Source organism: Streptomyces sp. NPDC053541 (assembly GCF_044544705.1).
Lineage (GTDB): Bacteria > Actinomycetota > Actinomycetes > Streptomycetales > Streptomycetaceae > Streptomyces.
Genome location: NZ_JBITXM010000004.1, coordinates 625,422 through 682,160, shown reverse-complemented (window position 1 = coordinate 682,160; position 56,739 = coordinate 625,422). Strand labels below are relative to the sequence as shown.

Below are 56,739 nucleotides of genomic sequence, written 5' to 3'. Positions count from 1 at the left end.
GAACACGTACAGGTCGATGTCCTCGGGACCGGCCACCAGCCGGTACCCGCCGGGACCCGAGCCGACGGCCTCCTTGCCGAGCACCCGCCGCAGCCGGCCGACGAGGGCCTGCACCGCGGCCTGCGCGTCGAGCGGCGGCTCGTCCCCGTACACGTCGTCGACCAGCTCCCGCACGGACACCGTCCGCCCGCCGCGCAGCGCGAGCGCGGCGAGCAGCGCACGCAGCCGGGCGCCGCCGAGGGGAAGGGGCGCGCCGTGGGGGTCGAGGACATCGGTGGTCCCGAGGATCAGATACCGCACCGGTTCATTCTCACCGGCGGGGGTCGCCAGCGCCTCGGGGTTTCCCCGGACAGGGGCGCTCGGGGCGCGCCCCGCCGGCGCGCCGGGGCGGCCCGGTCGCCCGCGGGATGTCCGTTGCCCCCGGACTCTCCTTGTCCCGGGACTTTCCCTGTCCCCAGGCTTGCGCTGTCCCCGGGCTTTCCTCGTCCCCGCGCCTTCGCTGTCCCCGGGCTTTCCTCGTCCCCGCGCCTTCGCTGTCCCCGGACTCTCCATTGTCCCCGGACTTTCCTTGTCCCCAGGCTGTGGACGGCGGGTCGCCCGCGCCCCGCCTCGCGGCGGTCAGGCCGGGAGGGAGCGGGCCGTCGGGACGAGCGGACCGGGGACCGCGCGGTGCCGGGGGGCGGCGGTGCCGGTCCAGCAGGAGCCGCGGCGGGCGAGCAGGCGGCGCAGCCACAGCTCGGTGGAGATCAGGTCGGCGAGGCCGTCGAGCGGGACGGGTTCGCCGTCGGTGGCGGCCCGCAGGGCGCGGCGGACCACCCGGGCCTCGATCAGGCCCGCGTCGGCGAGCAGCGGGGCGTCGAAGAGGGCCATCAGCTGGGGCAGCGCGGCCCGCAGCCCGGCGCGGCCGGCGGCGGCCGGGACCGCTGGGTGCGGGGCGCCCCAGCCGGGCGGCAGGTCGTGGATGCCGGAGCCGGCCAGGACGGTGCGCAGCACGCCCGCGCGGGCGTCGGGCTGGACCCGCAGCGACTCCGGCAGGGCCCGGCAGGCCCGTACCACCTGGTTGTCCAGGAAGGGGGCGTGCAGGCGCTGGCTGCGGATCTCGGCGGCCTGCTCCAGGACCCGCAGGTCGGCGGCGGCCCGCGCGAGGGCGGCACGCGCGCGTGCCTCGCCCGGGCGCTGTACGGAGGCGGGCAGGGTCGCGGCCCGGTGCAGCCGGGCCGACACCTCGGCCAGCGCTTCTCCGGTCAGCCAGCGCGCCGCCGGTCCGGGCCGGGACCAGGCGAGCGCGGACAGCGAGGCCTCCAGCGGGCCGTGGCCCTCGGCGGGCGCACGGTTGGCCTCCAACACGCGCGTGGCGGCGGCCTCCAGGCCGGTGCGGTAGGGCGTGCGGGCCAGTCGGCGGGCCGCCCGGTAGACCTGGAGGGGGACGAGCAGGGCGCCCGCCGAGGGCCCGCTGGCCTTGGCGAGCGCGGTCACCGGCCGCACCAGGGAGCGCCGCCGGCGGTCCATCAGGAGGTCGGCCAGACGCGCCGGATGGGCGTCGAGGACCTGGCGGGCGCCGAAGCCGGTGAAGTGGTCGGCGCTGCCGCCGGCGAGCCGCCGCCGGTGGCGCTCGGCCGTCACCAGAGAAGGGCCGGGTTCGTCGGTCAGCGGGCCTTCGAGCTCGGCGTACGGGAGGGCTTCCTCGCCCGCCGCGACGACGACGTGGTGCAGCCGCGGGTTGGCGGCGATCTCGCGGGCCCGGGCCAGTTCCTCCTGGCTGCCGGGCCCGGTGAGGTCGTTGAAGGTGACGGCGAGCAGCCGCTCCCCCGCCCCGGTGCCGTGCCCGAGGACGGTGCCGGGCAGGCCTGGCAGTCCGGCGGCGAGCAGGGCAAGGGTGCCCGAGGCGCTGCCGCCGGACAGGTCGGCGCCGATGCCGGGCGCGGGCGCGCCGCCGCGGGCCGCGCGCCGGTCGGCGGGCCCCATGCCGGGCACCGGGCCCGGGTCGGGCAGCGGCACCTCGGGTGCGTGCCGGGGCGCGGTGAGCCGGGCCCGTACCGCCTCGACCAGTGCGTCCCGCACCGCCTCCACGGCCTGCCGCGGATCGGCCTCGGGCGCGGCGACGGCGAGCGAGGCGACCGTCTCGTAACCGGCGATCTCGCGGGAGCCCTCGCGCAGGATCAGCGCGTGCCCGGGCGGCACCCGGCGCACGCCCTCGTACGGGGTGGAGTCGCGCAGCGCCTCCGGGGTCTCGGGGCAGGCGAGCAGCGCCGCCAGGTGACCGATGTCGAGCTGCGCCTCGGTGAGGTCGGCGAGCGGAAGCGCTGCGGTGCCGAAGGCGGTGCCGCCGGCCCACGGGGTGTGGAACACCGGCCGGGCGCCGGCGAGGTCGCCGGTGACGGTGACGCGGCGGCCGACCTTCACGACGGCGGTGTAGCTGCCCGGCCAGGCGGTCAGGTGCCGCAGTGCGCCCCCGCGCGCGGTGAGCAGTCCGCGGCGCAGTTCCTCGTCGCTCGCGGCGCAGCAGCCGAGCACGGCGAGCCGGGTCTGCGCGTCGACGTCGACCAGGCGCACCTCGTCGGGCCGCCAGTCGCCGACCGCCCACAACGGGTCGGGGTCGCCCCACAGGAGTTGCGCGCCCACCGGGTGCACCGTGCGCCCCTCGGCGGGGTCGCCGACCGCGCCGGCCGATCCCGGGGAGCCGGGCGGCGTCGTGGGCGGGCCGCCGAAGCGCGCGGCGACACTGCTCCAGCCCACCAGCCACCGCATCGCCGCCTCCACAAAGGTCGAGTGGAGGACATGCTGCCATGACAACGGCGCACGGGGGGTGTCACGGGTGGCATCGCCACAAGCGCGAATGCGCCCCTGGCATGGGCCAGTTGAGACGCCCTGCCGAACCATCAGATTTCGGCCATTCTCAACTGCCCGGCGGGCGGGGGTTTGCGCGGCAGTCCGGGAGGCGAAAGCCTCCCGGAGCCGTCCGCCGCCCGCGGGGATTGGGGCGGCGGTGTCCCCCAGCCCACCCGGTCCGGGACATCGGTCCTCGGCCAAGTGGGCCGACCCACGCAGCACTCATGGAAGCGCTCCCCCGGGTCACCGACGAGAGCGCACGGGCGGGCGCACGGCCACACGGCGGGAGCACGTCCGGCCCGGCGCGGACCGCCGCTCATTCCATCCCACAACAATCTCGCCATACGGAACACCGCCCCTTAACGGTCGGGATCCGGCGAACTACGCTGTGCTTACGAATGCCGCACGCCTATGCCCGGCGTTGTGCCCGGCGCGCGGCAGCCGTCTGGGTGTCGTGTCGAGGGGTGGCGTCATGTCCAGGGAGCAACGCGGGCCGAACGAAAAGCTCGGCACGGTTCTCGCCCTCGCGGGAATCAGCAATGCCGGGCTCGCCCGGCGCGTCAACGATCTCGGTGCGCAGCGGGGCCTGACCCTGCGCTACGACAAGACCTCGGTGGCCCGGTGGGTCTCCAAGGGCATGGTGCCGCAGGGCGCCGCCCCCCACCTGATCGCCGCCGCCATCGGCCAGAAACTCGGCCGGCCCGTCCCGCTGCACGAGATCGGGCTCGCCGACGCCGACCCCGCGCCCGAGGTGGGCCTCGCCTTCCCGCGCGACGTCGGCGAGGCGGTCCGCTCCGCCACCGACCTCTACCGGCTGGATCTCGCCGGTCGGCGCGGCGGCAGCGGCATATGGCAGTCGCTCGCCGGCTCCTTCTCGGTGAGCGCCTACGCGACCCCCGCCTCCCGCTGGCTGATCACGCCCGCCGACCCGTCGGTCGAGCGCCCCGCGCCCCGCCCGGACGGGCCGCCCGGCCCCCTGGGCGCGGCGGCCGCGGCAGGCACCGGCACCGGGACGGGGACGGGGACGCCCGGCGGCGAGCACCCGGAGCACACGCGCGTGGGCCACAGCGACGTCGCCAAACTGCGCGAGGCCGCCGAGGACGCCCGCCGCTGGGACTCCAAGTACGGCGGCGGCGACTGGCGCTCCTCCATGGTCCCCGAGTGCTTACGCGTGGACGCGGCGCCGCTGCTGCTCGGCTCCTACTCCGACGAGGTCGGCCGCGCCCTGTTCGGCGCGACCGCCGAGCTGACCCGGCTCGCCGGCTGGATGGCCTTCGACACCGGCCAGCAGGAGGCCGCCCAGCGCTATTACATCCAGGCGCTGCGGCTCGCCCGCGCCGCCGCCGACGTGCCCCTCGGCGGCTACGTGCTGGCCTCCATGTCGCTCCAGGCCACCTACCGGGGCTTCGCCGACGAGGGCGTCGACCTCGCCCAGGCCGCCCTGGAGCGCAACCGCGGCCTGGCCACCGCCCGCACCCTGTCCTTCTTCCGGCTCGTCGAGGCCCGGGCGCACGCCAAGGCCGGCGACGGCACCGCCGCCGCGGCCTCGCTCAAGGCCGCCGAGGGCTGGCTGGAGCGCTCCCGCGAGGGCGACCCCGACCCGAGCTGGCTCGGCTTCTACACGTACGACCGGTTCTGCGCCGACGCCGCCGAGTGCTACCGCGACCTGAAGCTGCCCCGGCAGGTGCGCCGCTTCACCGAACAGGCACTGTCCCGGCCCACCGAGGAGTACGTGCGCTCGCACGGCCTGCGGCTCGTCGTGTCGGCCGTCGCCGAGCTGGAGTCCGGCAACCTGGACGCCGCCTGCGCCGCCGGCACGCGCGCGGTGGAGGTCGCCGGACGGATCTCCTCCGCCCGCACGACCGAGTACGTACGGGACCTGCTGCACCGGCTCGAACCGTACGGGGACGAGCCCCGGGTCGCGGAGCTGCGCGAGCGGGCCCGCCCGCTGCTCGTCGCCCCGGCGTGACCGGCCCCGCGCGCACGGGGCCAGGACCGGACCGCACCGCGTGACACTCGTCCCACGGTGCGGTCGGTTTAGCCGGGATGTCAGTGGGCCAGTGCACTATCAGGGGTGGGAGGTGGCGCTGGTGTCCAGGTCGGACCGCTACGACTGTGACGTGCTCGTGATCGGCGGCGGGATCGTCGGTCTGTCGACCGCGTACGCGATCACGCGCGCCGCGCCCGGCACCCGGGTCACCGTCCTGGAGAAGGAGCACGCCCCGGCCCGCCACCAGACCGGGCGCAACAGCGGCGTGATCCACAGCGGGATCTACTACCGCCCCGGCTCGCTCAAGGCCCGCTTCGCCGTCACCGGCGCCGCCGAGATGGTGAAGTTCTGCGCCGAGTACGGCATCCCCCACGAGGTCACCGGCAAGCTGATCGTCGCCACCGACCGCGAGGAGCTGCCCCGCCTGCACGCCCTCGTGCAGCGCGGCAGGGAGAACGGGATCCCGGTCCGCGAGCTCGGCCCCGCCCAGATCACCGAGTACGAGCCGCGGGTGCGCGGACTGGCCGCGATCCACGTCGGCACCACCGGCATCGTCGACTACGGGCAGGTGGCGTCCAAGCTCGCCGAGGCCTCCGGCGCCCGCATCCTCTACGGCTCCCCGGTCACCCGGATCGACCGCAGGCCCTGGGGCGTGGCCGTGCGCACGGCCGCCGGACGCGTGGTGCGCGGCCGGGTCCTGGTCAACTGCGCGGGCCTGCACTGCGACCGGGTGGCCCGGCTCGCGGGCGACGACCCGGAGATGCGGATCGTCCCCTTCCGCGGGGAGTACTACGAGCTGGCCGACCCCTCGCTCGTCCGCGGCCTGGTCTATCCGGTGCCCGACCCCGCCTTCCCCTTCCTCGGCGTCCACCTCACCCGCGGCATCGACGGCGGCGTGCACGTCGGGCCGAACGCGGTCCCGGCGCTCGCCCGCGAGGGCTACGGCTGGTCCGTGATCCGCCCCGGCGAGCTGGCCGAGACCCTGGCCTGGCCCGGCAGCTGGGCCATCGCCCGCGCCCACTGGCGCTACGGAGCCGGCGAGCTGCACCGCTCCCTGTCCAAGCGCGCCTTCACCGAGGCGGTACGGCGGATGCTGCCGCTCGTCGAGGAGCGCGACCTGCGCCGCACCGCCCCGGGCGTCCGGGCCCAGGCCGTCCTGAAGGACGGCACCCTGGTCGACGACTTCCTGATCCGCGAGTCCACCCGCACCGTGCACGTGCTCAACGCGCCCTCCCCGGCCGCGACCGCCTCGCTGCCGATCGGCCGCGAGGTCGCGGGCCGCGCCCTGGCCCTGCTGTAGGGGCGGCCGCCCCCGCCCGCCGGGCCCGTGCCCCCCGCCGGAGGCCCGCCCCGCCCCGTAGAATCGGGGCATTGTGTCTGAGCAGCCTGAGAACATCCCGCACACCGCCCCCGCCGAAGAGCCCGCTCCTGCCGAGGAGCCCGCTCCCGCGGCGGAGCGCGCCTCCGACGAAGCGCGCGTCTCCGACGAGGAGCGCGCCGGGCAGCGCGTCGCGCTGCGCGGCAGCCAGAGGTTCGCGCCCGGCGAGGGCCCCCTGCCGGACCCGGCGGGCTCGCACTACGAGCGGCGGATCCGCAGCTTCCAGCCGCGCCGCAGCCGCGTCACCACCGGCCAGGCCGAGGCCATGCTGAAGCGCTGGCCCGACTGGGGCCTCGACATCGACGGCAAGCGGGTGCTCGACCTGGACGAGATGTTCGGCGGGCTGCCGGTCGTCCTGGAGATCGGCTTCGGCATGGGCGAGGCCACCGCGCAGATGGCCGCCGCCGACCCCGGCACCGGCATCCTCGCCGTGGACGTCCACACCCCCGGCCAGGGCAATCTGCTCGGCCTCGCCGACCGCAACGGCCTCACCAACGTCCGGGTCGCCAACGGCGACGCGATCATCCTGCTGCGCGAGATGCTGCCGCCGGAGTCCCTCGCCGGCTGCCGGGTCTACTTCCCGGACCCGTGGCCGAAGAAGCGCCACCACAAGCGGCGCCTGATCCAGCCGGAGTTCCTCACGCTGCTCGCGCCCCGGATGGCGAAGGGCGCGCTGCTGCACTGCGCCACGGACTGGGAGCCGTACGCGGAGCAGATGCTGGAGGTGCTGAACGCGCACCCCGACTTCGAGAACAGCCAGGCCGACGGCGGCTACGCGCCCCGGCCCGGTTTCCGGCCGCTGACCCGCTTCGAGGGCCAGGGCCTGGACAAGGGACACGTGGTCCACGACCTGCTGTTCCACCGCCGCTAGCCGCGGCGCGAGCGGTCCGCGTTCCGGACCTGGCCCGGGCCTGACCGGGGCCGGGTCCGGGCCGGGGAGGGCCGAGCGGCGAGTTTTCCACAGGCTGGAAGAACCCCCTCGCCGCTGTCGGTGCCGCTGGTTAGGGTCGTTGCGTGTCCTCGAATCGCATCGCCGGACCTGCCACCGGACCCGCCTCGGGCCCGGTCGCCGCACCCGGCACCGTCCCCGCGCAGGCGGGCGCCCCCGGCCGGGCGTTCGTCCCGGCGCCCGCTCCCGTGCCCGAACTCGAGAGCGAGCAGCCGGACTTCGCCGCCGTGCCGGAGCGGTCCAAGTGGCGCTACAAGCCCCGCAGGGTCTGGCGCAGCCGGCTGGTCCGGGCGATCGCCCTGATCACCGTGCTCGCGCTGTGCGCGCTGGTGATCCTGGCGATCGTGCGCCGGGAGACCGGCACCGAGGGCTTCCTCGTGGGCCTCGGCCTCGCCGTGCTGCCGGTGCCGCTGCTCGTCTTCGCCTTCCGCTGGCTCGACCGCGTCGAGCCGGCCCCGTGGAAGAACCTGCTGTTCGCGCTCGCCTGGGGCGCCTTCGCCTCCACGCTGGTGGCGATCTTCGCGAACTCCTTCGCCGTGGAGTGGATCAGCAGCGCCACCGCCGACCCCGGCTCCGCGGAGTCGCTGGGCGCGACCGCCGTCGCCCCGGTCGTGGAGGAGACCGCCAAGGGCGCGGCGGTGCTGCTGCTCTTCCTCTTCCGCCGCCGGGACTTCACCGGCCCGGTCGACGGGCTGGTCTACGCGGGCTTCACCGCGACCGGCTTCGCCTTCACGGAGAACATCCTCTACCTGGGCAACGCCTTCGGCGAGGACCAGACCCTCGGCTCCGGCGGCCTCGGCACCACGGTGGCCACGTTCTTCGCGCGGGTCATCATGTCCCCGTTCGCGCACCCGCTCTTCACCTCGCTCACCGGACTCGGCCTCGGCTTCGCCGCGCTGCTGCCGGCGGGCGCCCGCTTCCGCCGCACCCGGCTGTGGCTGCTGCCACTGGCCGGCCTGCTCCTCGCGATGGGCCTGCACGCCCTGTGGAACGGCTCGGCGACCTTCCACCCGCTGGCCTTCGTCCTGGTCTACGGCATGTTCATGGTGCCGGTCTTCGCCCTGCTCACCTGGCTCGCGATATGGAGCCGGCAGAAGGAGCTGCGGACGATATCCGGCGAGCTCCCGGCCTACGCGACGGCCGGCTGGCTCGCCCTCGACGAACCGCTCGCGCTCTCCTCGATGCGGGCCCGCTCGATGGCCCGCGGCTACGCGGCCCGCACCTTCGGCAAGCCGGGCGCACGGGCCGTCGGCGAGTACGAGGCCTTCGCCACCACCCTGGCCTTCCTGCGGCACCGGGCCCGCCGCGGACTGGCCCCGCAGGACTTCACCGCCCGCGAGCAGGAGCTGCTGCACCACCTGTGGCAGCGCCGCCAGGTGGCCTCCCCGGCCCTGACCTACGCGGCCCGGGCGACCGGCCGGGTCTGGGCGCCGCCGCAGTACCTGGACTACGGCGGCTACAACCCGTACCGGAGCTAGCCGGACCGCAGCCGCGGCCGACGGACCGCAGGCGGGCAGACCGCATACGGCTGACGGGCAGACGGGCAGACGGCGGACCGCCCACCGCACCGGCCGCACCGGCCGCGCGAGCCGCGCGGCCCCGGGACCCCCGCCCCCGGCTCCGGCCCCGCTCAGGCCTCGGAGGCCTCAGATGCCTCGGAGGCCTCGGTCAGGGTGGCCAGCTCGGCCTCGGTGAGCTCCAGGTCGGCGACCGCGACGAGGGCCGGGAGCTGCTCGACCGTACGGGCCGAGGCGATCGGCGCGGCGACGGTGGGGCGGGAGGCGAGCCAGGCGAGGGCGACGGTGGCGGGCTCGGCGCCGCGCGCCTCGGCGACCGCGTCCAGGGCGGCGAGCACCCGCTGCCCGCGCTCGGTCTCGGCGAGCGCGGCGGCCCGCGGGGCGCGGACGCTGTCGACGACCTTGCCGGGGCGGTACTTGCCGGTGAGGAAGCCGGACGCCAGGCCGTAGTACGGCACGGCCGCGAGGCCGCCCTGCCGGGCGACGTCGAGCAGCGGGCCCTCGTAGGTCTCGCGGGAGACCAGGTTGTAGTGCGGCTGGAGGGCGACGTAGCGGGCGAGGCCCTCGGCCTCGGCGAAGTCGAGCGAGGCCCGCAGCCGCTCGGGGGAGATGTTGGAGGCGGCGACGGCACGCACCTTGCCGTCCTTCACCAGCTGGTCCAGGGCGGTGACGATCTCCTCCACCGGCACCGACTCGTCGTCGAAGTGCGTGTAGTAGAGGTCGATGTGGTCGGTGCCGAGCCGGCGCAGCGACTCCTCGGCGGCGGCCTTGATGGTCGCGGCGCTCAGGCCCTTGAAGTCCGGGTGGGCGCCGACCTTGGTGGCGACGAGGATGTCCGAGCGGTTGCCCCGGGAGGCCAGCCAGCGGCCGATCACCGTCTCGGACTCGCCGCCCCGGTTGCCCTCGGCCCAGGCCGAGTAGACGTCGGCGGTGTCGACGAAGTTGCCGCCGGCGGCGACGTAGGCGTCGAGCACGGCGAAGGACTGCGCTTCGTCGGCGCTCCAGCCGAAGACGTTGCCACCGAGGGCGAGCGGGAAGACATGCAGGTCGGAGGTGCCGAGACGGCGGAGTGAAGTCATGAAGAGATCAACTCCGCCCGCCGGTCACGCTATTCCGGACCGACCCCGCACAGGCACCACGCACCGCGCGCCCAGCGCACCGCGCGCCACCCACTCAGCGGCGGCGCCACCCACTCAGCACCGGCGCCCCGGACCCGCGCCCTAGACGGACAGGCCCTTGGAGCGCAGCCAGGCGGCCGGGTCGATGCCGTCGCCGGACGGGGTGTGCACCTCGAGGTGGAGGTGGGGGCCGGTGACGTTGCCGGTGGCGCCGACGCGGCCGATGGTCTCGCCGGTGCCGACGGACTGGCCGACGCCGACGGTCATGGAGGAGAGGTGGCAGTACCAGACCTCGGTGCCGTCCGCCATCTCCAGGACGATCCGGTAGCCGTAGGCGCCGGACCAGCCGGCCGACTTCACGGTGGCGCCGTGGACGGCCTTGACCGGGGTGCCGGTGGGGGCGGCGAAGTCCAGTCCGGTGTGGTAGCCGGAGGACCACATGGAGCCGGCCTCGCCGTAGGTGGAGGTGATCGTGTACGAGGTGGTCGGCAGCGCGTAGCTGGCGGCGAGCTGGGCCAGGCGCTCGGCCTCGGCCTTCGCCGCGGCCTCCTCCTCGGCCTTGCGCTTCGCCTCGGCGGCCGCCTTCTCCGCCGCGTCCGCCTTGGCCTGGGCCTCGGCCGCCGCCTTCTCGGCCGCGAGCTTCTCCGCGGCCTCCTTCTCGGCGGCGTCGGCGACGGCCTGCTGCTGCTCGGCCTGCTGGAGGATCCGGGCGCGCAGCGCCTCGCCCGCGTCGGCGGTCGTCCGCGTCCCGGTCGCCGCGTTGCCGGCGCTCTGCGGGGCGGCGTCGGGGGTGGTGTAGGTCAGCGCGGTGAGCGGCTGGGCGGCGTTGCCCGCGGCCTCGGAGCCGGAGTCCTCGTGGTCGTCGGAGGCGCCGATGAGCTCGCCGACGCCGGGCAGGTCCGCGGCGTCGGGCAGGTCGACGTCCGGCAGGGCTATCGAGACCGGGGGCTTCTGCTGCGCGGTGGCCAGACCGCCGGCGCCGACGGCGGCGATGACGCCGACGCCGAGGACGGTGGAGGAACGCGCGAAGTTGGAGCGCTGCTTGACGACACGGTGGCGTCCGCCGGAGCGGTTCTGCGCGCGCAGGGAGTCCTCGGTGGGGTTCCACTCCTCCGTGCCCCCGTCCAGGGCGCCCGGCGCAGCGGCGGCGTCGTAGGAGGCGAAGGGGGTTTGCGGAGCAGGGGTGTTGGACGCCACGGAGGCGCTCTCCTTTCCTTCCTTCTCGCCTACCGGGTTAGCTGACGGGTTCGGAGCAGGAAGGTCTCCTACGGGCGTGCCGCACGGGTGCGGTGGGGCCCGATTCACCCCAAGTGGTGGTTCCCCGGTTCCCTTGCGGGATTCGGCGCACGCGCACGGTGCCGTCTCTTGCGACGGCTGTGACGACCGCGCTGCGTTATCGAACGTTAATAGACACGGCCCTCCGATTCCAAGCCGTTCCCCTTGATCATTAGCTGAATTGGGAGGGAATCGCCCGAGTTGAACGCCCTTCAGAAACACAGGCGTTCACAGAAGGAATCTGACGTTGAGTCAATTGTTATCGGAGGGAGACCCTTCGACTACGGCCTGTCATCGGTGCCACGAGCGTCCTGCCCGGCACCACTGTCACCGCCGCGCACCGCTCCCACTCCCGTCCCCGCTCCCACTCCCGGTCCCGCCCCGGGTCCCGGTCCCTGTCCCGCCCCGGGCGCCACTGTCCCCCGGCACCACCGGCATGGTGCGTCGCCGCTCCGGCTGCCCCGCCGCCGGGCGGGCCACCGCGAGCAGCGCCATGTCGTCCGTCGTCGCCCCGCCCGTGTGCCGCCGCACATCGGCCACCAGCGCGTCGAGCAACTCCTCCGGCCCCGGGAAGAGGCGCCCCGCGAGCCGCCCCTTCGGGTCGTAGAACTCGCCCGCCGCGTCCCGCGCCTCCGACAGCCCGTCCGTGTAGAAGAGCAGCGTCGCCCCCGGCGGATACGGCGACACGTCCACCCGGTCCGGCCAGACCGCCAACTCCCCCATGCCCAGCGGCAGTGCCGCCTCGCTCGGCAGCAGGGGCTCGACGCCGCCGTCCGCGTGCAGCAGCAGCGGCTCCGGATGCCCGCGGTTGACCACCCGGACCACCCGGTCACCGCCCGGGATCTCGGCCAGCACCGCCGTCGTGAACCCCTCGAAGGCGTCCAGCCCGGTCCGCCGCGTGCCTTCCCGGGCCAGCGCCCGCTCCAGCCGCTCGGCCACCTCCTCCAGGGTGGCCTCCTGTTCGGCCGCCTCCCGGAAGGCGCCGATGACCACCGCCACCGCCTCGACCGCGTCGAGCCCCTTGCCCCGCACGTCGCCGACCACCAGCCGTACCCCGAAGGGCGTGTCCTGGACCGCGAACAGGTCGCCGCCGATGAACGCGTCGGCCTGCGCCGCCTCGTACCGCGCCGCGATCTGCAGCCCGCCGATCCGCTCGGCCGGCGCCGGCAGCACCGCCCGCTGCGCCGTCTCGGCGATCACCCGGGCCGAGGCCAGCCGCTCCCCGCTGCGCCGCACCACCCGGCTGACCAGCACCGCCAGCGCCGAGACCGTGGCGACCGTCAGGGACTCCGTGAGGGCCGGGATCGTGTCGGCCGTCGCGTTGTAGTTGTGCAGCCCGACGCACGCCAGGACCGCCGCGATCCCGGTCAGCAGCGTCGTCAGGGTCGAGAAGAAGGGAGCGGCGATCAGCGGCGCCGCCGCGTACATGGGGGCGGCGGTGAACGCGGGCGGGGTCATCAGGTCGTAGACCACCCCGCCGACGATCACCAGCGGCGGCAGCGCCCGCAGGAAGCGCCGGGCACCGCGGTACGGCCCGGGGTCGGCGCCCGCAGGCCCGCCCCGCGCCCCACCCGGCGCTCCCGCTGCTCGCGCCACCTGTGCTCTCCCTGGATGCGCCCGGCCGCGGACACCACCGCGACCACCCCAGGGTGCCGTCAGCCCGTGCGGGTCGGCGACTCCTCCTCGGCCGACTGGCGTACGGCGGGGCGCTCCGCGAGCCGCCCGCCGCGCGCCAGGGCCGCCATCGCCGCCGCGCAGCCGAGCCCGACCGCGCACAGCACCAGCCACGGCACCGCCGACCAGCCGGTCGCGTCCAGCAGCACGCCCGTTCCGAGATTCCCGAGCGTGATGCCGATCCCGCAGACGGTGTTGTAGAGCCCGTAGTGGGTGGCCACCCAGCGCCCCCGGGACAGCGCCACCACGGTGTCCATCTCGTACGGGTAGAGCACGGCGTTCGCCACGGCGAGCACCGCCGCGCACAGCAGCAGCGCCGCGAGGGGGCGCCCGAGCGCGGCCGGCACCAGGAACGCCGCCCCCATCAGCCCGAGGCCCAGCACCAGACAGCGCTCGCGCGAGAGCCGCGCCCGGCACCAGGCGGTGATCCGCAGCTGCCCGGCGAGCGCCACCAGGGCCGAGACCACGAACAGCGCCGTGGTCGCCGCCGTGCCGTCCGCGGCCAGCGGCAGCGCCAGATAGACCTGGAAGGACAGCACGTACGAGCCGGTCATGGCGAGCGAGAACAGCCAGAAGGTGCGGTTCGACAGCACCGTGCGGAACTGCCCGCGCTCCTCTCCCCGAGCAGCAGGCGCGGCCGTCTTGTGCCGTACGGGCAGGTGCCGCAGCTGTACGAGGGTCAGCGCGGCGAACAGCAGCGCCGCCACCACGCACGTCAGCCGGAACGACACCCCTGTCAGGGCGACCCCGACGAGCGGCCCGAGCAGGATGCCCGCCTGGTAGTACGTGTTGAACAGGGCGAAGGCCTGGACCCGCCGCTCCTCCCCCGCCTCCGCCGCCAGGTACGCCCGCACCGCCGGGTTGAACAGCGCCCCGGCCAGCCCGGTGGCCAGCGAGGCGGCGATCAGCATCGGCAGCGACTGCGCGAAGGCGAGCGCGCCGAAGCCGAGCGTCCGCAGCGCGCAGCCGGCCACGATCAGCGGCTTGAAGCCGAGCCGGTCGGCGAGGGCGCCGCCGACCAGGAACATGCCCTGCTGCGACAGGTTCCGCGCGCCGAGCACGAGCCCGACCGCCCAGGCCGCCATGCCGAGGCCGTCGGCGAGGTGCGCGGCCAGGTACGGCATCAGCATGTAGAAGCCGAGGTTGATGGTCAGTTGGTTGAGGAAGAGCAGCCGGACGGCCGGTTCGAAGCTGCGCGACTGCTTCCAGATCCCGCCAGCGGCCCGGGCCCTGATCCGGCCCGTGGTCCTGGCCGCGGTCCCGGCCCTGATCCGTCCCGTGGTCCTGGCCTGGGGCCGGCCCGCGCTCCCGCCCGCGGTGTCGCCCGCGGTGTCGCCCGCGCTCATCGGACCCGCTCCAGGACCCGGCGCGTCCAGCCGCTGACCGGCTCGCCCTCGGCGAAGGCGGCCGGCTCGTCCCGTACGGGACCGTCCAGGAGACCGTGGGCCGCGCAGTACTCGTCGTTGAAGACGGTGTCGAAGTAGCGCTGCGGCCCGTCGGGGAAGACGGCGGCGATCCGGGTGCCGCGCGGCCGGGTGCGGGCCAGCCAGCCCGCCACCAGCGCGACCGCGCCCACGCTCCAGCCGCCGGTGGCGAACTGCCGGGCGGCCAGCCGGCGGGCCGCCCGTACCGCCTCGGCCGGACCCACCCAGTGCACCTCGTCGAAGGCGCCGTGGTCCACGTTCGCGGGGTGGATGGACGAGCCGAGGCCGCGCATCAGGCGCGGGCCGGCGGGCAGGCCGAAGACGGTGGAGTTGACCGAGTCGACCCCGACCAGCTCCAGGGCCGGGCTGGCGCCGGCCCGCAGGGCGCGCGAGATGCCGGCCGAGTGCCCGCCGGTGCCGACGGCGCAGACCAGCACGTCGATCCGGTCGAGCTGGTCGGAGAGCTCGGCGGCGAGTCCGGCGTACGCCTCGGGGTTGTCGGGGTTCCCGTACTGGTTGGGCCACCAGGCCCCGGGGAGGGCGAGCAGCAGCTCGGCGACCCGGTCCATCCGGGCCTGCTGCCAGCCGCCGGTCGGGGAGGGCTCGGGCACGACGTGGACGTGGGCGCCGTGGGCGGTCAGCATCCGCTCGACGATCGGTTCGAGCCCGGGGTCGGTGACGACGTGCACGGGGTGTCCGTGCAGGATCCCGGCGAGCGCGAGGCCGAGGCCGAGGGTCCCGGAGGTGGACTCGACGATCGGCGCGCCGGGCCGCAGCTCGCCGCGGCGGCGGGCCGCCTCGACCATGTGGAGCGCGGCGCGGTCCTTGATGCCACCGAAGTTGAAGCCTTCGAGCTTGGCCCAGTAGCCGTCGTCCATCCACAGCACGGGGGTGTTGCCGACGGTCTGCTCGGCGACCGAGAGGAGGTTGGCGGGGTGCGTCATGGGGGTTGCGTCCCTAGGGGTGAGGTCCCGCGCGGGAGCGCCGTGGCCGTGGCCGAGGCCCATGAGGGGCCCCGGGGGGGGCTTGGCCCGTAAGGGAGTCCGTAAGGGAGTCCGTAAGGGAGCCCGGAGGGGCATGGGCCTGTGACGGGTGGTGGCGGCGGCGCGCGGGCAGGCGGAAGAGGCCGGTGTCGCGTGGGGGCGCGGCCGGCCTCAGTTCCGGTTCACTCCGAGGGCGACGAGCAGACTGCCCGGCTCGGGGCCGGGCCCGGCGCGCCCGTGGACGCAGCGCGTGTGCGGCGGCTCGGGGAACACCTCGTCGTACGCGAGGAGCACGGCACCCGAGGCGTCCGGCGCCGACAGCTGGGTCCCGCCGGACTGCGCGGGCAGATGGGCGTCGAAGGACCAGCCCTCGCCGGGCCGCTCGCAGCCGTGCGGCAGGGCGGGCGCGGAGACGCTGGTGGCGGAGGGGCCGCCGGCGAGCGGCAGCGAGTGCCCGTGCGCGCCGTGGCAGACGCCGGCGACGAGGGCGAAGAGCGCGAACAGCAGGAGGACGGCGGGGGCCCGCCGTCCTGCCTCCTCGCGCACTGTCACTCGTCCGTCACTCATGGTGCTCGCGACGTTACGCGGAGCGCTCGCGGACCCGCAAAGGGACAGGCGCGGTTTTGGCCACCGTTTACTTCGGACTCGCCCGCACCGCACGGGGGGGCACGGAGGCGGGGACGAAGGCGCGGGGGCGGGGACGCATGGCCTGGAGAATGGCTCGGAGAATGACCGAGAACGCCGAAGGCCCGGATCCGTCATCCAGATCCGGGCCTTCGGGCTACTGAGTAGCGGGGACAGGATTTGAACCTGCGACCTCTGGGTTATGAGCCCAGCGAGCTACCGAGCTGCTCCACCCCGCGTCGGTGAATACGACCTTACGCCATGGACGGCGGAAACCGAAATCCGTTTCCTCAGCAGCCGCAGTCCTCCGCGTCCACGGGCGCCGTCAGCGGGTCGGCGGCCTGCTGGGCGGGGCCCTCCCAGGTCTCGTACGCGAAGCCCTCGCGCACCCAGTACTCGAAGCCGCCGAGCATCTCCTTCACCTGGAAGCCGAGCTCGGCGAGGGCGAGCGCGGCGCGCGTGGCGCCGTTGCAGCCGGGGCCCCAGCAGTACGTGACGACCGGGACGTCCTTGTCGAGGAGCTGCTCGGCCTGCTCGGCGATGAGCGCGGTCGGCAGGTGGACGGCGCCGGGCACGTGGCCCTGGTCCCAGGAGGCGGTGGAGCGGGAGTCGATCACGACGAAGCCGGGGTCGACGCCGGTGGCGCGGGCGTCGGCGAGGGCGGCGGCCACGTCGGAGACGTCGGCGTGGAAGGCGAGGCTGGCCGAGAAGTAGGCAGCGGCGGCGTCCGGGGAGGCCGGCGGCGTCCGGAGCACGGCGTTCAGGGGACGGGCGGCGCCGAGGGGGCCCGTGGGGCCAGTGGAGCCGGTGGAGCCAGTGGAGCCGGTGGGGTTGACCTGGGGCGTTGTCGTCGTCATGGTCATCAATCTAAGGACGATGATCTTCGTCCTGAAGGGATCATCCACGGCGGTCGGGGGCCTCGGCCGGGGATTCCCGGGTGTTCGGCGGGGTGCGGCGCGGATCTCACGTACCGGAATCCGTCGGCCGAGCCCCGTCACATTCCCGGACGCCGGTCCGTCATCACGGTGGGACCCTGAGACGACCACGGAGGGGAAGTCGGCTGATGGAGAAGGACCAGGGCCAGAACCGGGAGCTGGACCGGGACCAGGATCAGGAGCTGGACCGGGACCGGGAGCTGCTGGCCCGGCGTTTCGAGGCGGACCGCGGGCATCTGCGGGCCGTCGCGTACCGGATGCTCGGCTCGCTCAGCGAGGCGGAGGACGCCGTCCAGGAGGCCTGGATCCGGCTCAACCGCTCCGACGTGAGCGAGGTGCACAACCTCAGCGGCTGGCTGACCACCGTCGTCGGCCGGGTCTGCCTGGACCTGCTGCGCTCGCGCGCCTCCCGGCGCGAGGACCCGCTGGAGTACTACATCCCCGACCCGGTCGTACGGGAGGAGGGCGCCGGCGACCCCGAGCAGGAGGCGCTGCTCGCGGACTCCGTCGGGCTCGCGCTGCTGGTCGTCCTGGAGACGCTGAGCCCGGCCGAGCGCCTGGCCTTCGTGCTGCACGACATGTTCGCGGTCTCCTTCGACGAGATCGCGCCCATCGTCGACCGCACGCCCGCCGCCACCCGTCAGCTCGCCAGCCGCGCCCGCCGCCGCGTGCAGGGCGCGACCCCTGCCCCGGCCCCCGACGCCACCCGCCAGCGCGAGGTCGTGAACGCCTTCCTCGCCGCCTCCCAGGGCGGCGACTTCGAGGGCCTGCTCGCGGTCCTCGACCCGGACGTGGTGCTGCGCGTCGACGGCGGCGTCCTCTCCGCGGCCGCCTCCAAGCTGGTCCGCGGCGCCGAGGCGGTCACCGCGCAGGCCCTCACCTTCGCGAAGTTCCGCCACTCCAGCCGCCCGGTCACCGTCAACGGCGCAGCCGGCCTGGTCTCCCTGGTGGACGGCGCCCCGGTCGGCCTCATGGCCTTCACGATCGTCGAGTCCCGCATCGTCCGCATCGACATCGTGGCCGATCCGGAGCGTCTGGCGGCGCTGGGCGTGCACTGACGCTCGGGCACTCGGGCGCTCGGGCGCTCAGGCGCTCAGGCGTGGGCCCGTGCCGTGAGGTACGGGTCCCGCCGCAGCGCCTCGCGGCTGCCGAGCAGCGTCCCCGCCGCGAGCCCGGCGGCGGGCAGCAGGAGCGCGGCCAGCGCCCACGGCACCCCCGGCAGGGCGTCGGCGCGGGCGACCGGCAGCCCGAGCGCGGCACCGATCGGGCCGGTGAGCAGCACCGGGAGGAGGGTGCCGAGGGCGACCCCGGCGACGCCGGCGACGGCGCCGGTCAGCAGGGCCTCGGTGAGCAGGATCCGGCGCAGCTCGGGACGCCCGGTGCCGAGGATCCGCAGCACCGCGAACTGCCCGAGCCGCGCCCGTGCGCTGTCCGCGGCCCGTACGGCTCCGAGGGCGGCGGCGCCGACCGCGAGGAGCAGCACCCCGGCGCGTACGGCGAGATCGGCGGCGCCGAACAGGCCGGGCAGCTCGCGCACCCGGTCGGACACCGGGGAGGCGGCGAACCCGGCGGCGCGCAGCGCGGCGGCGACGCCGGCCACCTGCCGCTGGTGCCCGACCACGACGACGGCCGACGCGGCGCCCTCCCGGTCACGGAAGGCCGCGGGTTCCTGCCCGGCGCGGGCCGCGGCGAGCAGGGCGGCGGTGTCCTCGGAGACGTACGCGGCGTCGGGGCCGTCGACCTGCCAGCCCGGGTCGTACACGGCGACGACCCGCAGGCCGATCAGGGCGGTGGTGCCGGACGCGGTGCCGGTCGCGCGGGTGTGGCCGAAGGTGAGGGTCCGGCCGACCGAGCCGGTGAAGTCGGTGCCCTGCGCGGCGGCCGGCAGGACGACCTCGTGCGGGCCGAGCCGGGCGGGGAGGCGGCCCCGGGTGACCGGCAGGTCCTCGCCGCGGGTGAGGGTGTGGCTGGTGAGGTCGTACGTGCCCTCGTCCGCCGCGTACAGCGCCGCCGGATAGTCGGCGACGACCCGGCGGACCCCGGGCAGGGCAGCCGCCTCGCGCAGCCCGGAGGTGGTGAGCGGCCGGACCGACTCCCGCCCCTCGAAGGAGGAGAGCTCGATCCGGGTGAGCCCGCCGGAGCGCAGTACGTCGCGCTCGACGGCCCCGGTCGCCCCGGCCGCGACTCCGGCGGCGGCGGTCAGCAGCGCGGACAGCACGGTCAGCGTCGGCAGCGCCCGGCGCAGCGAACGCCCGTCCCGGGCCCAGGTGTAGCGCGCCCAGCGGCTCATGCCCGGCCCTCCTCGACGAGCTCGGACAGCACGCCCGCCCGCAGGACGTACCGCCGGTCGCAGGCCGCCGCGACCGCCCGGTCGTGCGTCACGAGCAGCACGGCCGCGCCGCGCGCGGCGCACGAACGCAGCGCCGCCAGCACGGAGTCGGCGTTGTCCGGGTCCAACCCGGAGGTCGGCTCGTCGGCCAGCACCAGCGCCGGCCGCTTCACGGCCGCCCGCGCGACCGCGACCCGCTGCCGCTGCCCGCCGGACAGCTCGGCCACCCGCGCCTCCGCCGCCTCCCCCATCCCGAGCTCCCCGAGCAGCCCCCGCGCCTCGGCCTCGTGCCGGGCGAGCCGCGGCCCGAAGGCGGCGGCGACGTTCTCCCAGGCGTTCAGGAACGGCAACAACCCCAAGTCCTGCAGCACGATCCCCACCGCCCGCCCCCGCAACCGATCCCGCTCCCCCGCCCCCAGCCCCCCGACGTCCACGCCCCCGATCCGCAGCACCCCGGCCCCCGGCGCCAGAATCAGCCCGAGCACGGCGAGCAAGGTGCTCTTCCCCGCCCCCGACGGCCCCTCGACCCCGACCACCTCCCCCGCCCCCAACCGCAGATCGGCCCGTACGAGCCCACCTCCGGACGCGTATCCGAAGGCGAGGCCCTCTGCCTCGACGGCGGGAGGGGGTGCGCTGCTCATGGGGGGGACCCTTCTGGTGCGTCAGGGGCAGGGTCCGCAGCATCACCGACCGCGCTTCTCTCCGCACCCCGCGTGGCTGTCCGGGAATCGCCGGTCCGCTGCCTCGGCGACCAGGGCGGACGCCCCCGGAGGCGGCCGGCCGGGGCAGGCGAAAGGATGCGGCCGGGGTGGCGGGCAGGGCGATCCGGACAGGGAGGGGCGAGGGGGGTTCACCCGGGGGTGGGACGACGGAGCCCCCGGGGTCGGTCTGACGGATCGACACCCGGGGGCTTTCGTGAGTAGGCCGTGTGGGACTCGAACCCACAACCAATGGATTAAAAGTCCACTGCTCTGCCAATTGAGCTAACGGCCCGTGCACGGGCACACCCGTGCAGCATAGCCGGAGCGCCACCCGAAACCGATCGGGTATCGGCCGCGGGGCGCGGCGCGGGTGGGCCGGACGGCGGAACGCCCGCGCCCCCCTGCGTGGGGGACACGGGCGTTCGCGTGAGGGCTACGAGGCGTCAGCCGTTGCGCTTCCAGCGCGGCTTGTCGTCGCGGCGGAAGCCGCCGCGGTCGTCACGACGGTCGCGGTTGAAGGACGGACGGTCGTCGCGGCGGTCGCGGTTGAACGGGCGGTCGTCGCGGCGGTCCCGGTTGAAGGGGCGGTCGCTGCCGCGGTGGCCGCCGGAGGGGCGGTCGTCGCGGCGGAAGCCGCCACGGTCGTCACGGCGGTCGAAGTCACGGCGCTCGTCGCGACGGTCGCGGTTGAACGACGGACGGTCGTTGTCCCGGCGGAAGCCACCGCGGTCGTCACGACGGTCGTCGCGACGGTCGTCACGGCGGTCACGGTTGAAGGACGGACGCTCGTCACGGCGCTCGTCACGACGGTCGCGGTTGAACGACGGACGGTCGTTGTCCTGGCGGAAGCCGCCACGGTCGTCACGACGCTCCTCGCGACGGAACGCGGGACGCTCGTCACGGCGCTCGTCACGACGGTCGCGGTTGAACGACGGACGGTCGTTGTCCCGGCGGAAGCCACCGCGGTCGTCACGACGGTCGTCGCGACGGTCGTCACGGCGGTCGCGGTTGAACGACGGGCGCTCCTCGCGGCGCTCCGCGTCGCGGCGCTCCTGGCGGGCGCGCTCCGCCTCGGCGGCGGCAGCGGCCGCGGCGAGCTCGGCCTCGGCGGCCTCGGTCACCTCGGCGACGGCGGCCTCCGGGTCCTCGCCGCGCTCACGGGCGGCGCGGGCGACCAGGCGGTCGGCCTCCTCGCGGAGCTCGACGGCACGGCGCTGCAGGCGCTCCAGCTGCTTCGTCAGGTCGGCGACCTCGCGCTCGGCCTGCTTGGCGGCGTTGTTCGCGGAGTCGGCCTGGACCTCGGTCAGGGACCGGGCGCCGGTGATCTCGGCGACCTCGGGGTCGAACGCGCCGGCACCGCCGACGATGTGGCGCGAGGCGTCCACGCCCGCGTCCTCCATCAGGCGGAAGATCTGGCGGCGCTGGTGCGGCAGGGCCAGGGAGACGACCGTGCCGGACTGGCCGGCGCGGGCGGTACGGCCCGAGCGGTGCAGGTAGTCCTTGTGGTCGCCGGCCGGGTCCACGTTGAGGACCAGGTCGATGCCGTCGACGTGGATGCCGCGGGCGGCGACGTCGGTGGCGACGAGGACGTTGACGTAACCGTCCTTGAAGTCGGCCAGGGTGCGGGTGCGCGCGCCCTGGGTCATGCCGCCGTGCAGCGCGTCGGCCTTCACGCCCGAGTCGCGCAGCTGCTCGGCGACGCGGTCGGCGCCCAGCTGGGTGCGGACGAAGATGATGGTGCGGCCCTTGCGGGCGGCGATGGCGGCGGTGACCGGGGCCTTGTCCTTCGGCTTCACGACCAGGACGTGGTGGGTCATCGTGGTGACGGCACCGGCGGACGGGTCGACCTCGTGGGTGACCGGGTTCACCAGGTAGCGCTTCACCAGGCTGTCGATCTCGTTCTCCAGCGTGGCGGAGAAGAGGAGGCGCTGGCCGCCGACCGGGACCTGGTCGAGCAGCTCGGTGACCTCGGGCAGGAAGCCCAGGTCGGCCATCTGGTCGGCCTCGTCGAGGACGGCGACCTGGACCTGCTCCAGGGAGCAGGCGCCGCGGTTGATGATGTCGCGCAGACGGCCGGGGGTGGCGACGAGGATGTCGACGCCGCGCTCCAGGGCGTAGATCTGGTTGCCCATCGACGTACCGCCGCAGACGACCTTCATGCGCAGGCCGAGCACGTCGCCGTACGGCTGGAGGGCGTCCGCGACCTGCATCGCGAGCTCGCGGGTCGGGGTGAGGATGACGCCGCGGGGCTTCTTCTTCTCGGTCTGGCCGCCGGCCAGGGTGGCGAGCAGCGGGAGGCCGAAGGAGAGGGTCTTGCCGGAGCCGGTGCGGCCGCGGCCGAGGATGTCCTTGCCGGCCAGGGCGTCCGGGATGGTCGCGGCCTGGATCGGGAAGGGGGTGGTCACGCCGTTCTGGGCGAGCTTGCGCACGACGCCCTCGGGCAGGCCCAGGTCACCGAAGGTGATCTCCGGGACCTCGGGGGTCTCGTCGTCGGCGGTCACGTCGGCCTCGAGGACGTCCTCGACGTCGACGTCGAGGTCGGTGTCGAGGTCGGCCTCGACGGCCGCGACGGTCTCTTCGGCCTCGACGACGATCTCGTCGTTCTCGGGCATGACGGCGTGATCAGAAAAAATGGACATGCGAAATGCGAAACCTTCCGGAGTCTCGGCACGCGCCCGTCAACTCCGTGTTTCGCACAATGACCGCCTCAATGCGGTCAGCCACGGCAAGGGAGAGTACGCGCCAGTCACGGCGCTCTTCGGTCTTGGCGCCGGGCAAATGGGATCAAACGATCTACCACCATACGCACTCTCCCCCGCCCAAGGCAAACCGATCCCCGTCACATCGGTCCGGCCTGCGGCGATGCCGCCGGCTCCGCCGCCCCTCCCCGCCGCTCGGCGGCCCGCATCGCACCCAGATGGGTGTCCGCGCCGGGCGTCGTCGTCGGCGTCTCGGAGACGCTCGGCTCGGGCGTCGGCTCCTGCGTCGGCTGCGCGGTCGGTTCCTGGGTCGGCTCGGGCGTCGGGTCCACCGGCGGCGGGGTCTCCCCGCCCGGTTCGCCCGAGCCGCCGCCCGTCACCGGGCCGCCCGGCTCCCCGCCCGGCGGCTGCTGCGGCTTCGGCGCCCCACCGGGGCCCTCCTTGCCCGGCGCGCCGGTCGGCTTGGCCGAGGCGCTCGGCGAGCCGCTGGGCACCGGCGTCTCCTCGCCCTCGCCGTCCGGGTCGGGGCCGCTGCGGCCCGTACGGTCGTAGCCGTTGCCCTGGTGCCCGCCGGAGAGTCCGCCGTCGGCCGCGGTGTCGGTCGCCGTGCCGTGCTTCCCCGCGGACGTGCTGGGCGCCGGCTTGGCCCCGTCGTCGCTCACACTCATACAACCGCTCAGACCCGCGCAGGCGGCGACCGCCAACGCGGTGGCGGCCCATCTCGCGGGGGTGGGCAAATGGCGCACGGAGGCACCTCCAGGACAGGACGGGCAGGCAGGATCGGGACGCTGATCGAACGCGTTGCCCTGCCCAACTCCCTCGGCGCCACAAGGGACACGCCCGGCCTCGTACGGGAAGCCCGCGGCCCCGCACGGGACACGCCCGGCACCGAACCACCCCCGACCGCCCGCCCCGGTCAGCCGTACCCGACCGCCCGCCTCCCGGTCAGCCGTACCCGAGCGCGTGCAGCCGCTCGTCGTCGATGCCGAAGTGGTGCGCGATCTCGTGGACGACGGTGATCTCGGTCTCCGCGACCACGTCCTCGCGCGTCTCGCACATGCGCAGGGTGGGACCCCGGTAGACGGTGATCCGGTCCGGGAGCACCCCGGCGTACCACTCGCCCCGGTCGGTCAGCGGCGTTCCCTCGTAGAGCCCGAGCAGCTCGGGGTCGTCCGGCGAGGGCTCGTCCTCGACGAACACGGCGACGTTGTCCATCAGCCGGGTGAGCTCCGGCGGGATCCGGTCCAGGGCTTCGGCGACGAGTTCCTCGAACTCCTCGCGCGTCATCTCCAGCACGCGCCCATTCTCCCCTCCCCGGGCCCTCCGTCACCCGTCCCCCGCCCGTCCCCCGCCCGTCCCCGGCCCGTCTCCCGCCCGTCCCCGGCCCGTCTCCCGCCCGTCCCCGGCCCGCCGGAGACGGGCTCGGGGAAACCGTTTTGGCGATACCGCCCGCCATCCCATATGCTTCTCACGTCCCCGACGCGCTGAGAAGCGCCCAGGTGGGGCCGTTAGCCCTCATCGTCTAGTGGCCCAGGACGCCGCCCTTTCAAGGCGGTAGCACGGGTTCGAATCCCGTTGGGGGCACGCACAACCCTGTGCGAGACTGGTTCTCGCACAACAGATGGTCCTGTGGAGCAGTTGGTTAGCTCGCCACCCTGTCAAGGTGGAGGTCGCGGGTTCAAGTCCCGTCAGGATCGCTGAGATCGGAAACGATCTCGTGGCTGGGTAGCTCAGTTGGTACGAGCGATCGCCTGAAAAGCGATAGGTCGCCGGTTCGACCCCGGCCCCAGCCACAACCCGAAGGCCCCGTTCGAAAGAACGGGGCCTTCCTCGTTCCCCGGTACGGGCGGGGGCCCGGGATCGAGCCCCCGGAGCGGAGCCCCCTACGCCTCCGGCTCCTCCTCCCGTCTCCCCCGCCGGGCCCGCCACGCGAGCGCCCCCGCGACCACGGCCACGACCGCCGCCAGCAGCGCCCAGTCCGGCACCGCCCCGCCCAGGGCGCCGACCCGCTCCTCCACCGCGAAGGAGTCGTCGACCGACAGCAGCCCGGGCAGGGCCGTGGTGCCGTCGAAGGCGAGGAAGAGGGCGCCGAGGGCGACGAAGAAGAAGCCCGAGAGCAGCGAGGTCGAGTGCGCCTCGAAGCGCCCCACACGGATCGGGCGGCCGCGCAGCCAGCGCCGCCGGCCCAGCTCGTAACGCTCCCAGAGCAGCGCCAGCACGAACAGCGGGACGGCCATCCCGAGCGCGTACACGGCCAGCAGCAGCCCGCCGTAGACCGGGTTGCCGCCGAGCGCGGCCACGGTCAGGACGCTGCCGAGGATGGGGCCCGCGCAGAAGCCGGCCAGGCCGTAGACCAGGCCCAGGGCGTAGACGGAGAGCGCGGTGGTGGGCCGGATCCGGCCGCTGACCTCGCTCATCCGGCGGGAGGCGAAGCCCAGCCCGAGGATCTGGAGCACGCCGAGGCCCACGATCGTCCAGCCGCCGAGGGCCACCAGCAGGTCCCGGTGGCCGTAGAAGAGGCGGCCGGCGAAGGAGCCGGCCGCGCCCAGCGGGACGAGGGTGGTGGCCAGGCCCGCGGAGAAGATCCCGGTCCGGGCCACCAGCTTGGCCCGGGTGTCCAGGGAGTACGCGAAGAAGGCGGGCAGCAGCAGGGCGCTGCACGGGCTGAGCAGCGCCAGCAGCCCGCCGAGGAACGCGGCGAAGTAGCCGATGCCGGAGGTCACCGCGCGCCCTTCTCGGCCGCCGGCGCCTCGCCGGTGGGGCCGGCGGCGGGCTTCTCGCCGGCGGGCGTCCGGGAAGCCGGAGTCTCCGCCCCCGCCTTTTCCGCCCCCGCCTTCTCCGCACCCGCCTTCTCGGCCGCCGCCCTCGCCGCCGCGTCGATCGCCCGGGTGAAGGCCTCCATGGGCTGGGCGCCGGCGATCGGGCGGCCGTTGATCAGGAAGGAGGGGGTCGAACTGGCGCCCAGCTCGTAGCCCTGCTCCTGGTCCTTGCGCACCGCCTCGCGGGCCGCCGCTCCGTCCGCGTCCCGCGCGAAGCGCGCGAGGTCGGGCACGCCGGCCTCCCGGGCGAGGGCGGTCAGGCGCTCCTTCCCGAAGCCCTTCTCCTTGGCGCCGGGCGCGTAGGCCGCCTTGTGGAACTCCCAGAACCGGCCCTGCTGACCGGCCGCCCAGGAGGCGCGGGCGGCGGCCTCCGACTCCTCGCCGAAGATCGGGAAGTTGCGCCACTCGATGCGCAGGGTGCCCGCGTCCACGTACTTCTTCACGAGCGCGGGCTCGGTGTCGCGGGCGAACTTCCCGCAGAAGCCGCACTTGAAGTCGGCGTACTCGATCATGACCACGGGCGCGTCGGCCCGGCCGAGGGCGAGCTTGTCGGCGGCGTCGCGGCGGGCGTAGGCCTCCAGCTCCGGATAGACGCCGGCGGACACCTCGGCGGCGGCCCCGGAGGACGCCCCGGAGCCGGCGCCGGGCGCGGACGGCGCGGTGGCGGCGTACGAGGCGAGACCGAGCAGCGTGGCGGCCAGCACCACACCACTCATGATCACCACGGGCTTGGTGGCCTTGCCGGACGTGTTCTTGGGCATGCTGAAGCGCTCCTGAAACGGGAGAAAAGGGGAGGAAAGGCGGGCGGTGGTGCACGCCCGTCTAGACCCGCAGGATCGACAGCTCCATCGGTGACGGCGGTACGAGACCGGGCGGCGCCCGTCCCGCCCGTACGGTCACCGCGTCCTGGTCGGCGGCCCAGCCCCCGCACGGCGTGCGCTCCCCCGCGAGGGCGGGCAGCAGCTCGCCGAAGACGTGCGCGCGCGGCGGTACGGCGGGGGTGACGGCGCCTTCCTCGGCACCGTGGCTCCGGCCGCAGCCGGGGGACGCCGGGCCCGTCGCGGCGGTCTCGGCCGCCCTCGGCCCGTGCTCGGCGGCCGTCGCGCTCCCGGAGACCGGCCCGCACACCACGAGCCCGAGCACCAGCCCCGCGAGCGCGGCGAACGCCGCCACGGCGCGGGCGGCGGTGCGGGGCATGCGGAAACCTTTCGGGGGGATGCTGGCCGGTGTGCCCGAAATACTACGCAGGGCCACCGCGCCACCCCCGGAACCACTCGTAAATCGGTTCGCCGCTTCTCGGCGGCAGGTGCGATCCTGGATCCCGTATGTCTACTTCCTTCGCCGCCCTCCAGTCCGTCCTGGCCGAGGTCTCGCTGCGGGACTCCCACCGGCTCGGCCGCCGTCTCGAAGGCGCCCGCCGCATCCGCAAGCCCGAGGCCCGCGAGGCCGTCCTGGACGAGATCGCCGCCGAGGCGGCCAAGGCCAAGGAGCGCGTCGACGGGCGCGCCTCTCGCGTGCCCGCCGTCACCTATCCCGAGCAGCTCCCGGTCTCGCAGAAGAAGGACGAGATCGCGGAGGCGATACGCGACCACCAGGTCGTGATCGTCGCCGGTGAGACCGGTTCCGGAAAGACCACGCAGATCCCGAAGATCTGTCTGGAGCTGGGCCGGGGCGTCCGGGGCATGATCGGGCACACCCAGCCCCGCCGGATCGCCGCCCGCACGGTCGCCGAGCGCGTGGCCGAGGAGCTGAAGACCCCGCTCGGCGAGGCGGTCGGCTGGAAGGTCCGCTTCACCGACCAGGTGAACCCGGACGCGACCTTCGTCAAGCTGATGACGGACGGCATCCTGCTCGCCGAGATCCAGACGGACCGCGAGCTGCGCGCGTACGACACGCTCATCATCGACGAGGCCCACGAGCGGTCCCTCAACATCGACTTCCTGCTCGGCTATCTGGCCCAGCTGCTGCCGAAGCGCCCCGACCTCAAGGTCGTGATCACCTCCGCGACCATCGACCCGGAGCGCTTCTCCCGCCACTTCGGCGACGCGCCGATCATCGAGGTCAGCGGGCGCACGTACCCGGTCGAGGTGCGCTACCGGCCGCTCCTGGAGGAGGACTCCGACGAGGCCGACCGGGACCAGATCACCGCGATCTGCGACGCCGTCGACGAGCTCCAGAAGGAGGGGCCGGGCGACATCCTGGTCTTCCTCTCCGGCGAGCGGGAGATCCGTGACACGGCGGACGCGCTGACCAAGAAGAAGCTCTTCAACACGGAGATCCTGCCGCTGTACGCGCGCCTGTCGCACGCCGAGCAGCACCGGGTCTTCCAGGCGCACTCCGGCCGCCGGATCGTGCTCGCCACGAACGTGGCCGAGACGTCCCTGACCGTCCCCGGCATCAAGTACGTGATCGACCCGGGCACCGCGCGCATCTCGCGCTACAGCCACCGCACCAAGGTGCAGCGCCTCCCGATCGAGCCGATCTCGCAGGCCAGCGCCAACCAGCGCAAGGGCCGCTGCGGCCGTACGTCGGACGGCATCTGCATCCGGCTCTACTCGGAGGACGACTTCCTCACCCGCCCCGAGTTCACGGACGCGGAGATCCTCCGGACCAACCTGGCCTCCGTCATCCTCCAGATGACCGCGGCCGGCCTCGGCGACATCGAGAAGTTCCCCTTCATCGACCCGCCGGACCACCGCAACATCCGGGACGGCGTCCAGCTCCTCCAGGAGCTCCACGCCCTCGACCCGGCGCAGAAGGACCCGCGCAAGCGCCTCACCGAGACCGGCCGGAAGCTGTCCCAGCTCCCGGTCGACCCGCGGCTCGCCCGGATGGTCCTGGAGGCCGACCGGAACGGCTGCGTCCGCGAGGTCATGGTGATCGCGGCGGCGCTGTCCATCCAGGACCCGCGCGAGCGGCCGGCCGAGAAGCAGGCGCAGGCCGACCAGCTGCACGCCCGCTTCAAGGACGAGACCAGCGACTTCCTCGCCTTCCTCAACCTCTGGCGCTACATCCGCGAGCAGCAGAAGGAGCGCGGTTCCAGCTCCTTCCGCCGGATGTGCAAGCAGGAGTACCTGAACTTCCTGCGGATCCGCGAGTGGCAGGACATCTACGCCCAGCTGCGCACGGTCGCCAAGCAGATGGGCATCCACCTCAACGAGGAGGACGCGCCGGAGCAGTCGATCCACGTCTCGCTGCTCGCCGGTCTGCTCTCGCACATCGGCCTGAAGGACGTGAAGGAGTCCAAGGAGGGCCGGGAAGCCAAGGACGGCCGGCGCGAGGGCACCCGGAACGAGTACCTGGGCGCCCGGAACGCCAAGTTCGCGATCTTCCCCGGCTCGGCGCTCTTCAAGAAGCCGCCGCGGATGGTCATGTCCGCCGAGCTGGTGGAGACCTCCCGCCTGTGGGCCCGGGTGAACGCGCGGATCGAGCCCGAGTGGATCGAGCCGCTGGCCGAGCACCTGGTGAAGAAGACGTACAGCGAGCCGCACTGGGAGAAGGACCAGGCCGCGGTCATGGCCTTCGAGAAGGTCACGCTGTACGGGGTGCCGATCGTCGCCGACCGCAAGGTCAACTACGGGCGGATCGACCCCGAGGTCTCCCGCGAGCTGTTCATCCGCAACGCGCTCGTCGAGGGCGACTGGCGCACCCACCACAAGTTCTTCGCCGACAACCGCAAGCTGCTGACCGAGGTCGAGGAGCTGGAGCACCGGGCCCGGCGCCGGGACATCCTGGTCGACGACGAGACCCTCTTCGACTTCTACGACAAGCGGGTCCCCGAACACGTCGTGTCGGGCGCCCACTTCGACTCGTGGTGGAAGCACAAGCGCCGCGAGGAGCCGGAGTTCCTCGACTTCGAGCGCGAGATGCTCATCAACGAGAAGGCCGGGGCGGTCACCAAGGACGACTACCCGGACTCGTGGCGGCAGGGCGCGCTGAAGTTCCGGGTGACCTACCAGTTCGAGCCGGGCGCGGACGCGGACGGCGTGACCGTGCACGTACCGCTCCAGGTGCTCAACCAGGTCACGGACGAGGGCTTCGACTGGCAGATCCCCGGTCTGCGCGAGGAGGTCGTCACCGAGCTGATCCGGTCGCTGCCGAAGCCGATCCGCCGCCACTACGTGCCGGCGCCGAACTTCGCGAGCCGCTTCCTGGACACGGTGGTCCCGGTCCAGGAGCCGCTGACGGGCGCGCTCGCCCGCGAGCTGCAGCGGATGGTCGGCGTGCCGGTGACGGCCGAGGACTTCGACTGGACGAAGGTCCCCGAGCACCTCAAGATCACCTTCCGGATCGTCGACGAGCGGCGCCGCAAGCTGGCCGAGGACAAGGACCTGGAGGCGCTGAAGCTCCGTCTGCGCCCGAAGGCCCGCCAGGCGCTCTCCAAGGCCGCCAAGGCGGCCACGGCGGGCCCGGACGGCTCCGGGCCGTCCCTGGAGCGCACGGGGCTGAAGGACTGGACGATCGGGACGCTGACGAAGGTCTTCGAGACCAAGCGGGGCGGCCAGCCGGTCAAGGCGTACCCGGCGCTGGTCGACGAGGGCGACAGCGTCGCCGTGCGGCTCTTCGACTCGGAGGCCGAGCAGGCCCTGGCGATGTGGCGGGGCACCCGGAAGCTGATCATGCTGAACATCCCGGTGAACCCGGCGAAGTTCGCCTCGGACCGGCTCACCAACCAGCAGAAGCTGGCCCTGTCGGCGAATCCGCACGGCTCGGTGCAGGCCCTCTTCGAGGACTGCGCGACCGCCGCGGCGGACAAGCTGATCGCGGACCACGGCGGGCCGGTGTGGGACGAGGAGTCCTTCCGGAAGCTGTACGACAAGGTGCGCGCCGACCTCGTCGAGCTGACGATCCGGACGGTGGGCCAGGTGCAGCAGGTGCTGGCGGCCTGGCAGGCCTGCGAGCGGCGCCTGAAGGCGACCAGCAGCCCGGCGCTGCTGCCCAACCTGAGGGACGTGCGCGAGCAGCTGGCCTGGCTGATGCCGCCCGGTTTCGTGACCCGCACGGGTCTGAAGCGGCTGCCGGACCTGATGCGCTACCTGGTGGCGGTGGACCGGCGGCTGCAGCAGATGCCGACGGGCGTGCAGCGGGACACCACCCGGATGGAGAAGGTGCACGAGATGCTGGACGAGTACGCCTGGCTGCTCGAACAGCTCCCGCAGGGGCGTCCGGTGCCGTCCTCGGTCACGGACATCCGCTGGATGATCGAGGAACTGCGGGTGAGCTACTTCGCGCACGCGCTCGGCACGGCCCACCCGGTGTCGGACAAGCGGATCGTGAAGGCGATCGACGCGGTGGTGCCGCAGCCCGCGCGCTAGCCCGGCGGCCCGGGCCGGCTGCCGAGCCTGCCTGCCGGGCCCGCGCCGGCCCCGTCCGGCAGCCGGTTCGACCGCACCCCCTGACCTGCTGTACTCTTTTCCTCGCAGCCGCACTTCAAAGGCTGCGAAGGTCCTGTGGAGCAGTTGGTTAGCTCGCCACCCTGTCAAGGTGGAGGTCGCGGGTTCAAGTCCCGTCAGGATCGCCGACCAAGAAGGCCCGCACCGTTCGGTGCGGGCCTTCTTGCGTTCCCGGGAACCAGGGACCAAGGTCCCCCCAAGGGGTGACCAACGGCGCGGTGGAACGGCCTCGCGGAGGTGGAAGGCTGTTTCCAGGGCAAGGCTTTGACGGTGTGACGGGTGTCACTCAATCAGTTTTCAGAACGGCCGGACTTACACCCCTCCTACATGCCCCAGATTTAATATGTGCAATTGCACCTGGTCTACGCGGGTGAACCGGGACATAAAAAGATCGCGCCGGACCCGGCGGAGTCCAGCGCGATCGATGACGGGGGACCTGTTGGGGCAGGTCGCGCGTCGGCAGAGCTTGGGGTTGGGCGGCCCGGGTTGGGGGACCCGGCTGCGCCCGGTACTACGGGGTGTTACGGGGTGCTGCGAGTGTCGCGGGCGCCTCAGGCCTCGCTGCGCTGCTGCGGAATGCCCGCCAGCAGGGCGCGGACCTCGGCCTCGCGGTACCGGCGGTGCCCACCCAGGGTGCGGATGGACGTGAGCTTGCCGGCCTTGGCCCAGCGAGTCACCGTCTTCGGGTCCACGCGGAACATGGTGGCAACCTCGGCAGGGGTCAGCAGCGGCTCGGCATCAGGGGTGCGAGCGGTCATGAGCGGCCTCCTCGGGAGAACCGAACCATCTCGGTTCTTTCCTCTAAATTCTGCACCTTGACCCGCCTTGCCCGAAATGGCGGAAGCGGGTCGAGTCGGTTATAGGACGAACGGCTTGTCCTCGGCACTACAACTACACCATCCGTCCAGCCACGTCGGCCAAACCGATGGAATTGCCCTCGCAGGTGTTCATCAGCGGCGGAAGTCGATGGACCATGCCATAACGGACAGTCACGCCACTGTGACGATCAGTCACAGAGCGATCAGGAGTCCTCAGACCCCCCATAGAGTGCAATGTCGAGCGTTCCGCCCAGACTTGGACGGAAGGAACCCTCCCCGGACTCCTTGTCCTATTTTGGCACGAGGGTGGGCGATGGGCGCAAGGGTGCGTTTAGTGCTGTCCGTCACCCTTGAGCCAAAGGCCCGGATCGGGACCAACGTCCTGCCGCACCCGCACCAAGGGCCCCACGAGAGCACACCAAAGACCCGAACTGGTGTCCAGCAATGAAGATCATTTACATCAGATGGACATGTCCTGTCGATGATCAATTGGCGAACTGCAGGTTGTGCACGGCCTTCCACCGCTCGGCGAACCGCCCGTAGGCCGCCTGCGCGCCCTCCCCGTCGCCGTCCCGCAGCGCCTCGATCCCGGCCGCCACGTCCGCCGCCGACCGGTCCGCCGCCAGCTCCTCGGCCCCGAGCGCGTGCACCAGTCCCCCGTAGTCCAGCTCCACCAGGGCCCGCGGATGGAACTCCTCCAGCCAGCGGCCCACCTCCACCAGGCTCTCCGTCATCGGCCCTTCCGCGATCGCCCCGCGCAGCGCCTTCAGCGCCCGGGCGAGCCGCCGCCGCGCCTGCGCCATCGGCGTCCGGTAGCGCAGCACCGGCCCGGCGGCCGGGCCCTCCCCGGCGCCCCCGGCCGGCACGTACTCCCGCTCCTCGTCCGAGAACAGCGCGAACCAGGACGGCGGCACCCGCCACACCGTGCCGCGGATCCACGGCCGCGCGTCCGGGTTCCGCGCCAGCCACCGCTCGTGGTCCGCCGTCGCCTGCGCCCGCACCACCGGCGGCACCATCGCGTCCAGGACCGGCGCCGGCAGCGTGCCGCCCACCAGGTCCGCCATCGCCAGCCAGCCCCGCAGCCGGGTCCGCCACGGACACACCAGGACCACCCCGTCCACCTCCGCCACGAAGGCGTCCGCGCTCTCGTGCACCGGCACCGGGACCGGCGGCACCGGCACCAAGTCCGCGAGCGAGCGGCGCAGTTCGTCCTGCGCGTCCGGCGGATCCGGCCGGCGCGCGTACCGCGCCCAGTGCCCCCGCTCCGGCTCCGGGAACGCGGCCAGCGGCTCGTACACCCGCAGATAGGCGGCATAGGGGACAAGCACCGAGGAGGGCACCGACATGTCGCAAATCCTTCCACGCGCGTACCCCCCGCGGGGGTGATCCTCGGCACTGCGTCCCTGCTACGGCCAGGTAGGACATACCCTCGTCCCGACCTGGTCCCACCCCCACCCACAGGGGGGACCTTCCGCCGAATCCTGACTGGGAGTCACCACCGTGACCGATGTGACCGGCGTGCCCGACGTAGTGCACACCCTCTTCCACTCGGAGCAGGGCGGCCACGAGCAAGTCGTGCTGTGCCAGGACCGCACCACGGGTCTCAAGGCCGTCATCGCCCTCCACAACACCGCCCTGGGCCCCGCCCTCGGCGGCACCCGCTTCTACCCCTACGCCACCGAGGCCGAAGCCATCGCCGACGCGCTCAACCTCTCGCGCGGCATGTCGTACAAGAACGCCATGGCCGGCCTCGACCACGGCGGCGGCAAGGCCGTGATCATCGGAGACCCCGAGAAGATCAAGACCGAGGAGCTGCTCCTCGCCTACGGGCGCTTCGTCGCCTCCCTCGGCGGCCGCTACGTCACGGCCTGCGACGTCGGCACCTACGTGGCCGACATGGACGTCGTCGCCCGCACCAACCAGTGGACCACCGGCCGCTCCCCCGAGAACGGCGGCGCCGGCGACTCCTCCGTCCTGACCGCCTTCGGCGTCTTCCAGGGCATGCGCGCCTCCGCGCAGCACCTGTGGGGCGACCCGACCCTGCGCGGCCGCAAGGTCGGCGTCGCGGGCGTCGGCAAGGTCGGCCACTACCTGGTCGAGCACCTGCTCTCCGACGGTGCCGAGGTCGTCATCACCGATGTGCGCGAGGAGTCGGTGCGCCGGATCACCGACAAGTTCCCGCAGGTCACCGTGGTCGCCGACACCGACGCCCTGATCCGCGTCGAGGGCCTGGACGTCTACGCCCCGTGCGCCCTGGGCGGCGCGCTCAACGAGGAGACGGTGCCCTTCCTCACCGCGGCCATCGTCTGCGGCGCGGCCAACAACCAGCTGGCCCACCCCGGCATCGAGAAGGACCTCGTCGAGCGCGGCATCCTCTACGCGCCCGACTACGTGGTCAACGCCGGTGGCGTGATCCAGGTCGCCGACGAGCTGCACGGCTTCGACTTCGACCGCTGCAAGGCCAAGGCCACGAAGATCTTCGACACCACCCTGGAGATCTTCGCACGTGCGAAGTCCGACGGCATTCCGCCAGCCGCCGCGGCCGACCGGATCGCCGAGCAGCGCATGGCCGCGGCGCGCCGCGCCTGACCCCCGGAGCGACGACCCGCCGGCCGGCGGACGAGCGGCGAGCGATTCGCGAGACTTCGCTCACGCCGATCGGCGGGTCGAACCTCAAGAAGAGGTTAAAATCGCGATTGACCAGCGAGGACAGGGCACCTCGATGGTTCTGTACCGGGGTATGTGATGCGCGCGGCGTACCGTAGACCGACGGAAACAGGTACCGTTGAAGCCCTACGGACCGGTCTCTCTTCGAGAGTCCGTTCCGGATCATGAACGCGTGTCAAGACTCTGGGGCCAAAGAGCTCCGTCACCGAGGGGGTCGAGCCATGGGGCGCGGCCGGGCAAAGGCCAAGCAGACCAAGGTCGCCCGCCAGCTGAAGTACAGCAGCGGCGGGACTGACCTGTCGCGTCTGGCCAGCGAGCTGGGCGCATCGACTTCGAGCCAGCCGCCGAATGGCGAGCCGTTCGAGGACGACGACGAGGAAGACGACCCGTACGCGCAGTACGCGGATCTCTACAACACGGACGACGAGGACGAGGACGACGAGTCCGGTCCGGCGTCCACTCAGCGTCGCGCTTGACCTTCTGAACATGGAAACCCGGTCCGGGGCACCCGGACCGGGTTTCTGCGCTGTCCGGACCCGGCCCGCGAACCCCCCATGGGCCCCATGCGGGAGCCTTGGAGGAAAGACCGAAGGAGCACCCGTCCAGCGGGTGCTCCTTCGTCGTTTCGGTGACTTCCCGGCCGCCGCCTACTTCGCGTAGTCGCCGATCAGCTCCGCGCCCGTGGCACGCTCGCCGCGCTCGGTGATCTCACCGGCCACCCAGGCGTCCACCCCGCGGTCGGCGAGGGTGGTCAGGGCCGCGTCGACGGACTCGGCGGGGACCACGGCCATCATGCCCACGCCCATGTTCAGCGTCTTCTCCAGCTCCAGGCGCTCCACCTGACCGGCGGTGCCGACCAGGTCGAACACGGCGCCGGGGGTCCAGGTCGAGCGGTCCACGACGGCGTGCAGGCCGTCCGGGATCACCCGGGCCAGGTTGGCGGCCAGTCCGCCGCCGGTGATGTGGCTGAAGGCGTGCACCTCGGTGGTGCGGGTGAGCGCCAGGCAGTCCAGGGAGTAGATCCGGGTCGGCTCCAGGAGCTCCTCGCCGAGGGTCCGGCCGAACTCCTCGACCTGCTGGTCGAGGCTCATGCCGGCGCGGTCGAAGACCACGTGCCGGACGAGCGAGTACCCGTTGGAGTGAAGACCGGAGGACGCCATGGCGATGACGGCGTCACCCGTACGGATGCGATCGGCGCCCAGCAGCCGGTCGTACTCGACGACGCCCGTGCCGGCGCCGGCGACGTCGAAGTCGTCCGGGCCGAGCAGGCCGGGGTGCTCGGCGGTCTCGCCGCCGACCAGGGCGCAGCCGGCCAGGACACAGCCCTCGGCGATGCCCTTGACGATGGCGGCGACCCGCTCGGGGTGCACCTTGCCGACACAGATGTAGTCGGTCATGAACAGCGGCTCGGCGCCGCTGACCACGATGTCGTCCATGACCATGGCGACCAGGTCGCGGCCGATGGTGTCGTACACGCCCATCTGGCGGGCGATGTCGACCTTGGTGCCGACGCCGTCGGTCGCGGAGGCGAGCAGCGGGCGCTCGTAGCGCTTGAGGGCGGAGGCGTCGAAGTAGCCGGCGAAGCCGCCGAGGCCGCCGAGGACCTCGGGGCGCTGGGTCTTCTTCACCCACTCCTTCATCAGCTCGACGGCGCGGTCGCCCGCTTCGATGTCGACGCCCGCGCTCGCGTAGCTGGCACCGGTGGCCTGAGACATGGCTTCAGAACTTTCGTGTCGTACTGCGGGGTGCAGCGGGGTCATACGGCGGTCACGGACGGCGCAGGGCGTCGGCCGCGGCGGTCGCGGCGGGTCCCGCGGCCAGCTCGGTCTCCAGGAGCTGCTTGCCGAGCAGCTCCGGGTCGGGGAGCTCCATCGGGTACTCGCCGTCGAAGCAGGCCCGGCAGAGGTTGGGCTTGGCGATGGTGGTCGCCTCGATCATCCCGTCGAGCGAGATGTACGAGAGCGAGTCCGCGCCGAGCGACGTGCCGATCTCCTCGACGGACATGCCGTTGGCGATCAGCTCCGCGCGGGTGGCGAAGTCGATGCCGAAGAAGCAGGGCCACTTGACCGGCGGGGAGGAGATCCGGATGTGGACCTCGGCGGCGCCGGCCTCGCGGAGCATCCGGACCAGCGCGCGCTGGGTGTTGCCGCGGACGATCGAGTCGTCGACGACCACCAGGCGCTTGCCCTTGATGACTTCCTTGAGGGGGTTCAGCTTCAGCCGGATGCCCAGCTGGCGGATGGTCTGCGAGGGCTGGATGAAGGTCCGGCCGACGTAGGCGTTCTTGACCAGGCCGGCGCCGAACGGGATGCCGGAGGCCTCCGCGTAGCCGATGGCGGCCGGGGTGCCGGACTCGGGGGTGGCTATCACCAGGTCGGCCTCGACGGGCGCTTCCTTGGCGAGCCTGCGGCCCATCTCGACCCGGGAGAGGTACACGTTCCGGCCGGCGATGTCGGTGTCCGGGCGCGCCAGGTAGACGTACTCGAAGACACAGCCCTTGGGCTTCGCTTCCGCGAATCGCGAGGTGCGGATGCCGTTCTCGTCGATCGCGATGAGCTCGCCCGGCTCGACCTCGCGGACGAAGGTCGCGCCGCAGATGTCGAGGGCGGCGGTCTCCGAGGCGACGACCCAGCCGCGCTCCAGCCGACCGAGCACCAGCGGGCGGATGCCCTGCGGGTCACGGGCGGCGTAGAGGGTGTGCTCGTCCATGAAGACGAGGGAGAAGGCGCCCCGGACCTCGGGGAGGACCTTCGTGGCCGCCTGCTCGATGGTGAGCGGCGTGCCGTCCTCGGCGACCTGGCCCGCGAGCAGCGCGGTCACCAGGTCGGTGTCGTTGGTGGCGGCGACCTGGGTGGCGCGGCCCTCCTTCTTGGGGAGGTCGGCGACCATCTCGGCGAGCTGCGCCGTGTTCACCAGGTTTCCGTTGTGGCCGAGCGCGATCGAGCCGTGGGCGGTCGCCCGGAAGGTCGGCTGCGCGTTCTCCCACACGGAGGCTCCGGTGGTCGAGTAGCGGGCGTGACCGACCGCGATATGACCCTGGAGGGAACCGAGAGAAGTCTCGTCGAAGACCTGGGAGACAAGTCCCATGTCCTTGAAGACGAGGATCTGGGAGCCGTTGCTGACCGCGATTCCCGCGGATTCCTGACCCCGATGCTGGAGGGCGTAGAGCCCGAAATACGAGAGCTTTGCGACCTCTTCACCCGGAGCCCAGACACCGAAGACGCCACAAGCGTCCTGGGGGCCTTTCTCACCGGGGAGCAGATCGTGATTGAGTCGACCGTCTCCGCGTGGCACGAAACCGAGTGTAGACGGGATCGACCACTGGTCCGAATTGGCGAACGGGCCGGATCGGGCCCTCCGGACGCCGTCGATCTTCTCGTAGCTTTTGACGAACTGATCCTTCGGTCTTTGTTGGAGCCCACAAAGCAAGGGGCCCAAGGGTTACCGGCCGGTCACCTTGATTCCACCCGACCCGAGCGGACGCTCGTACGCCACGGGCCGGACGGTCGGGATGTGACGGAGTCCACGGTGCGGGACGGTCGTTGACACCGCCTCCCGGGCTCCGCCAGGCTCGTGATCATGCAGCCCGTCAGCGACCCCGACCTCTCGGTCACCCTCGTCGCGCGCCGGCACGTGGACCTGGCCCGTGTCGCGAGCGCGATCTGTCGCCGCGCCTGAGCTCCCGACCTTCTGTCCTCAGGCAGTCCTGCATTCCTCCAGGAGACCCGCATGTCCAGGTCCATATCCCGCCGTGCCCTCGGCGGGGCCGCCGTCGGCACCGCCGCCGCGGCCGCCCTCGGCACCACCACCCCGGCCCTCGCCCAGGAACGCCCGTTCCGCGCCGCCCCCGGACGGCACTCCCCCCGCCCGAACGTCCTCTTCATCCTCGGCGACGACCTCGGCTGGGCCGACCTCTCCTCCTACGGCTCGCCGCACATCCGCACCCCGCACCTGGACCGGCTCGCCCGCCAGGGCGTCCGCTTCACCGACGCCTACTCCGGCTCCGCGACCTGCTCCCCCACCCGCTTCAGCCTCTACACCGGACGGTTCCCGGGCCGCACGAAGGGCGGCCTCGCCGAACCCATCGCGGACAGGTCCGTCGGCCTGGAGCCCACCCACCCCACGCTCGCCTCCCTGCTCCGCGACGCCGGCTACACCACCGCGCTCATCGGCAAGTGGCACTGCGGCTACCTGCCCGACTACTCCCCCACCCGCTCCGGCTGGGACGAGTTCTTCGGCAATTTCGGCGGCGCCCTGGAGTACTACTCCAAGCTCGGCCTGGGCGGCGAGTACGACCTCTACGAGGGCGACGCCGCGTACAAGGACCTGCGCTACTACACCCGCATCCTCACCGAGCGGGCGAGCGAGTACGTGACCCGCGACCACGACCGGCCCTTCCTCCTCAACCTCAACTTCACCACCCCGCACTGGCCGTGGATCGCCGACGGCGACGAGGCGGAGAGCGCCGAGATCGTCCGCCGGATCAAGGCCGGCGACCGCTCCGCGCTCTGGCACCAGGACGGCGGCTCGATCGAGAAGTACAAGGAGATGGTCGAGGACCTGGACCGCTCTGTCGGCCGGGTCCTCGCCGCGCTCAGGCGCGCCGGGCGCGAGCGCGACACCCTCGTCTTCTTCGGCAGCGACAACGGCGGCGAGCGCTTCTCCCACAACTGGCCGCTCGCCGGCAACAAGGGCTCCCTCCTGGAGGGCGGCATCCGCGTGCCCTCGATCCTGCGCTGGCCCGCCCGGATCGACGGCGGCCAGGTCAGCGACCTGCCCGTGTACTCGCCCGACTGGACCGCCACCCTCCTCGACCTCGCCGGCGCCCGCCCCCACCCCGCCTACCCCCTCGACGGCACCAGCCTCGCCCCGTACCTGCTGCGCGGCGAGGAGCCCGGCGAGCGCGACCTGTTCTGGCGGGTGCGCGGGGAGCGCGCGCTGCGCCGCGGCGACTGGAAGTACTACCGGGGCAAGAGCGGGCGCGACCAGCTCTTCCACCTCTCCGCCGACGTCCGCGAGCAGGCCGACCGCGCCCCGTACGAGAAGGAGCGGCTGGCCGAGCTGCGGGCCGCCTGGGAGCGAACGGACGCCGGGCTCCTGCCGTACGGAAGCTAGCCGGCCGCCTTCGCCGTGAAGCCCTGGCCGTCCGCGTCGGTGACGGTCAGGGTGCGGTGGTCGAGTCGGTACGTGAGCGGGCCGTCGAGCCGCTCGTACAGCGCGGTCTCCAGGTCCATCTGCGGGACCGTGCAGATCATCCGGGTGGTCGCGATCGCGCCCAGGGTGATCGTCCGGCCGCTGATCCTCGCGGGCGCGGTGACCCGGTTGCAGCCCAGGCTGCCGGAGAGCCGCCCGTCCTTGCCGAAGGTCAGCCTCGCCCGGCCCTCGGAGCCGGCCGGCAGCGAGGTCGCGGTGCCCTCCGCACCCCCGTCGAGCAGCCCGTCGACCGTCCAGGCCGTGCCCACGAGCGGCGCGTCCGCCTCGGCGGTCAGCTCGACCGCGCGCCGCCCGTCGGCCGAGGCCAGGACCAGCGACGTCCCCGACTGCCTGCCCCTGAGCTCGCCGCTGAAGGCCTTGAGCAGCGCCGTCTCGAACCGCAGCCGGTCCGCGTCGCAGCCCATCTCCGTGACCTCCTCCTGCCTCACGGTGAGCGTGTCGCCGTGGACGGTCACCGAGGCCCCGAAGTGGTTGCAGCCGCTGTTGCCGCGGGCCCGCCCGTTCGCATCGAACGCCACCGCGGCACCGGACGGCGCCACCGAGCGGACCCCGTCCGCGGTGGCCGCCGCGATCGTCCACGACGTGCCGGCCACGGGCAGATCGGGCGAGCCCGCGCCCGCCCCCGGGCCGCCGCCCGTGCCCGTACCGCAGGCGGAGAGAAGGAGGAGCGCGAGGGCGGTTCCGGCGAGGACACGGGGCTTCTTCATGCCGGTGGGACGGACCCCACGGCGCTACGGTTCCGGGCCGGGGCACGGTCGGCCGGGCCGCCCCTGTGCGGCGCCGCTCAGCCCATCAGCGGCAGCAGCCCGCCCAGGTCGGCGCGCTCCCCGCTCGCGCGGATCCGGGCCGCGTCCAGCTCCGTCGCCCACGCGGCCCGCCCGGTCGCGAGCCGCACCCAGGTCAGCGGGTCCGTCTCGACCACGTTCGGCGGGGTGCCCCGGGTGTGCCGGGGGCCCTCGACGCACTGCACCACCGCGAACGGCGGCACCCGCACCTCCACCGCGCCCCCGGGCGCCTTCGCCGCCAGGGCGTCCGCGAGCAGCCGGGTGCAGGCGGCGAGCGCCTGCCGGTCGAGGGGGACGTCCGGGACGTCCGGGCCGGTCGCCGCATTGAGGTCGTCGGTGTGCACGACGAGTTCGACGGTCCGCGTGACCAGGAAGTCACCGAGCCGCATCGCGCCGAACCGGGTCGGCACCAGCCGCTCGTCGGCCGCGCCCGCGAGCCGCTCCTCGAAGAGCGCCCGCGTCCGCTCGTACGCCCCCGCAAGGTCCTCGTCCGCGGCCAGCGCCCGGGTGTCCGCGTCGATGCCGGCGGCGCCGGACGCGGTGGCGAGTGGCCAGTCCAGGAGCGCCAGTTCGTGCCGGGCGGGCTCGGGCTCGGACAGCTTCCGGGCGAGCGAGCCGAGCGCCATCGTCAGGTGCGCGACCAGCTCCCGCACGGTCCAGTCGCCGAGCCGCGTCGGCCGCGCCAGGACCTCGGGCGGCAACGCGGCCACTCCCTCCCGTACGTGCCCGGCCTGGGCGAGCACGGCGGCGCGGATCTTGGCGGAGTCGTACGTGCGGGAGCGCTTCTTGGCGGGTGGCATGGGCCGAGGCTAACGCCGAGACTGGAGGGGACGGGAGCCACTCGCAGCGAAAGCAGGCGACGGGACCATGACCCATCACGAACACCCCGATGCCGCGTTGGTGCGGCGGGGTTACGAAGCGTTCAGCAAGGGTGACATGGCGACGCTGAGGGAACTGATGACCAGCGACTGCACCCACCACTCGCCCGGCAACAGCGTGATGTCCGGCCACTTCAAGGGCATCGACAACGTCTTCGACCACTACGGGCAACTCATGGAGCGCACCAACGGCACCTTCCGGATCGAGGTGAAGGGCGTCTACCCGGACGGCCGCGGTCACGTCATCTCGGTGCACAAGTGGCACGCCGACGGCAGCGACCGGGGCATCGAGATGGAGGGCGGCCTCTTCTTCACCCTCGTCGGCGGCAAGGTCTCCGACATCGACGAGTGCGTGGCCGACATCGAGGAGTCGGACGCCTTCTGGGGCACCGGCTGACCACGGACGCCTGAAACGCGGACGGCCCCCGCCCGGAAAGGGCGGGGGCCGTCCCGCGTACTCGTCACGCGTACTCGTCACGCGGACGAGGGACCTCAGGCCAGCAGGCCCGGGATCGTCGCCTCGTGCGCGGCGCGCAGCTCCTCCAGGGAGACGCTGAACTCGCCCTGCACGTCCACCGCGTCGCCGTCGACGACACCGATGCGGGTCGCCGGCAGACCCCGCGCACCGCACATGTCGGTGAAGCGGAGCTCCTCGCTGCGCGGGACGGCCACGACCGCGCGGCCGGCCGACTCGCTGAAGAGGAAGGTGAAGGCGTCCAGGCCCTCGGGCACGACCAGGCGCGCGCCGTTGCCGCCGCGCAGGCAGGACTCGACGACCGCCTGGACCAGTCCGCCGTCGGACAGGTCGTGGGCCGCGTCGATCATGCCGTCGCGGGAGGCCGAGATCAGGATCTCGCCGAGCAGCTTCTCCCGGTCGAGGTCCACGGCCGGCGGCAGGCCGCCCAGGTGCTGGTGGATCACCTCGGACCAGGCCGAGCCGCCGAACTCCTCCTTGGTGTCGCCGAGCAGGTAGAGGAGCTGGCCCTCTTCCGCGAAGGCGATCGGGGTGCGGCGGTTGACGTCGTCGATCACACCGAGGACGGCCACGACGGGCGTCGGGTGGATGGCCACGTCACCGGTCTGGTTGTAGAGGGAGACGTTGCCGCCCGTCACCGGGGTGCCGAGCTGGAGGCAGCCGTCCGCGAGACCGCGGGTGGCCTCGGCGAACTGCCACATGACGGCCGGGTCCTCGGGCGAACCGAAGTTCAGGCAGTCGGAGATCGCCAGCGGCTTGGCGCCGGAGGCGGCGACGTTGCGGTACGCCTCCGCGAGCGCGAGCTGCGCACCGGTGTACGGGTCGAGCTTGGCGTACCGGCCGTTGCCGTCGGTCGCCATGGCCACGCCGAGGTTGGTCTCCTCGTCGATGCGGACCATGCCGGCGTCCTCGGGCTGGGCGAGCACGGTGTTGCCCTGCACGAAGCGGTCGTACTGGTCGGTGATCCAGGACTTGGAGGCCTGGTTCGGGGAGCCGACCAGCTTGAGGACCTGCTCCTTCAGCTCGGCGCCGTTCTGCGGGCGGGCGAGCTTGCCGGCGTCGTCGGCCTGGAGCGCGTCCTGCCACTCCGGGCGGGCGTAGGGGCGGTGGTAGACCGGGCCCTCGTGGGCGACGGTGCGCGGCGGCACGTCGACGATCTGCTCGCCGTGCCAGAAGATCTCCAGGCGCTCGCCGTCCGTCACCTCACCGATGACGACCGCGATGACGTCCCACTTCTCGCAGATCTCCAGGAAGCGCTCGACGTGCTGCGGCTCGACGATCGCGCACATGCGCTCCTGCGACTCGCTCATGAGGATCTCCTCGGGCGAGAGCGTCGCGTCGCGCAGGTGCACCTTGTCGAGGTCGACCCGCATGCCGCCGGTGCCGGCGGAGGCCAGCTCGGAGGTGGCGCAGGACAGACCGGCGCCGCCGAGGTCCTGGATGCCGGCGACCAGCTTCTCCTTGAAGATCTCCAGGGTGCACTCGATGAGGAGCTTCTCCTGGAAGGGGTCGCCGACCTGGACCGCCGGGCGCTTGGCCGGCTTGGTGTCGTCGAAGGTCTCCGAGGCGAGGACCGAGACGCCGCCGATGCCGTCGCCGCCGGTGCGGGCGCCGTAGAGGATGACCTGGTTGCCGGGGCCGGAGGCCTTGGCGAGGTGGATGTCCTCGTGCTTCATGACGCCGATGCAGCCGGCGTTGACCAGCGGGTTGCCCTGGTAGCAGGAGTCGAAGACGACCTCGCCGCCGATGTTGGGCAGGCCCAGGCAGTTGCCGTAGCCGCCGATGCCGGCGACGACACCGGGCAGCACGCGCTTGGTGTCGGGGTGGTCGGCGGCGCCGAAGCGCAGCGGGTCGACCACGGCGACCGGGCGGGCACCCATGGCGAGGATGTCGCGGACGATGCCGCCGACGCCGGTGGCCGCGCCCTGGTAGGGCTCGATGTACGAGGGGTGGTTGTGCGACTCGACCTTGAAGGTGACCGCGTACCCCTGGCCGACGTCGACGACGCCCGCGTTCTCGCCGATGCCGACGAGCATGGCGTCGTTCTGCGGGGCCTTCTCGCCGAACTGCTTCAGGTGGACCTTGCTGCTCTTGTAGGAGCAGTGCTCGGACCACATGACGGAGTACATCGCGAGCTCGGCGCCGGTGGGACGGCGGCCGAGGATCTCGCGGATGCGCGCGTACTCGTCCTCCTTGAGGCCGAGTTCCTTCCAGGGCTGCTCGACGTCGGGCGTCTCGGTGGCGTGCTTGACGGTGTCGAGGCTCATCAGGCGTTGACCAGCTTCTTGAGGATCGAGGTGAAGAAACCGAGGCCGTCGGTCTTGCCGGTGCCGATCAGCGGCTCGACGGCGTGCTCGGGGTGCGGCATGAGTCCGACCACGTTGCCGGCGGCGTTGGTGATGCCGGCGATGTCGCGGAGCGAGCCGTTGGGGTTCACGTCCAGGTAGCGGAAGGCCACCCGCCCCTCGGCCTCCAGCTCGTCGAGCGTGCGCTCGTCGGCGACGTAACGGCCGTCCATGTTCTTGAGCGGGACCTCGATCTCCTGGCCCTCGGTGTAGTCCGAGGTCCAGGCGGTCTCCGCGTTCTCCACCCGCAGCTTCTGGTCGCGGCAGATGAAGTGCAGGTGGTTGTTGCGCAGCATGGCGCCCGGCAGCAGGTGGGCCTCGGTGAGGATCTGGAAGCCGTTGCAGATGCCGAGGACGGGCATGCCCGCCTTCGCCTGCTCGATGATCGTCTCCATCACCGGCGAGAAGCGGGAGATGGCTCCGGCCCGCAGGTAGTCGCCGTAGGAGAAGCCGCCCGCGAGGACCACCGCGTCGACCTGCTTGAGGTCCTTGTCGCGGTGCCACAGCGAGACGGGCTCGGCGCCCGCGAGGCGGGCGGCGCGCAGCGCGTCCCGGTCGTCCAGCGTTCCGGGGAACGTGACGACGCCGATGCGTGCGGTCACGACTCCACCTTCACGGTGAAGTCTTCGATCACGGTGTTGGCAAGGAAGGTTTCGGCCATCTCATGGATGCGGGCGAGGGCGGCGTCGTCGACCGGTCCCTCCACCTCCAGCTCGAAGCGCTTCCCCTGGCGGACGTCGGCGATTCCGTCGAATCCGAGGCGGGGCAGTGCACGCTGCACCGCCTGTCCCTGCGGGTCGAGGATCTCCGGCTTGAGCATGACGTCGACTACGACGCGTGCCACTGGCACTCCCGGTGGTGTGTTGCGTGGGCGGTTCCCTCAGCGTACCTGCCTCCAAATTCTACGCGGGTAGAAGTCTGAAGGATCCTACAAAGCACGGTGAAACACCGCGGTGGTGAATTCGGTCGGAATACTGGTCGCCGCCACCCGCCGACCGTGACACGCGGAAACAATTGCGTGGGCTTCCCCCTGCGACACCTCGCGCTGTACAAAGGAATGCAGAGGAACGCAATTTCGTCCCCGGATGGCCATCGTTTCGGCATCGCAGCACGTCAGGGCGGTGCCAACCCCTCAGACGACAGGGCGATCCGCAGGAAAGGACCGATATCCGTGGCGCAGCGCGTAGTGGTCACTCTCTTCGACGACATCGACGGCGGAGAAGCGGCGGAAACGGTCACGTTCGGCCTCGACGGGAAGATGTACGAGATCGACCTGAATCCCGCCAATGCAAAGAAACTGCGCAAGGCCCTGGCCCCCTACCTGGCCGCCGGCCGCACCGTTCGTGCCGCAGCTCACACGCAGAAGGGCGGGCAGGGCGGGCCGGGCGCGAAGAACGGCCCCACGAGTTTCACGCACACCGCGCTCGCCCCCGACCCGGCGGCGGTCCGCGCCTGGGCCCAGTCCAACAAGCTGGAGGTGCCGGCCCGGGGCCGGATCCCGAAGCGCGTGTACGAGGCCTTCCAGGCCGCGAGCTGAGGGCCGCGCGTGACGGCCGGGCTGTCCGGGCCGGGGGCGCCTCGGGGGGTCGGCCGGCGAAGCGGAACCCCGGATTTGCATTGCACCCCCCATGATCCGCTAGAGTCTGGATCACGCCGAGGGGCGAGGCCGAAAGGCCGAGTCCCCCAGCAGAGCGTGCGGGTGTAGTTCAGTAGTAGAACAGCCCTCTTCCAGAGGGAAGCCGCAGTGTGCGATCCCTGTCACCCGCTCTCTGCACCACGGTTACCAAGCACTCCGGTGCATCAGGTAGAGTGGTGCACGCACCGCCCGGTGAAAGCCGGTCGGAGGCATGCGGACGTGGCTCAGTTGGTAGAGCATCACCTTGCCAAGGTGAGGGTCGCGAGTTCGAATCTCGTCGTCCGCTCAGGGAGCGAAGGCCCCGGTTCTCAGGAACCGGGGCCTTCGTCGTGTTCCCGTCCTCGCGCTCCCGCCCGTCCCCCGTCCTCATGACATTTGTCAGTCGGGGCGATGACAGCGCGCACTGCCGACGGGCCGGAACCGGCCCGAGCCTGGTCCCATGACGAACGCGATCGAGGCGGACGGCCTCCACCGGACCTACTCCGGCGGCTTCGAGGCCGTCAGCGGCATCTCCTTCAGCGTGCCGCGCGGCGAGGTCTTCGCCCTGCTCGGCACCAACGGCGCGGGCAAGACCTCCACCGTCGAACTCCTCGAAGGACTCGCCCCGCCCACCCGCGGCACCGTCCGGGTCCTCGGCCACGACCCGTACCGCGAACGCGCCGCCGTCCGCCCCCGCATCGGGATGATGCTCCAGGAGGGCGGCTTCCCCTCCGACCTCACCGCCGCCGAGACCGCGCGGATGTGGGCCGGCTGCACCACCGGCGCCCGCCCGGTCGCCGAGGCCCTGGAGACCGTCGGCCTCGCCCACCGCGCGACCGTCCGGGTCAAGCAGCTCTCCGGCGGCGAGCGGCGCCGGCTCGACCTCGCGCTCGCCCTGCTCGGCCGGCCCGAGGTGCTGTTCCTCGACGAACCCACCACCGGCCTGGACGCCGAGGGCCGCCGCGACACCTGGGAGCTGGTGCGCCGGCTGCGCGACGGCGGCACCACCGTCCTCCTCACCACCCACTACCTGGAGGAGGCCGAGGGACTCGCCGACCGGCTGGCGATCATGCACCGCGGCCGGATCGTCACCGCCGGCACCCCCGCCGAGGTCACCGCCGCCCGCCCCGCCCGGATCCGCTTCCGGCTCCCCGAGGGCGTTCCCGCCGGCCGTCTGCCGCTCCCCCTGAAGGCCGCCGCCGACGGCCCGCGCGTCGAGATCCGTACGTACGAGCTCCAGAACGCGCTCCGCACCCTCCTCGACTGGGCCGCCACCGAGGACGTACGGCTCGACGCGCTCGACGCGCGCTCGGCCTCCCTCGAAGAGGCCTTCCTGGAGATCGCCTCCCACGCCGAGTCCGGCTCAGGCTCCGGCTCCGGCTCCGGCTCCGGCTCCGGCTCCGGCTCCGAGACCACCGCACACCTGGAAGAGGTCCGATGAACACCGCCGCCGTCACCCGGCTCACCGCCCTCGGCCGTGCCGAACTCACCCTCCTCGGGCGCAACCGCAACACCCTCTTCGTCGCGCTGCTCATGCCGGTGCTGATGATCTTCCTGCTGCGCTCCACGCTCACCGGACTGGGCGGACCCGGCGCAGGCGCGGACGGCACCGAGCGCGTGCCCATGGGCGTCGCCGCCGCCACCCTCGTCGGCGGCACCGGCATGATCCTCATGCTCGTCACGTACATGAGCCTGGTCTCCACCTACGTCGCCCGCCGCGAGGAACTCGTCCTCAAGCGGCTGCGCACCGGCGAGGCCCGCGACGCCGAGATCCTGGCCGGCGGCGCCCTGCCCGCCGTCGTCATCGCCCTCGCCCAGTGCGCCCTGCTCAGCGTGCTCGGCCCCGCCGTCCTCGACGCCGACGCCCCCGGCCGCCCCGACCTGCTCGTCCTCGGGGTGCTCGGCGCCGTACCGCTGCTCGCCGCGCTCGCCGCCCTCACCAGCGTGATCACCCGCACCGTCGAGAGCGCCGGTCTGACCACCCTCCCCTTCTTCCTCCTCTCCTCCATGGGCTCGGGCCTGATGCTGCCGGCCGAGTCGCTGCCCGACCCGGTCGCCGCCGTCTGCTCGCTGCTGCCGCTCAGCGGCCCCATGGAGCTCGTGCGGGCCGGCTGGCTCGGCGGCGGAGACGCGAAGGACCTGCTCGGCGCCGCCCTGACCACGGTGGCCTGGATCGTGATCAGCGTGTTTGCTGTGCGGAAGTGGTTCCGCTGGGAACCGCGCCGGTAGGGGACCGCGCTGACGGCGGACCGGAAGAGACACGGGGACGAACAGGGGGCGGGAGCGGTGTCGAGGCTGACCGGATGGTGGAGCGGGCGCAGCAGCGCGGCCAAGGTCGAGCTGTACACACGGTGGACCTTCCACCTCTTCGCGCCGCTGGAGGTCGCCGCACTCGCCGGCATGCCGCTCGGCCGCGCCCCGGACAGCCCGCTCGACGCGGCGGGCGCGGCGGCCCTCGTCCTGCTGACCTGCGCGCACGCCGTGCTGAGCGCCGTGGTCGCCTCCCGGGCCCTGGACCGGGTCCTCGACCGGCGCGAGCGCCCGACCCGGCTCACCGGCGCGCTGATCGCGCTGACCTGCGGCGGCACCCTCGGGGCCTTCGCGCTGCTGCGGACCGGCCTCGTCCACGACGCCGCGATCGTCGCCGGCGTCTGCGTCGGCCTCGTCTGCTTCACCCTCGGCACACTGGCGCTGTGCCTGACCACCGTGCGGCACATCCTGTACGCGGTCCCCGCGACCGCCCTCGCCTTCGGCGCCCTGGGCGCGGCCGGCGGCATCGGCCTCGCCCCGGCGGTCGGGCTCGTCGTCGCGGTGCTGCTCGGCGGCACCGGACTCGCCGCCGCCTGCGGCTTCTCCGGCTGGCTGCTGCGGATCGTCTGGGAGCTGGAGCGGTCCCGCGAGCTGAAGGCCCGGCTGGCCGTCGCCGAGGAGCGGCTGCGCTTCGGGCGCGACCTGCACGACGTCATGGGCCGCAACCTCTCCGTCATCGCGCTCAAGAGCGAGCTGGCCGTGCAGCTCTCCCGGCGCGGCAGGCCGGAGGCGGCCGCGGACCAGATGACCGAGGTGCAGCGGATCTCCCGCGAGTCGCAGCGCGAGCTGCGCGAGGTGGTGCGCGGCTACCGCGAGGCCGACCTGCGCACGGAGCTGGAGGGCGCCCGGGGCGTCCTGGCGGCCGCCGGCATCGCCTGCACGGTGGACGCCGACGGCGTGGCCGCCACGGAGCACGAGCTCTCGGCCGACGTCAGGTCCGCGCTGGGCTGGGTGGTCCGCGAGGCCACCACCAACGTGCTGCGGCACGGCGACGCCCGGCAGTGCGCGATCCGCCTGCGGACCGCGCGGGACGGGGAGGCGGACGGGCAAGCGGGTGGGGAAGCAGGTGGGGAGGCGGCCGGGTCGGTGGTGCTGATCGTGGAGAACGACGGCGTGGAGGCCGCGGCCGCCGCTGTCCCGGGGGCGGGCTCCGGGCTCGCCGGGCTGCGCGAACGGCTCGGCGCGGTGGACGGCACCCTGGACGCCGGCCCGGTGGCCCCGCACTCCTTCCGCGTCACCGCCCGGGTGCCGCTGCCCGCGCCCCGTACCCGCGGAGGACGAGAGACCGAAGACCCGAACGGACACGAAGAGGACCAGGAAAGGGAAGGGGTGACGGTCACGTGACCGAGCCTGTGAACGAGCCCGGGACCGGCACCGTCCGTGTCCTGCTCGCCGACGACGAGCACCTGATCCGCGGCGCGCTCGCCGCGCTGCTCGCCCTGGAGGACGACCTCGTGGTCGTCGCCGAGGCGGCCTCCGGACCCGAGGCGCTCGCGATGGCCCGCGCCCACCGGCCCGACGTCGCGGTGCTCGACCTGCAGATGCCGGGCGCCGACGGTGTGAGGGTCGCCACATCGATCCGGGACGAACTCCCCGACTGCCGCACCATGATCGTGACCTCCCACGGGCGCCCCGGGCACCTCAAGCGGGCCCTCGCCGCCGGCGTCCGCGGCTTCGTCCCGAAGACGGTCAGCGCCCAGCGGCTCGCCGAGCTGATCCGTACCGTGCACGCCGGAAACCGTTACGTGGACCCGGAGTTGGCGGCCGACGCGATCGCCGCCGGCGACTCCCCGCTCACCGCGCGGGAGGCCGAGGTGCTCGAACTCGCCGCCGACGGGGCACCGGTGACGGAGATCGCCGAGCGGGCCGCGCTCTCCCCCGGAACCGTGCGGAACTACCTCTCCTCCGCCGCCGCGAAGCTCGGTGCGGAGAACCGGCACACCGCCGTGCGTCTCGCGCGCGCGAAAGGTTGGGTATAGTTAGCAGCGCGCTACGGCGCAGGCGGACGTGGCTCAGTTGGTAGAGCATCACCTTGCCAAGGTGAGGGTCGCGAGTTCGAATCTCGTCGTCCGCTCCATGAAGAAGACCCCCGGTCGATCGACCGGGGGTCTTCTCGTTCTCCAGAACCGGGAGCCGGGGCACGGGTCCGGACCGGGGCCCTGCGGACCCCGGTCCGTCCCGAGGCTACGACCAGGGCTGGCCGGTGAGGAGCTCGTACGCCTCGGTGTACTTGGCGCGGGTCTTCTCGACGACCTCGGCGGGCAGCGCCGGCGGCGGCTGCTCGCTCGCGCGGTCCCAGCCGGAGGCCGGCGAGGTCAGCCAGTTGCGCACGATCTGCTTGTCGTACGAGGGCTGGGCGCGGCCCGGCTCCCACTCGGCGGCCGGCCAGAAGCGCGAGGAGTCCGGCGTCAGCACCTCGTCGGCGAGGACGAGGGTCTCGCCGTCGAAGCCGAACTCGAACTTCGTGTCGGCCAGGATGATCCCGCGCTCGCGGGCGATGTCCCGGGCCCGGGAGTAGACGGCGAGGGTCGTCTGGCGCAGCAGCGCGGCGGTCTCGGCGCCGACCTGGCGGGCGACCTCCTCGTACGACACGTTCTCGTCGTGGTCGCCGACGGCGGCCTTGGTCGCCGGGGTGAAGATCGGCGCGGGCAGCTCGGAGCCGTCGGTCAGGCCCTCGGGCAGCGCGAGGCCGCAGACCGTGCGGGACTCGTTGTACTCCAGCAGGCCGGAGCCGGTGAGGTAGCCGCGGGCGACGGCCTCGACCGGGACCATGTCCAGCGCCTTGCAGATGAGGGTGCGGCCCTCCCAGTCGGCGGGGGCGCCGGCCGGCAGCTCGGTCGACAGGACGTGGTTCGGGACCAGGTCGGCGAGCTTGTCGAACCACCACAGCGACAGCTTGGTCAGCACGCGGCCCTTGTCCGGGATCTCGGTGGGCAGCACCCAGTCGTACGCGGACATGCGGTCGCTCGCCACCATGACGAGGTTCCCGGCCTCGTCGCGGTAGAGGTCGCGGACCTTGCCCGTGTGGAGATGGGTGAGGCCCGGGACCTGGACGGGCTCGGGCTTTTCTACGAATCCGGACACGGTTCCTCCGCGTAGGTTGATCCAGGAGCGCTTCCGATTCTCTCGCACCTCGGAGCGCCCCCGGTCGGCGGGCGGTGTGAGCCCGCGCTCAGTCCCGCCGAAGCCCCGGCTCCGTACGGATTCAGTCCCGCTTGCAGATCCGGTCGAGGAGGTTCGCGGTGGCCCGCTGGACCCGGGCGTCCACGTGGCCCGGCCGGTCGAGCGCCGGCGACCAGGCGAAGGTGCCCGAGGCGAAGACCCAGGCGCCCGACGGGGCCCGGTAGAGGCTCGTCTCCTGGTGCCGCAGGGCGCCCTCGCCGTCCCGGTAGGGCGAGTGGGCGAGCAGGATGCGGCCCTGGTGCTCGGGCAGCGCGGTGCGCGGGAAGTAGCGGTCGGCCTCGCCCGCGACCAGGCCCGGGAGCTCGTCGCCCTCGCCCGCGCCCGTGGCCTCCCAGAGCCAGTGCCCGGCGTTCCGTACGACCATCGGGTGCGGTTCGGGCACCCGGCCCGCGTACTGGATGCCGAGCAGCTGCTGCTCCGCCCGGTCCACCTCCCGCCACAGCGCGGGGCGTCCGGGCCCGCGACGCTTGCGGCAGGTGAGCAGCCGGTCGGGCGCGCCGGACGGCGACGGCGCCAGCTCGACCTGCCAGTACATGGTGTTGGCGGACAGGAAGACCAGGGACGTGCCCTGGTCGCGGGCCAGCTCGACGGTGCGGCGCATCGGCACCGACCAGTACTCGTCGTGGCCCGGGAAGACCAGGCCCCGGTAGCGGCTCGGGTCCACCCGGCCCGCGTGCAGGTCTCGGGTCTCCGCGTACGCCAGGTCGTAGCCGTAGCGCTCGGCCCAGCGGATGAAGTCGTACGCATGCCCCACGTGCAGCGGCAGGCCCGCGCCCGCGTACGGGCGGTCGAAGGAGACGGTGACCGCCGCCTCCTCCTCGCCCAGCAGCCGGCCCTCCTCGTCCCAGGCGTGGTAGAGGCTGGCGCCGGTCCGGCCGTCCTCCGGGTAGAGGTTGTACGCCTGCCAGGTCACGTCCGGCAGCACCAGGAGCAGGTCGGCCGGGTGCCCGTCGCGGACGGTGAAGGGGATGTGGGAGCGGTAGCCGCCGACGGTGGTGAGCACGGCGACGTAGGCGCCGATCGACCAGTACGAGGGGATCTGCAGCCGCCAGGACTGCCACCAGTGGTGGCAGGAGACGGTCCGGTCGGCGGTCAGCGGGGCGGGCTGGACGATGCCGGAGAGCCGCGGGCTCGTGGTGATCTTGGCGGCGCCGTCTCCGCCGTAGTGCCCGATCCGGTAGATGTCGACCGAGAACTGCTGCGGCGGGTCCACGGTGATGTGGAAGTCGAGCGCCTCGCCCGGCGCCACCGCGCCGTTGGACACGAAGCCCTTGATCTGGCCGTGCACGTCGTCCGCCGTGCGCGGGCCGCCGCCACCGCCCCTGGCCAGGGTCTCGTCCGCGTACCACGGCACCATCTGGCCGGTGTCGTCGAAGTAGTTCTCGGAACCGCGCAGCCAGGGCAGCGGCCCCTGGCCGAAGGGGTCCGACACGGCGTGCGCGAGCGCGCCCGACTCCCACCGCCTGATCTGCTCCGCCCCCATGACGCGCCCCTCCCTCGACTCTCCCGGTCGTCCGGTCCGTGCCTCGGTGTCTGCCTGTGCGTGTGGCTGTATCTGTGCCTGTGCGTGTGCCTGTCGAAGATGCCTCTGTCAGTGCCGGTCTCCAGCACATCACATAACGCACGCACTCCGTCACCCTTCGTCGTGAATTGACGAGAGTGGAAGACAGCCCTCCGGGGCGGCGGGGCACATGGGGGCGCGAGGGCGCGAGGGCGGGGGTGCCCGGGCCCGTCACGGCCGGATCAGAGCAGCCGGACCGGCTTCTCCGGGCGCACCCCGGTGCGGTGCAGCCACGCCCGCAGCGGCTCCGGGTCCCCGTCCTCGACCAGGCACAGCACCGCCGGGACCAGGTCCGTGCTCCGCTCGCCGCGCACCAGCAGCGCCGGTCCGTCCAGCCAGTCCAGGCCGGGCGCCGCGTCCGCGGTGTCCACGGCGGCGCAGCAGACCAGCGCGGCCACGTGGTCGGCGAGCAGGTCACGGCCCGTACGGGGCGGCTGGAGCGGGAACAGCGGCAGCGGCCCGTCGGGCCCCTCCGCGGCCGGCGCGACCGGCCGCCGGGCCTCCTCCCGTACGGTCTGCGCGGTCAGCGCGGCCGCGAGCACGTCGGCGGCCTCGGTGCCGGGGGTCGGGTGGAGGTCGAGGTCCAGGGGGTCGAGGTCGTCCGTGTCCAGGGGGACGAGGTCCTGGTCCCTGGCCTGGTCCCTGGCCTGGTCCCTGCCCTGCTCCTCGTCCCCGTGCCCGGCCTCGGCGGCCGGGGCGCGGGTGGTCGTCAGGTGGGCCATGACACGGGCCAGGGTCGGGGCGTCGGAAGCGTCGGGGGCGGCCTGGGCGGCGGCGGGGCGCGGCGGGGCGGCGGCGCCGATCCGGTCGAGGACCTGGTGGAGGCGGGCCGCGTCGGCGCGCCACTTCCGGTCGACGACCTCCTCCGCGTACGCGCTCCACTCCACCGGCGCCCAGTCCGGGCCGGGCTCGGCCGGCACGCCGTGGAAGAGGCGGGCGGCGAGCAGCGAGGCCGCCTCGTCGACCGCGCCCGGCTCCTCCAGGAGGTCGCAGGCGGGCCGCTCGCCCAGCCGGGACGCGAAGCCGTCGGCGAGCCGGTCACGGCGGGACAGCTCGGTGAGCGCCGAGACCACGCCCGCGTCCAGGCGGGCGGGCCAGCGGCCCATCCGCCAGGCGGGCAGCGCGACCCGGGTGAGCAGCCGGTCCCAGCCCGCGTAGGCCAGGCCGACCTGCTCCTGGGCGACGATCCGCACCCCGTAGTCGACCGCCTGGGCGCGCTCGGAGCCGGCCGCGGCGACGCCCCGCTCCATCTCGGCGGCGTGCCCGCGGCAGCCGCGCAGCATGATCCGGGCCAGCCGGCCCACGCCGAGGGCGCCGAACCGGCGCACCGGGTCGAGTCCGGGGCGGCGGGGCACCGCGACGGCGGCGTCGAGCCCGCGCACGAAGCGGCGGGCGGCGGCTATGTCCGGGTGGGCGGCCGGGCCGGTGCCGGCCACGACCGGGGCGAGCACCGCGCGCAGCTCGGCGACCCGCATCCACCACAGGAACGGCGAGCCGATGACCAGCACGGGCGCCTCGTCGGCGCGGGCGCCCACCGCCCGACGCGCCGCGCGGTGGGCCCGGTGCGAGCGGTCCTCCAGCCAGCTGTCGCAGTCCGGCGTGAGGGCTATCGCGGAGGGCGCGGGCACGCCGAGCCGGTCGGCGAGGTCGCGCACCATCCGGTAGAGGTCGGGGGCCGCGCTCTCGGCGAGCTCCACCGTCGGTGTCACGGCGGGCTCGGCGCGGGCGACGACCAGCGCGACCGCGGCCGCGACGAGCAGCACGACGACGGCGAGGGCGGTCACCAGCCAGCGGGCGGTGTCCCAGCCGGGGCCGGTGAAGTGCCCGGTGACCCCGCCCGCGTACAGCACGACGGCGACGGCGGCGGGGAGCACCGCGAGGCCCAGTGCCCTGCCGCGCACGCGGAGGACCGCGAGGGCGCGGGAGCGGGCGGCGCGCGCGCCGAGCTCCTCGCCGGCTGCGGCGGTACCGGTCACGCCGTACATCACCCCCTCCTGCCCTGGTCGGGACGGCCCGTGGCGGTGTTGCTCACTCCCCCACTGTGGCACCCGCCACTGACATCGCAAGATCGGAGGGCCAAGTGCCGGAATGCCTTCGCCGCACCCTAGTTGGGGCTTCGGCGGGCGTCATCCGGATGGCCGAGCCGTCACTCGATGGAATGGCTTTGGGCAAAGGTGATGACGGGGGCGCGGCGGTGCGGTTGACTACGCCGCCACGCCCCCGGGGGCACTGCGAGAAGACCGGCCGGAAGCCGGACGGAAGCCGGGTCGAAGCCGGGCGGAAGCCGGTCAGGGCCCGGACGGAGCCCCTGATGCGGGCCTGGTGCGGGCCCGCATCAGGGCCGCGGGGACGGCCGCCGCTCAGCCGCGGGCGGCCTTCTCCGCGATGTCCGTACGGTGCTGCGAACCGTCAAGGCGGATTCGGCCGACCGCCGCGTAGGCGCGCTCGCGGGCCTGGGTCAGGTCCGAACCGGTGGCGGTCACCGACAGGACCCGGCCACCGGCGCTGACGACGGCGTCGCCCTCCCGCTTCGTGCCGGCGTGCAGCACGTACGCGTGCGGGGCGTCCTGCTCCGCGACCTCGGCCAGGCCCTCGATCGGGTCGCCGGTGCGCGGGGTGCCCGGGTAGTTGTGCGAGGCCACGACCACGGTGACGGCGGCCTCGTCGCGCCAGGCCAGCGGGGCCTGGTCGGCGAGGGTGCCGTTGGCGGCGTGCAGCAGCACGCCGGCCAGCGGGGTCTTGAGACGGGCCAGCACGACCTGCGTCTCGGGGTCGCCGAAGCGCGCGTTGAACTCGATCACCCGCACACCCCGGCTGGTGATCGCCAGCCCGGCGTACAGCAGACCGGAGAACGGGGTGCCGCGGCGGCGCAGCTCGTCCACGGTGGGCTGCAGCACGGTCTCCAGGACCTCGTCGACCAGCTTGGGATCCGCCCACGGCAGCGGCGAGTAGGCGCCCATGCCGCCGGTGTTCGGGCCCTCGTCGCCGTCGAGCGCGCGCTTGAAGTCCTGCGCGGGCTGCAGCGGGAGGACGGTGGTGCCGTCGGTGATGGCGAAGAGGGAGACCTCGGGGCCGTCGAGGTACTCCTCGATGACCACGCGGTCGCAGGCGAGCGCGTGGGCGCGGGCCTGCTCGATGTCCTCGGTGACGACGACGCCCTTGCCGGCGGCGAGACCGTCGTCCTTGACGACGTACGGAGCGCCGAAGGCGTCCAGCGCCTCGTCGATCTCCTCCGGGGTGGTGCAGACGTAGCTGCGGGCGGTGGGCACGCCGGCGCCGGCCATCACGTCCTTGGCGAAGGCCTTGGAGCCCTCCAGCCGCGCCGCCTCCTGCGAGGGGCCGAAGACCGGGATGCCGGCCGCGCGCACGGCGTCGGCGACGCCCGCGACGAGCGGGGCCTCCGGGCCGACGACGACGAGCTCGGCGCCGAGCTCGGTCGCGAGCGCGGCGACGGCGGCGCCGTCGAGCTGGTCGACGGGGTGGAGCTCGGCGACCTCGGCGATTCCGGCGTTGCCGGGCGCGCAGTGCAGAGCGGTGACGTCGGGATCGAGGGAGAGGGAGCGGCACAGGGCGTGTTCGCGGGCGCCGCCGCCGATGACGAGGACCTTCACGCCAGCCAGGGTAGCCCGCGGGCCGGCGTGATCTTTGTGCGGGCCGCTGAGCGAGACGGCCCTACTCGTTGGTGTATTCCTCCAGGACGGTGGCGCCGAGCTCGCGCACGATCAGCTCGTGCCCGGACAGCGCCGAGTCCACGAGGTCCGGGTCGTCCTCCTCGGGCACGTCGTCCTCGGGCGCCACCGGCGGCGGCGCCTGGGGCGTGTACGCGGGCGCCGGGGCGGCCTGCGGGGCCTGCTGCGCGGGCGGGGCGGCCGGCACGGACGGGGCGGGGCCGGCCGCCGCCTGCGGGGCCTGCTGCGCCGAGGGTGCGTGTGCCGGCGGTGCCTGTACGGGGGCGGGCGCGGGCGGCTGCGGGCGCTGCGGGGCCGGGGCGGAGGGACGGCCGCCGCCACCGAAGCCGCCGGCTCCGCCTCCGCCGAATCCTCCGCCGCCGAAGCCGCCGGCGGCGGGCGGCGGGTTGGCGCCGCCGGAGGGGTCGACGATCGCCTCGACCCGCCAGTGCACGTTGAACTGCTCGGCCAGGGCCGCCTTCAGGACGTCCTCGCTGCCGCTGCTCGCGAAGTTGTCCCGGGCGCCCGCGTTGAGGAAACCGAGCTGGAGGGTGGTGCCGTCGAAGCCCGCGACCTGCGCGTT

The 56,739-nt window shown here is 73.4% G+C and carries 47 protein-coding genes, 9 tRNA genes and 1 riboswitch (2 of these 57 running past the window's edge); of the genes, 23 read left to right on the top strand and 33 right to left on the bottom strand.

The window, feature by feature from the left end; translation table 11 throughout:
- Positions 1–300, bottom strand: partial view of an ATP-binding protein gene (locus ACIGW2_RS13760; protein ID WP_399843492.1) — the 5' end (the start) only. Its footprint begins 3,015 nt before the window's first position; only the first 300 of its 3,315 coding nucleotides appear in the window; the start codon lies at positions 298–300; the stop codon falls past the left edge of the window.
- Between the two features lie 318 nt (positions 301–618).
- On the bottom strand, positions 619–2,748 hold the full coding sequence (locus ACIGW2_RS13755; protein WP_399843489.1) for an asparagine synthase-related protein: 2,130 nt from the start codon (positions 2,746–2,748) through the stop codon (positions 619–621).
- Positions 2,749–3,301: 553 nt separating this feature from the next.
- On the opposite strand from ACIGW2_RS13755, the gene ACIGW2_RS13750 reads away from it, so the two are divergent.
- The 4 genes from ACIGW2_RS13750 to ACIGW2_RS13735 all read left to right on the top strand — a co-directional run bounded on the left by ACIGW2_RS13750 (position 3,302) and on the right by ACIGW2_RS13735 (position 8,624).
- Positions 3,302–4,798, top strand: coding sequence for an MFS transporter (locus ACIGW2_RS13750; RefSeq protein WP_391655780.1), 1,497 nt, complete (start codon positions 3,302–3,304; stop codon positions 4,796–4,798).
- Positions 4,799–4,919: 121 nt separating this feature from the next.
- Positions 4,920–6,119 carry an L-2-hydroxyglutarate oxidase gene (lhgO, locus tag ACIGW2_RS13745; protein WP_399843487.1) on the top strand — a complete coding sequence of 400 codons (1,200 nt, stop codon included), beginning with the start codon at positions 4,920–4,922 and terminating at the stop codon, positions 6,117–6,119.
- A gap of 73 nt (positions 6,120–6,192) precedes the next feature.
- Complete coding sequence (trmB, locus tag ACIGW2_RS13740; RefSeq protein WP_391655781.1) at positions 6,193–7,068, top strand: tRNA (guanosine(46)-N7)-methyltransferase TrmB; 876 nt, start codon at positions 6,193–6,195, stop codon at positions 7,066–7,068.
- 266 nt (positions 7,069–7,334) lie between these two features.
- Complete coding sequence (locus ACIGW2_RS13735; protein ID WP_361579163.1) at positions 7,335–8,624, top strand: PrsW family intramembrane metalloprotease; 1,290 nt, start codon at positions 7,335–7,337, stop codon at positions 8,622–8,624.
- A 152-nt stretch (positions 8,625–8,776) separates the two neighbouring features.
- Here ACIGW2_RS13735 and ACIGW2_RS13730 read toward each other — a convergent pair whose 3' ends face one another.
- The 8 genes from ACIGW2_RS13730 to ACIGW2_RS13695 all read right to left on the bottom strand — a co-directional run bounded on the left by ACIGW2_RS13730 (position 8,777) and on the right by ACIGW2_RS13695 (position 16,618).
- Positions 8,777–9,742, bottom strand: a complete 966-nt coding sequence (locus tag ACIGW2_RS13730; RefSeq protein ID WP_399843486.1) for an aldo/keto reductase — start codon at positions 9,740–9,742, stop codon at positions 8,777–8,779.
- 141 nt (positions 9,743–9,883) lie between these two features.
- On the bottom strand, positions 9,884–10,978 hold the full coding sequence (locus ACIGW2_RS13725) for a M23 family metallopeptidase (protein WP_399843483.1): 1,095 nt from the start codon (positions 10,976–10,978) through the stop codon (positions 9,884–9,886).
- Positions 10,979–10,989: 11 nt separating this feature from the next.
- A riboswitch (cyclic di-AMP (ydaO/yuaA leader) is annotated at positions 10,990–11,136 on the bottom strand.
- A 247-nt stretch (positions 11,137–11,383) separates the two neighbouring features.
- Positions 11,384–12,652 (bottom strand): PP2C family protein-serine/threonine phosphatase, encoded by a 1,269-nt coding sequence (locus ACIGW2_RS13720; RefSeq protein ID WP_399843480.1) that lies wholly within the window; start codon positions 12,650–12,652, stop codon positions 11,384–11,386.
- A 59-nt stretch (positions 12,653–12,711) separates the two neighbouring features.
- Positions 12,712–14,076: an MFS transporter gene (locus tag ACIGW2_RS13715; protein WP_399843477.1), complete on the bottom strand. Its 1,365-nt coding sequence runs from the start codon at positions 14,074–14,076 to the stop codon at positions 12,712–12,714.
- Positions 14,073–15,098: a PLP-dependent cysteine synthase family protein gene (locus ACIGW2_RS13710; protein WP_361579109.1), complete on the bottom strand. Its 1,026-nt coding sequence runs from the start codon at positions 15,096–15,098 to the stop codon at positions 14,073–14,075. Before ACIGW2_RS13710 ends, ACIGW2_RS13715 begins: the two co-directional genes overlap by 4 nt.
- Before the next feature lie 210 nt (positions 15,099–15,308).
- Positions 15,309–15,704: a hypothetical protein gene (locus ACIGW2_RS13705; protein ID WP_399843474.1), complete on the bottom strand. Its 396-nt coding sequence runs from the start codon at positions 15,702–15,704 to the stop codon at positions 15,309–15,311.
- Between the two features lie 222 nt (positions 15,705–15,926).
- A tRNA-Met gene (locus tag ACIGW2_RS13700) sits at positions 15,927–16,000 on the bottom strand.
- Positions 16,001–16,051: 51 nt separating this feature from the next.
- Positions 16,052–16,618, bottom strand: a complete 567-nt coding sequence (locus ACIGW2_RS13695) for a rhodanese-like domain-containing protein (RefSeq protein ID WP_399843473.1) — start codon at positions 16,616–16,618, stop codon at positions 16,052–16,054.
- A gap of 206 nt (positions 16,619–16,824) precedes the next feature.
- Here ACIGW2_RS13695 and sigJ point away from each other — a divergent pair, with 206 nt between their 5' ends.
- On the top strand, positions 16,825–17,754 hold the full coding sequence (gene sigJ, locus ACIGW2_RS13690; protein WP_399843472.1) for an RNA polymerase sigma factor SigJ: 930 nt from the start codon (positions 16,825–16,827) through the stop codon (positions 17,752–17,754).
- A gap of 35 nt (positions 17,755–17,789) precedes the next feature.
- Here sigJ and ACIGW2_RS13685 read toward each other — a convergent pair whose 3' ends face one another.
- From ACIGW2_RS13685 to ACIGW2_RS13660, 6 genes are all read right to left on the bottom strand, one after another.
- The gene (locus ACIGW2_RS13685; protein WP_399843469.1) at positions 17,790–18,986 is read right to left on the bottom strand and encodes an FtsX-like permease family protein; all 1,197 of its coding nucleotides are present in this window, start codon (positions 18,984–18,986) and stop codon (positions 17,790–17,792) included.
- Positions 18,983–19,666, bottom strand: a complete 684-nt coding sequence (locus tag ACIGW2_RS13680) for an ABC transporter ATP-binding protein (RefSeq protein WP_391655790.1) — start codon at positions 19,664–19,666, stop codon at positions 18,983–18,985. Before ACIGW2_RS13680 ends, ACIGW2_RS13685 begins: the two co-directional genes overlap by 4 nt.
- A 279-nt stretch (positions 19,667–19,945) precedes the next feature.
- Positions 19,946–20,018 (bottom strand) — tRNA-Lys (locus ACIGW2_RS13675).
- A 151-nt stretch (positions 20,019–20,169) separates the two neighbouring features.
- Entirely contained in the window at positions 20,170–22,365 is a 2,196-nt protein-coding gene (locus ACIGW2_RS13670) for a DEAD/DEAH box helicase (RefSeq protein WP_399843468.1), read from the bottom strand.
- A 200-nt stretch (positions 22,366–22,565) separates the two neighbouring features.
- The gene (locus ACIGW2_RS13665) at positions 22,566–23,093 is read right to left on the bottom strand and encodes a hypothetical protein (protein WP_399843465.1); all 528 of its coding nucleotides are present in this window, start codon (positions 23,091–23,093) and stop codon (positions 22,566–22,568) included.
- A 277-nt stretch (positions 23,094–23,370) separates the two neighbouring features.
- The gene (locus ACIGW2_RS13660; protein WP_356068393.1) at positions 23,371–23,721 is read right to left on the bottom strand and encodes a metallopeptidase family protein; all 351 of its coding nucleotides are present in this window, start codon (positions 23,719–23,721) and stop codon (positions 23,371–23,373) included.
- A gap of 215 nt (positions 23,722–23,936) precedes the next feature.
- On the opposite strand from ACIGW2_RS13660, the gene ACIGW2_RS13655 reads away from it, so the two are divergent.
- From ACIGW2_RS13655 to ACIGW2_RS13645, 3 genes are all read left to right on the top strand, one after another.
- Positions 23,937–24,009, top strand: a tRNA-Glu gene (locus ACIGW2_RS13655).
- A gap of 39 nt (positions 24,010–24,048) precedes the next feature.
- Positions 24,049–24,122 (top strand) — tRNA-Asp (locus ACIGW2_RS13650).
- 22 nt (positions 24,123–24,144) lie between these two features.
- Positions 24,145–24,218, top strand: a tRNA-Phe gene (locus ACIGW2_RS13645).
- A 90-nt stretch (positions 24,219–24,308) separates the two neighbouring features.
- On the opposite strand, the gene ACIGW2_RS13640 is transcribed toward ACIGW2_RS13645, so the two are convergent.
- The 3 genes from ACIGW2_RS13640 to ACIGW2_RS13630 form a co-directional block, all read right to left on the bottom strand.
- Positions 24,309–25,148: a cytochrome c biogenesis CcdA family protein gene (locus ACIGW2_RS13640; RefSeq protein WP_391655793.1), complete on the bottom strand. Its 840-nt coding sequence runs from the start codon at positions 25,146–25,148 to the stop codon at positions 24,309–24,311.
- A complete protein-coding gene (locus ACIGW2_RS13635) occupies positions 25,145–26,005 on the bottom strand; it encodes a DsbA family protein (protein WP_399843462.1) in 861 nt (286 codons plus the stop codon). The genes ACIGW2_RS13640 and ACIGW2_RS13635 overlap by 4 nt, the downstream gene beginning before the upstream one ends.
- A 61-nt stretch (positions 26,006–26,066) precedes the next feature.
- Complete coding sequence (locus ACIGW2_RS13630) at positions 26,067–26,441, bottom strand: hypothetical protein (protein ID WP_399843459.1); 375 nt, start codon at positions 26,439–26,441, stop codon at positions 26,067–26,069.
- A gap of 128 nt (positions 26,442–26,569) precedes the next feature.
- Between ACIGW2_RS13630 and hrpA the strand changes: the two genes are divergently transcribed.
- Together hrpA and ACIGW2_RS13620 are read left to right on the top strand one after the other, a co-directional pair.
- Complete coding sequence (gene hrpA / locus ACIGW2_RS13625; RefSeq protein ID WP_399843456.1) at positions 26,570–30,559, top strand: ATP-dependent RNA helicase HrpA; 3,990 nt, start codon at positions 26,570–26,572, stop codon at positions 30,557–30,559.
- Positions 30,560–30,688: 129 nt separating this feature from the next.
- Positions 30,689–30,762 (top strand) — tRNA-Asp (locus tag ACIGW2_RS13620).
- Positions 30,763–31,188: 426 nt separating this feature from the next.
- Here the strand turns inward: ACIGW2_RS13620 and bldC are convergent.
- Positions 31,189–31,395 carry a developmental transcriptional regulator BldC gene (bldC, locus tag ACIGW2_RS13615; RefSeq protein ID WP_003949541.1) on the bottom strand — a complete coding sequence of 69 codons (207 nt, stop codon included), beginning with the start codon at positions 31,393–31,395 and terminating at the stop codon, positions 31,189–31,191.
- Positions 31,396–31,940: 545 nt separating this feature from the next.
- Positions 31,941–32,801, bottom strand: a complete 861-nt coding sequence (locus tag ACIGW2_RS13610; protein WP_391655797.1) for a hypothetical protein — start codon at positions 32,799–32,801, stop codon at positions 31,941–31,943.
- 154 nt (positions 32,802–32,955) lie between these two features.
- Here ACIGW2_RS13610 and ACIGW2_RS13605 point away from each other — a divergent pair, with 154 nt between their 5' ends.
- Positions 32,956–34,044 (top strand): Glu/Leu/Phe/Val dehydrogenase dimerization domain-containing protein, encoded by a 1,089-nt coding sequence (locus ACIGW2_RS13605; RefSeq protein ID WP_361579080.1) that lies wholly within the window; start codon positions 32,956–32,958, stop codon positions 34,042–34,044.
- 299 nt (positions 34,045–34,343) lie between these two features.
- Positions 34,344–34,598, top strand: a complete 255-nt coding sequence (locus ACIGW2_RS13600; RefSeq protein ID WP_356068407.1) for a DUF3073 domain-containing protein — start codon at positions 34,344–34,346, stop codon at positions 34,596–34,598.
- 171 nt (positions 34,599–34,769) lie between these two features.
- On the opposite strand, the gene purM is transcribed toward ACIGW2_RS13600, so the two are convergent.
- Positions 34,770–35,837, bottom strand: coding sequence for a phosphoribosylformylglycinamidine cyclo-ligase (gene purM / locus ACIGW2_RS13595; protein ID WP_361579078.1), 1,068 nt, complete (start codon positions 35,835–35,837; stop codon positions 34,770–34,772).
- 52 nt (positions 35,838–35,889) lie between these two features.
- A complete protein-coding gene (gene purF, locus ACIGW2_RS13590) occupies positions 35,890–37,416 on the bottom strand; it encodes an amidophosphoribosyltransferase (RefSeq protein ID WP_356068411.1) in 1,527 nt (508 codons plus the stop codon).
- A 285-nt stretch (positions 37,417–37,701) separates the two neighbouring features.
- Between purF and ACIGW2_RS13585 the strand changes: the two genes are divergently transcribed.
- Positions 37,702–37,800 (top strand): putative leader peptide, encoded by a 99-nt coding sequence (locus ACIGW2_RS13585; protein ID WP_356068413.1) that lies wholly within the window; start codon positions 37,702–37,704, stop codon positions 37,798–37,800.
- 51 nt (positions 37,801–37,851) lie between these two features.
- Positions 37,852–39,237 carry a sulfatase gene (locus ACIGW2_RS13580; protein ID WP_399843453.1) on the top strand — a complete coding sequence of 462 codons (1,386 nt, stop codon included), beginning with the start codon at positions 37,852–37,854 and terminating at the stop codon, positions 39,235–39,237.
- On the opposite strand, the gene ACIGW2_RS13575 is transcribed toward ACIGW2_RS13580, so the two are convergent.
- Both ACIGW2_RS13575 and ACIGW2_RS13570 read right to left on the bottom strand, forming a co-directional pair.
- Positions 39,234–40,043, bottom strand: a complete 810-nt coding sequence (locus ACIGW2_RS13575) for an META domain-containing protein (protein WP_399843450.1) — start codon at positions 40,041–40,043, stop codon at positions 39,234–39,236. The genes ACIGW2_RS13580 and ACIGW2_RS13575 overlap by 4 nt on opposite strands.
- Positions 40,044–40,120: 77 nt before the next feature.
- Positions 40,121–40,921, bottom strand: coding sequence for a sterol carrier family protein (locus tag ACIGW2_RS13570; protein ID WP_391655802.1), 801 nt, complete (start codon positions 40,919–40,921; stop codon positions 40,121–40,123).
- A gap of 67 nt (positions 40,922–40,988) precedes the next feature.
- Here ACIGW2_RS13570 and ACIGW2_RS13565 point away from each other — a divergent pair, with 67 nt between their 5' ends.
- Entirely contained in the window at positions 40,989–41,396 is a 408-nt protein-coding gene (locus tag ACIGW2_RS13565; protein ID WP_399843448.1) for a nuclear transport factor 2 family protein, read from the top strand.
- Between the two features lie 95 nt (positions 41,397–41,491).
- Here the strand turns inward: ACIGW2_RS13565 and purL are convergent, their stop codons facing one another.
- From purL to purS, 3 genes are read right to left on the bottom strand one after another with little or no spacing between them, the layout of a single operon-like run.
- Positions 41,492–43,741 carry a phosphoribosylformylglycinamidine synthase subunit PurL gene (gene purL, locus ACIGW2_RS13560; RefSeq protein WP_361579067.1) on the bottom strand — a complete coding sequence of 750 codons (2,250 nt, stop codon included), beginning with the start codon at positions 43,739–43,741 and terminating at the stop codon, positions 41,492–41,494.
- Positions 43,741–44,421, bottom strand: a complete 681-nt coding sequence (purQ, locus tag ACIGW2_RS13555) for a phosphoribosylformylglycinamidine synthase subunit PurQ (RefSeq protein ID WP_361579065.1) — start codon at positions 44,419–44,421, stop codon at positions 43,741–43,743. The genes purL and purQ overlap by 1 nt, the downstream gene beginning before the upstream one ends.
- On the bottom strand, positions 44,418–44,663 hold the full coding sequence (gene purS, locus ACIGW2_RS13550; RefSeq protein WP_356068427.1) for a phosphoribosylformylglycinamidine synthase subunit PurS: 246 nt from the start codon (positions 44,661–44,663) through the stop codon (positions 44,418–44,420). Before purS ends, purQ begins: the two co-directional genes overlap by 4 nt.
- 327 nt (positions 44,664–44,990) lie before the next feature.
- On the opposite strand from purS, the gene ACIGW2_RS13545 reads away from it, so the two are divergent.
- The 8 genes from ACIGW2_RS13545 (at position 44,991) to ACIGW2_RS13510 (ending at position 49,821) form a co-directional block, all read left to right on the top strand.
- Positions 44,991–45,356, top strand: coding sequence for an Lsr2 family protein (locus ACIGW2_RS13545; RefSeq protein ID WP_399843446.1), 366 nt, complete (start codon positions 44,991–44,993; stop codon positions 45,354–45,356).
- A gap of 158 nt (positions 45,357–45,514) precedes the next feature.
- Positions 45,515–45,586 (top strand) — tRNA-Gly (locus ACIGW2_RS13540).
- Between the two features lie 82 nt (positions 45,587–45,668).
- A tRNA-Gly gene (locus ACIGW2_RS13535) sits at positions 45,669–45,741 on the top strand.
- Positions 45,742–45,894: 153 nt separating this feature from the next.
- Positions 45,895–46,875 carry an ABC transporter ATP-binding protein gene (locus ACIGW2_RS13530; protein ID WP_399843444.1) on the top strand — a complete coding sequence of 327 codons (981 nt, stop codon included), beginning with the start codon at positions 45,895–45,897 and terminating at the stop codon, positions 46,873–46,875.
- Positions 46,872–47,663 carry an ABC transporter permease gene (locus ACIGW2_RS13525; protein WP_399843443.1) on the top strand — a complete coding sequence of 264 codons (792 nt, stop codon included), beginning with the start codon at positions 46,872–46,874 and terminating at the stop codon, positions 47,661–47,663. Before ACIGW2_RS13530 ends, ACIGW2_RS13525 begins: the two co-directional genes overlap by 4 nt.
- Before the next feature lie 57 nt (positions 47,664–47,720).
- Positions 47,721–49,088, top strand: coding sequence for a sensor histidine kinase (locus ACIGW2_RS13520; protein ID WP_399843441.1), 1,368 nt, complete (start codon positions 47,721–47,723; stop codon positions 49,086–49,088).
- On the top strand, positions 49,085–49,723 hold the full coding sequence (locus ACIGW2_RS13515; RefSeq protein WP_391655807.1) for a response regulator: 639 nt from the start codon (positions 49,085–49,087) through the stop codon (positions 49,721–49,723). The genes ACIGW2_RS13520 and ACIGW2_RS13515 overlap by 4 nt, the downstream gene beginning before the upstream one ends.
- Positions 49,724–49,745: 22 nt before the next feature.
- A tRNA-Gly gene (locus ACIGW2_RS13510) sits at positions 49,746–49,821 on the top strand.
- Between the two features lie 107 nt (positions 49,822–49,928).
- Here the strand turns inward: ACIGW2_RS13510 and ACIGW2_RS13505 are convergent.
- The 5 genes from ACIGW2_RS13505 to ACIGW2_RS13485 all read right to left on the bottom strand — a co-directional run.
- Positions 49,929–50,828 carry a phosphoribosylaminoimidazolesuccinocarboxamide synthase gene (locus ACIGW2_RS13505; protein WP_391655808.1) on the bottom strand — a complete coding sequence of 300 codons (900 nt, stop codon included), beginning with the start codon at positions 50,826–50,828 and terminating at the stop codon, positions 49,929–49,931.
- 121 nt (positions 50,829–50,949) lie between these two features.
- Positions 50,950–52,410: a N,N-dimethylformamidase beta subunit family domain-containing protein gene (locus ACIGW2_RS13500; RefSeq protein ID WP_391655809.1), complete on the bottom strand. Its 1,461-nt coding sequence runs from the start codon at positions 52,408–52,410 to the stop codon at positions 50,950–50,952.
- A 260-nt stretch (positions 52,411–52,670) separates the two neighbouring features.
- Entirely contained in the window at positions 52,671–54,473 is a 1,803-nt protein-coding gene (locus tag ACIGW2_RS13495) for a hypothetical protein (RefSeq protein WP_399843438.1), read from the bottom strand.
- Between the two features lie 375 nt (positions 54,474–54,848).
- Entirely contained in the window at positions 54,849–56,099 is a 1,251-nt protein-coding gene (purD, locus tag ACIGW2_RS13490; RefSeq protein WP_399843435.1) for a phosphoribosylamine--glycine ligase, read from the bottom strand.
- Between the two features lie 61 nt (positions 56,100–56,160).
- Positions 56,161–56,739, bottom strand: partial view of a DNA polymerase III subunit gamma and tau gene (locus ACIGW2_RS13485; RefSeq protein WP_399843433.1) — the final stretch only. 1,599 nt of this gene lie beyond the right edge of the window; only the last 579 of its 2,178 coding nucleotides appear in the window; its start codon lies beyond the right edge, outside the window; its stop codon occupies positions 56,161–56,163.

Coding starts and splice junctions, on each gene's coding strand:
- sigJ (WP_399843472.1), top strand. CDS start 16,825: ATGGAGAAGGACCAGGGCCAGAACCGGGAGCTGGACCGGGACCAGGAT.
- bldC (WP_003949541.1), bottom strand. CDS start 31,395: ATGACCGCTCGCACCCCTGATGCCGAGCCGCTGCTGACCCCTGCCGAG.
- hrpA (WP_399843456.1), top strand. CDS start 26,570: ATGTCTACTTCCTTCGCCGCCCTCCAGTCCGTCCTGGCCGAGGTCTCG.
- ACIGW2_RS13600 (WP_356068407.1), top strand. CDS start 34,344: ATGGGGCGCGGCCGGGCAAAGGCCAAGCAGACCAAGGTCGCCCGCCAG.
- ACIGW2_RS13750 (WP_391655780.1), top strand. CDS start 3,302: ATGTCCAGGGAGCAACGCGGGCCGAACGAAAAGCTCGGCACGGTTCTC.
- ACIGW2_RS13585 (WP_356068413.1), top strand. CDS start 37,702: ATGCAGCCCGTCAGCGACCCCGACCTCTCGGTCACCCTCGTCGCGCGC.
- ACIGW2_RS13665 (WP_399843465.1), bottom strand. CDS start 23,093: ATGAGTGTGAGCGACGACGGGGCCAAGCCGGCGCCCAGCACGTCCGCG.
- ACIGW2_RS13610 (WP_391655797.1), bottom strand. CDS start 32,801: ATGTCGGTGCCCTCCTCGGTGCTTGTCCCCTATGCCGCCTATCTGCGG.
- ACIGW2_RS13575 (WP_399843450.1), bottom strand. CDS start 40,043: ATGAAGAAGCCCCGTGTCCTCGCCGGAACCGCCCTCGCGCTCCTCCTT.
- purM (WP_361579078.1), bottom strand. CDS start 35,837: ATGTCTCAGGCCACCGGTGCCAGCTACGCGAGCGCGGGCGTCGACATC.
- ACIGW2_RS13670 (WP_399843468.1), bottom strand. CDS start 22,365: ATGTCCATTTTTTCTGATCACGCCGTCATGCCCGAGAACGACGAGATC.
- ACIGW2_RS13635 (WP_399843462.1), bottom strand. CDS start 26,005: ATGCCCAAGAACACGTCCGGCAAGGCCACCAAGCCCGTGGTGATCATG.
- ACIGW2_RS13525 (WP_399843443.1), top strand. CDS start 46,872: ATGAACACCGCCGCCGTCACCCGGCTCACCGCCCTCGGCCGTGCCGAA.
- ACIGW2_RS13630 (WP_399843459.1), bottom strand. CDS start 26,441: ATGCCCCGCACCGCCGCCCGCGCCGTGGCGGCGTTCGCCGCGCTCGCG.
- ACIGW2_RS13580 (WP_399843453.1), top strand. CDS start 37,852: ATGTCCAGGTCCATATCCCGCCGTGCCCTCGGCGGGGCCGCCGTCGGC.
- ACIGW2_RS13685 (WP_399843469.1), bottom strand. CDS start 18,986: ATGAGCCGCTGGGCGCGCTACACCTGGGCCCGGGACGGGCGTTCGCTG.
- ACIGW2_RS13680 (WP_391655790.1), bottom strand. CDS start 19,666: ATGAGCAGCGCACCCCCTCCCGCCGTCGAGGCAGAGGGCCTCGCCTTC.
- ACIGW2_RS13500 (WP_391655809.1), bottom strand. CDS start 52,410: ATGGGGGCGGAGCAGATCAGGCGGTGGGAGTCGGGCGCGCTCGCGCAC.
- ACIGW2_RS13710 (WP_361579109.1), bottom strand. CDS start 15,098: ATGACGCACCCCGCCAACCTCCTCTCGGTCGCCGAGCAGACCGTCGGC.
- ACIGW2_RS13755 (WP_399843489.1), bottom strand. CDS start 2,748: ATGCGGTGGCTGGTGGGCTGGAGCAGTGTCGCCGCGCGCTTCGGCGGC.
- ACIGW2_RS13715 (WP_399843477.1), bottom strand. CDS start 14,076: ATGAGCGCGGGCGACACCGCGGGCGACACCGCGGGCGGGAGCGCGGGC.
- ACIGW2_RS13565 (WP_399843448.1), top strand. CDS start 40,989: ATGACCCATCACGAACACCCCGATGCCGCGTTGGTGCGGCGGGGTTAC.
- ACIGW2_RS13530 (WP_399843444.1), top strand. CDS start 45,895: ATGACGAACGCGATCGAGGCGGACGGCCTCCACCGGACCTACTCCGGC.
- purL (WP_361579067.1), bottom strand. CDS start 43,741: ATGAGCCTCGACACCGTCAAGCACGCCACCGAGACGCCCGACGTCGAG.
- ACIGW2_RS13730 (WP_399843486.1), bottom strand. CDS start 9,742: ATGACTTCACTCCGCCGTCTCGGCACCTCCGACCTGCATGTCTTCCCG.
- ACIGW2_RS13695 (WP_399843473.1), bottom strand. CDS start 16,618: ATGACGACGACAACGCCCCAGGTCAACCCCACCGGCTCCACTGGCTCC.
- ACIGW2_RS13705 (WP_399843474.1), bottom strand. CDS start 15,704: ATGAGTGACGGACGAGTGACAGTGCGCGAGGAGGCAGGACGGCGGGCC.
- ACIGW2_RS13570 (WP_391655802.1), bottom strand. CDS start 40,921: ATGCCACCCGCCAAGAAGCGCTCCCGCACGTACGACTCCGCCAAGATC.
- ACIGW2_RS13495 (WP_399843438.1), bottom strand. CDS start 54,473: ATGTACGGCGTGACCGGTACCGCCGCAGCCGGCGAGGAGCTCGGCGCG.